Source organism: Moraxella sp. K127 (assembly GCF_015223095.1).
In the GTDB taxonomy this organism is placed as follows: Bacteria; Pseudomonadota; Gammaproteobacteria; order Pseudomonadales; family Moraxellaceae; genus Moraxella.
On record NZ_JADFBZ010000021.1, the window covers coordinates 1 to 44,208 of the forward strand.

The 44,208-nt window shown below is 44.1% G+C and carries 35 protein-coding genes; 24 read left to right on the forward strand and 11 right to left on the reverse strand.

What is annotated here, in order from left to right; all coding sequences use genetic code 11:
- On the forward strand, window positions 1–394 hold a 394-nt coding region (locus IM753_RS06080; RefSeq protein ID WP_194108910.1), incomplete at its 5' end, for a type I secretion C-terminal target domain-containing protein.
- Between the two features lie 56 nt (window positions 395–450).
- On the opposite strand, the gene IM753_RS06085 is transcribed toward IM753_RS06080, so the two are convergent.
- The gene (locus IM753_RS06085) at window positions 451–612 is read right to left on the reverse strand and encodes a transporter substrate-binding domain-containing protein (RefSeq protein WP_156731725.1); all 162 of its coding nucleotides are present in this window, start codon (window positions 610–612) and stop codon (window positions 451–453) included.
- An 844-nt stretch (window positions 613–1,456) separates the two neighbouring features.
- Between IM753_RS06085 and IM753_RS06095 the strand changes: the two genes are divergently transcribed.
- The 14 genes from IM753_RS06095 (at window position 1,457) to galE (ending at window position 18,449) form a co-directional block, all read left to right on the forward strand.
- The gene (locus tag IM753_RS06095) at window positions 1,457–4,303 is read left to right on the forward strand and encodes a 2-oxoglutarate dehydrogenase E1 component (protein ID WP_194108911.1); all 2,847 of its coding nucleotides are present in this window, start codon (window positions 1,457–1,459) and stop codon (window positions 4,301–4,303) included.
- An 86-nt stretch (window positions 4,304–4,389) separates the two neighbouring features.
- Complete coding sequence (gene odhB / locus IM753_RS06100) at window positions 4,390–5,610, forward strand: 2-oxoglutarate dehydrogenase complex dihydrolipoyllysine-residue succinyltransferase (protein ID WP_194108912.1); 1,221 nt, start codon at window positions 4,390–4,392, stop codon at window positions 5,608–5,610.
- A 60-nt stretch (window positions 5,611–5,670) separates the two neighbouring features.
- On the forward strand, window positions 5,671–5,901 hold the full coding sequence (locus tag IM753_RS06105; RefSeq protein ID WP_062499036.1) for a hypothetical protein: 231 nt from the start codon (window positions 5,671–5,673) through the stop codon (window positions 5,899–5,901).
- A 3-nt stretch (window positions 5,902–5,904) separates the two neighbouring features.
- On the forward strand, window positions 5,905–6,333 hold the full coding sequence (locus tag IM753_RS06110; protein ID WP_172823630.1) for a PIN domain-containing protein: 429 nt from the start codon (window positions 5,905–5,907) through the stop codon (window positions 6,331–6,333).
- A 32-nt stretch (window positions 6,334–6,365) separates the two neighbouring features.
- Window positions 6,366–7,811, forward strand: coding sequence for a dihydrolipoyl dehydrogenase (gene lpdA, locus IM753_RS06115; RefSeq protein WP_065255131.1), 1,446 nt, complete (start codon window positions 6,366–6,368; stop codon window positions 7,809–7,811).
- Window positions 7,812–7,942: 131 nt separating this feature from the next.
- Entirely contained in the window at window positions 7,943–9,067 is a 1,125-nt protein-coding gene (neuC, locus tag IM753_RS06120) for a UDP-N-acetylglucosamine 2-epimerase (RefSeq protein WP_065255132.1), read from the forward strand.
- The gene (locus IM753_RS06125; RefSeq protein WP_194108913.1) at window positions 9,064–9,741 is read left to right on the forward strand and encodes a cytidylyltransferase domain-containing protein; all 678 of its coding nucleotides are present in this window, start codon (window positions 9,064–9,066) and stop codon (window positions 9,739–9,741) included. The genes neuC and IM753_RS06125 overlap by 4 nt, the downstream gene beginning before the upstream one ends.
- Entirely contained in the window at window positions 9,738–10,778 is a 1,041-nt protein-coding gene (locus IM753_RS06130; RefSeq protein WP_194108914.1) for an N-acetylneuraminate synthase family protein, read from the forward strand. Before IM753_RS06125 ends, IM753_RS06130 begins: the two co-directional genes overlap by 4 nt.
- Entirely contained in the window at window positions 10,778–11,851 is a 1,074-nt protein-coding gene (locus tag IM753_RS06135) for a hypothetical protein (RefSeq protein ID WP_194108915.1), read from the forward strand. Before IM753_RS06130 ends, IM753_RS06135 begins: the two co-directional genes overlap by 1 nt.
- 506 nt (window positions 11,852–12,357) lie before the next feature.
- Window positions 12,358–13,578: an alpha-2,8-polysialyltransferase family protein gene (locus IM753_RS06140; RefSeq protein ID WP_370582829.1), complete on the forward strand. Its 1,221-nt coding sequence runs from the start codon at window positions 12,358–12,360 to the stop codon at window positions 13,576–13,578.
- Between the two features lie 2 nt (window positions 13,579–13,580).
- On the forward strand, window positions 13,581–14,444 hold the full coding sequence (locus IM753_RS06145) for a UTP--glucose-1-phosphate uridylyltransferase (RefSeq protein WP_194108917.1): 864 nt from the start codon (window positions 13,581–13,583) through the stop codon (window positions 14,442–14,444).
- Between the two features lie 9 nt (window positions 14,445–14,453).
- Window positions 14,454–16,076, forward strand: coding sequence for a glucose-6-phosphate isomerase (gene pgi, locus IM753_RS06150; protein ID WP_065255138.1), 1,623 nt, complete (start codon window positions 14,454–14,456; stop codon window positions 16,074–16,076).
- 34 nt (window positions 16,077–16,110) lie between these two features.
- Window positions 16,111–17,391: a UDP-glucose 6-dehydrogenase gene (locus tag IM753_RS06155; protein ID WP_156064983.1), complete on the forward strand. Its 1,281-nt coding sequence runs from the start codon at window positions 16,111–16,113 to the stop codon at window positions 17,389–17,391.
- 23 nt (window positions 17,392–17,414) lie between these two features.
- Window positions 17,415–18,449, forward strand: coding sequence for a UDP-glucose 4-epimerase GalE (gene galE / locus IM753_RS06160; RefSeq protein ID WP_065255140.1), 1,035 nt, complete (start codon window positions 17,415–17,417; stop codon window positions 18,447–18,449).
- A 48-nt stretch (window positions 18,450–18,497) separates the two neighbouring features.
- On the opposite strand, the gene IM753_RS06165 is transcribed toward galE, so the two are convergent.
- Both IM753_RS06165 and IM753_RS06170 read right to left on the reverse strand, forming a co-directional pair.
- Window positions 18,498–19,496 (reverse strand): M48 family metallopeptidase, encoded by a 999-nt coding sequence (locus IM753_RS06165; protein WP_065255141.1) that lies wholly within the window; start codon window positions 19,494–19,496, stop codon window positions 18,498–18,500.
- Between the two features lie 6 nt (window positions 19,497–19,502).
- Window positions 19,503–20,675 (reverse strand): YjgN family protein, encoded by a 1,173-nt coding sequence (locus tag IM753_RS06170; RefSeq protein ID WP_065255142.1) that lies wholly within the window; start codon window positions 20,673–20,675, stop codon window positions 19,503–19,505.
- A gap of 150 nt (window positions 20,676–20,825) precedes the next feature.
- On the opposite strand from IM753_RS06170, the gene rdgB reads away from it, so the two are divergent.
- From rdgB to fadA, 8 genes are all read left to right on the forward strand, one after another.
- Window positions 20,826–21,443 (forward strand): RdgB/HAM1 family non-canonical purine NTP pyrophosphatase, encoded by a 618-nt coding sequence (rdgB, locus tag IM753_RS06175; protein ID WP_194108918.1) that lies wholly within the window; start codon window positions 20,826–20,828, stop codon window positions 21,441–21,443.
- Window positions 21,444–21,575: 132 nt separating this feature from the next.
- Window positions 21,576–22,910 (forward strand): trigger factor, encoded by a 1,335-nt coding sequence (gene tig / locus IM753_RS06180; protein ID WP_065255144.1) that lies wholly within the window; start codon window positions 21,576–21,578, stop codon window positions 22,908–22,910.
- 373 nt (window positions 22,911–23,283) lie between these two features.
- Window positions 23,284–23,937, forward strand: coding sequence for an ATP-dependent Clp endopeptidase proteolytic subunit ClpP (gene clpP, locus IM753_RS06185; protein ID WP_062498741.1), 654 nt, complete (start codon window positions 23,284–23,286; stop codon window positions 23,935–23,937).
- 59 nt (window positions 23,938–23,996) lie between these two features.
- A complete protein-coding gene (gene clpX / locus IM753_RS06190) occupies window positions 23,997–25,280 on the forward strand; it encodes an ATP-dependent protease ATP-binding subunit ClpX (RefSeq protein WP_194108919.1) in 1,284 nt (427 codons plus the stop codon).
- 239 nt (window positions 25,281–25,519) lie between these two features.
- Window positions 25,520–27,670, forward strand: a complete 2,151-nt coding sequence (gene fadB, locus IM753_RS06195; protein WP_194108920.1) for a fatty acid oxidation complex subunit alpha FadB — start codon at window positions 25,520–25,522, stop codon at window positions 27,668–27,670.
- 9 nt (window positions 27,671–27,679) lie between these two features.
- The gene (locus IM753_RS06200) at window positions 27,680–27,910 is read left to right on the forward strand and encodes a hypothetical protein (RefSeq protein WP_062498744.1); all 231 of its coding nucleotides are present in this window, start codon (window positions 27,680–27,682) and stop codon (window positions 27,908–27,910) included.
- Complete coding sequence (locus IM753_RS06205; RefSeq protein WP_194108921.1) at window positions 27,911–28,300, forward strand: type II toxin-antitoxin system VapC family toxin; 390 nt, start codon at window positions 27,911–27,913, stop codon at window positions 28,298–28,300. It begins immediately after the preceding gene.
- A 24-nt stretch (window positions 28,301–28,324) separates the two neighbouring features.
- Window positions 28,325–29,497 (forward strand): acetyl-CoA C-acyltransferase FadA, encoded by a 1,173-nt coding sequence (fadA, locus tag IM753_RS06210; RefSeq protein WP_194108922.1) that lies wholly within the window; start codon window positions 28,325–28,327, stop codon window positions 29,495–29,497.
- Between the two features lie 131 nt (window positions 29,498–29,628).
- Here the strand turns inward: fadA and IM753_RS06215 are convergent, their stop codons facing one another.
- The 5 genes from IM753_RS06215 to IM753_RS06235 all read right to left on the reverse strand — a co-directional run bounded on the left by IM753_RS06215 (window position 29,629) and on the right by IM753_RS06235 (window position 40,691).
- Window positions 29,629–32,748, reverse strand: coding sequence for a type III restriction-modification system endonuclease (locus IM753_RS06215; protein WP_194108923.1), 3,120 nt, complete (start codon window positions 32,746–32,748; stop codon window positions 29,629–29,631).
- A gap of 9 nt (window positions 32,749–32,757) precedes the next feature.
- Window positions 32,758–34,611 carry a site-specific DNA-methyltransferase gene (locus IM753_RS06220; RefSeq protein WP_194108924.1) on the reverse strand — a complete coding sequence of 618 codons (1,854 nt, stop codon included), beginning with the start codon at window positions 34,609–34,611 and terminating at the stop codon, window positions 32,758–32,760.
- 116 nt (window positions 34,612–34,727) lie between these two features.
- Window positions 34,728–36,743, reverse strand: coding sequence for an RNA-binding domain-containing protein (locus IM753_RS06225; RefSeq protein ID WP_062498399.1), 2,016 nt, complete (start codon window positions 36,741–36,743; stop codon window positions 34,728–34,730).
- 34 nt (window positions 36,744–36,777) lie between these two features.
- On the reverse strand, window positions 36,778–37,443 hold the full coding sequence (locus tag IM753_RS06230; protein WP_062498398.1) for a DUF4391 domain-containing protein: 666 nt from the start codon (window positions 37,441–37,443) through the stop codon (window positions 36,778–36,780).
- Between the two features lie 5 nt (window positions 37,444–37,448).
- Entirely contained in the window at window positions 37,449–40,691 is a 3,243-nt protein-coding gene (locus tag IM753_RS06235) for a helicase-related protein (protein WP_194108925.1), read from the reverse strand.
- A gap of 189 nt (window positions 40,692–40,880) precedes the next feature.
- Between IM753_RS06235 and IM753_RS06240 the strand changes: the two genes are divergently transcribed.
- Window positions 40,881–41,831 carry a calcium/sodium antiporter gene (locus tag IM753_RS06240; RefSeq protein WP_194108926.1) on the forward strand — a complete coding sequence of 317 codons (951 nt, stop codon included), beginning with the start codon at window positions 40,881–40,883 and terminating at the stop codon, window positions 41,829–41,831.
- 56 nt (window positions 41,832–41,887) lie between these two features.
- Here IM753_RS06240 and hemN read toward each other — a convergent pair whose 3' ends face one another.
- The 3 genes from hemN to rpmI all read right to left on the reverse strand — a co-directional run bounded on the left by hemN (window position 41,888) and on the right by rpmI (window position 44,065).
- Window positions 41,888–43,264: an oxygen-independent coproporphyrinogen III oxidase gene (hemN, locus tag IM753_RS06245; protein WP_194108927.1), complete on the reverse strand. Its 1,377-nt coding sequence runs from the start codon at window positions 43,262–43,264 to the stop codon at window positions 41,888–41,890.
- 230 nt (window positions 43,265–43,494) lie between these two features.
- Window positions 43,495–43,851 carry a 50S ribosomal protein L20 gene (gene rplT / locus IM753_RS06250; protein WP_029102390.1) on the reverse strand — a complete coding sequence of 119 codons (357 nt, stop codon included), beginning with the start codon at window positions 43,849–43,851 and terminating at the stop codon, window positions 43,495–43,497.
- A 16-nt stretch (window positions 43,852–43,867) separates the two neighbouring features.
- On the reverse strand, window positions 43,868–44,065 hold the full coding sequence (gene rpmI, locus IM753_RS06255; protein ID WP_029102391.1) for a 50S ribosomal protein L35: 198 nt from the start codon (window positions 44,063–44,065) through the stop codon (window positions 43,868–43,870).
- Window positions 44,066–44,208: the final 143 nt, after the last annotated feature.

Below are 44,208 nucleotides of genomic sequence, written 5' to 3' on the forward strand. Positions count from 1 at the left end.
CACCCTAAATGGCGGTAACGGCGATGACATCTTAAATGGTGGTGCTGGCGATGATTATTTGCAAGGAGGTGCAGGAGCGGACACTTTTGTGTTCTCTTTGGATGTGGGTTTGGTGGTAGATGTTAGCCAGATTGGATTTGATAAAATTGCTGATTTTGATCTAAAGCAAGGAGATAAGATTGATCTAACAGGACTTTTTGCTGACAAATCAATCATGGACAATTTTGGTGATTATATTCATTTTGAGAAATCAGGTACCAAAAATATTACGATGATGATTGATATTGATGGTAAGGATGAGATGTTTGAAAAAATAGCAATCGCTGATATATATTCAAATAACATCGATGGTGTGTTGAACCAACTCAATCAGGGTGAAGGTTTGATTTTGTAAAGTAATCATAAAAATAAGGCATCATCAAATGCCTTATTTTTTATGATTAAAGCGAATTATTCCATGCCATATTTTTGAGCAATGGTTTTTATCTCGCCATTTTTGACTAACTCATCAATGCCTTTATTGAGTGTTTGTGGTAGTTTGGTGTTATTTTTATTGGCTAAAAAGTGCAGTTGGCTTTGTCGGAGTAGGATGTGATTTTTTTTTGCTTGCATCCCTGTTTATGTCTGATAAGGGGTTAGGGTGATACTTGCTAGTTTTGGGTTATCAGCAAGATAGAAGAATACAGGTATTTTGGCATAATAGGCATTGGGTGTACCGTATTTTGATGTGCACTTTTCGGTTTGGAAAATGGCAGTGGTACCATATCGCTGATTCTAGAATCTAATTTCGGCAAAATAAGCTTTCAAATGTTGTTGGTTTAAATTGGATGTTAAGCTTTTTGTTTTTGGCAATGCAATACATCAGAATCAAAACCTGTAATGACTCCTTTTTCATCAGAAAAATTAAAAGGTGCAACGTCTGAGATTGTCGCTATTGTTAATTTTTTAACATTAGAGGTGTTTGTGTCAAAACTATTTGTCTCTGTGCTGGTAATGGATGTTTTAACCGACATTTTTATTTTTGCGTATGGCATTGGTATCGACAGACAGGTTAGTGGCATGGACGTTAAGGTGATTTGATGGTAGCGGTACTCTCCTTGGTACTAGAATGGGCAAATGACCAGTTTCGATTAAAAATTTAAAATAATGTTTTTTAAAATATAAATCTATTGAAATTTTAGATTGAAATAAATGTAAAAGCATATGTTTTTTTTCAAAAATTAAACTCTATTCACATTTTAAAACCCTTTGTAACTTGTTATATTTTGTCAAATGGCGTAAACTATACAGTATTTATTTGATGAAACTGTCTTTGGCTTATTTGGGACAGATTCATGGATAGATTTTAGAGTGAGCGAGATGATTTTGCCGACAGAAGGTTTTGCCATGCTCATCATTCGCTGACCTAATGCAACAAATGTATCAAATTTTTCTCAAAAATAATATGGCGAATATTATGACAAAAAGTAGTAAAGATACGGTGGCTTATCAAAGCACCGAACTCACCGCAGATGGTGCAGCGTATATTGAGGCGTTGTACGAGGACTATTTGGCGGATAAGGCAAGTGTAAGCATCGAGTGGCAAAAATACTTTGCCGATTATGAGCAAGCAGGCGATGCCCCGCACAATGCCATCAAAGAGCAGTTCTTGCTCCTAGCCCGCAACCAAACCAACGCTCGCCCTACTGTGCAGACCGTTGGGACAGGCGACTGCGACCCCAAACAGATGGCAGTGCAACAGCTTATCAGTGCCTATCGTCGTCGCGGACATCGTGTCGCTAAGATTGACCCGTTGGGACTACAAAAGCGTGACGGTATTGAGGATTTGACCTTGGCTTATCATGGTCTGTCCGAGGCTGACCTTGACACGACTTTCCCAACCACACTCATGCACATCGGCAAAGAGTCAGCGACACTGCGTGAGATTATCGAGATTTGTGAGCGTATCTACTGCGGTAGCATTGGCTATGAGTACATGCATGTCTTTACCGCCACCGAGAAAAAATGGATTGAAAAATACATTGAGCAAAATCAAGGCTTTATCAGATTTGACAAAGACAAAAAATTAGAAATCCTTGACCGTTTGACCGCTGCTGAGGGTCTAGAAAAATATCTGGCTCGTAAATATACGGGCGTTAAGCGTTTTGGTCTAGAAGGGGGCGAGAGCTTTATCCCTGCGGTGCATGAGATGATTCAGCGTGTGGGAACGTATGGCACCAAAGAAGTCGTCATCGGCATGGCTCACCGTGGTCGCTTGAACCTACTGGTTAATATCATGGGTAAAAACCCATCTGCCCTGTTTGATGAATTTGATGGTAAAGTTCAGCCAACGGTCGGCTCAGGCGATGTGAAATACCACAATGGGTTTAGCTCAAACGTCATCACCAAAGGCGGAGAGATGCACCTTGCGTTGGCGTTTAACCCGTCTCACTTAGAAATCGTCTCTCCTGTCATGCTAGGCTCGGTGCGTGCCAGACAAGCCCGCCGTAGCGAAGCGTATGGTTATGACATTGACAACAGCACGGTACTACCTATCGTGGTGCATGGTGATGCGGCGTTTGCAGGTCAAGGCGTCAACCAAGAGACTTTCCAGATGTCGCAAACCCGTGCCTACAAGACAGGCGGTACGGTGCATGTCGTCATCAACAACCAAGTGGGCTTTACCACGTCTCGCCCTGATGATGCACGCTCTACCGAGTACTGCACGGACGTTGCCAAAATGGTACACGCCCCTGTCCTGCACGTCAATGGCGATGACCCAGAGGCGGTGGTGTTCGCAAGCCAGCTTGTGCTAGACTATCGCACCGAGTTCGGTCGTGATGTCGTGCTTGACATCGTCTGCTATCGCCGTAACGGACACAACGAATCGGACGAGCCGTCAGCGACTCAGCCACTCATGTATCAAGTCATCAAAAAACTGCCCACCACTCGCACTCAGTACGCTGATAAACTGGTTGCTGAGGGTGTATTGACCAAAGAAGAATCTGCCCAAATTGAAGACGACTATCGTATCGCCCTAGACAATGGCGAGGATGTGGCTCACGGGCTTGCCAAAGAGCCTGATACCAGCTTGTTTGTGGATTGGTCGCCTTATGTGGGTCATGGCTTGACCGATGACGTCCAAACTGGCGTACCTGTTGAGAAGCTCAAATCCTACGCACAAGCGATGGCAAAAGTACCAGAAGGCTTTGAATTACAACGCCAAGTTGCCAAGGTATTAGAGCAACGCCTTGCCATGCAAACAGGGCAAGAGCCCATGAACTGGGGTGCTGCCGAGACATTGGCATACGCGTCGCTTGTGGACGAGGGTTCGCTTGTGCGTATCACAGGCGAGGACGTGGGTCGCGGGACATTCTCACACCGTCATAGCGAGCTGTACAGCCAAAAAGATGCCAGTCTATATATCCCATTACAGCACATTCGTGAAGGACAAGCCCGTTTTGCCACCTACAACTCACTGCTATCAGAAGAGGCGGTGCTTGCGTTTGAATACGGCTACTCTACTACCGTGCCAAATGCCCTTATCATTTGGGAGGCTCAGTTTGGCGACTTTGCTAATGGAGCTCAGGTGGTCATTGACCAGTTCATCTCATCGGGCGAGACCAAATGGCAACGCCTATCAGGTCTTGTTATGCTGCTGCCACACGGCTTTGAGGGTCAAGGTCCTGAGCATTCATCGGCTCGTTTGGAGCGTTTCTTACAGCTATGTGCTGAGGATAATATGCAGGTTATCACTCCAACAACGCCTGCTCAGATTTTCCACGCTCTACGCCGTCAAGTTATCCAAAAAGCCCGTAAGCCACTTATTGTTATGTCGCCAAAATCGCTACTTCGTCATCCGCTTGCCACATCAACGCTTGATGACTTATCAAATGGCAAATTTGAGACAGTATTGCCTGAGATTGATGCGATTGACAACAGCAAGGTAACTCGTGTGGTACTGTGTGGCGGTAAGGTGTATTATGAACTGCTTGAAGCTCGCCGTAAGCTAGGGCTTGACCACATTGCCATCGTGCGTATCGAACAGCTCTACCCACTACCAGAAGCGCGTATTTTGGCGGAGCTTGCCAAATACCCAAATCTTGGCGAAATCATCTGGACGCAAGAAGAGCCACTTAACCAAGGTGCGTGGTACTATCTGTTGCCAGAGCTACACCGCTTGACAGAAGGCAAAGCCAAACTGCTCCCTGCATCGGGTCGTCCTGCGGCAGCAGCTCCTGCGACAGGTTCGCCAAAAATCCATGCGGCACAGCAAAAAGCCTTGATTGCACAGGCATTGAACGTGAGTGTGGAACAATTGTAATTTAACAGCACACAGGGCGACTTGTGTGCTTATCTCATTTGATTTTTAATTTTAATTTTTAAATTTAAGTAAACTTGGAGTTTATCATGGCTGAAATCAAAGCCCCAGTATTCCCAGAATCGGTACAAGACGGCACCATCGTAGAATGGCACGTTAGCGAGGGCGACCAAGTTGCCCGCGACCAACTGCTTGCCGAGATTGAGACCGACAAAGTTGTGTTAGAAGTGGTTGCCCCTGATGATGGCGTGATTAGTAGCATTACCAAAGGCGTGGACAGCACCGTGGTGTCTGCTGAAGTCATCGCTACCTTTGAAGCAGGTGCTACTGCTGCTCCAAAGGCTGAGAGCGAAGAGCTATCCAAAGACGAAGCTGACAAAGGCACAACCATTGACCCAGCCAGCGTTGCCGCCCCTGTACAGCCAAAAGCCGAAGCAGAAGGCGACTTTAAAGACCAAAGCCCTGCCGTGCGTAAAGCTGCCAAAGAAACAGGCGTAAACCCAGCAGACGTACAAGGTTCAGGTCGTGGCGGTCGTGTTACCAAATCAGACATGGTTAACCCCACCCTAAAAGGCGACAACGGTCAAGTTATCGCTACTGCTATCGGTCAGCGTATTGAAAAACGTGAGCCAATGACTCGTCTGCGTAAGCGTATCGCCGAGCGTCTATTGTCTGCCACCCAAGAAACCGCCATGCTTACTACTTTCAATGAAGTGAACATGAAGCCACTGATGGACTTGCGTGCCAAATACAAAGACCAATTTGAAAAACGTCATGGCGTAAAATTGGGCTTTATGTCGCTATTTGTAAAAGCGGCTACCGAAGCGTTGAAGCGTTTCCCTGCGGTCAATGCCTCTATTGACGGTGATGACATTGTGTATCATGGCTACTATGACGTGGGCGTGGCGGTGTCAAGCGACCGTGGTTTGGTTGTGCCTGTACTTCGTGATACCGACAGCATGGGTCTTGCCGACATCGAAGGCGGTATCCGTGATTATGCCACCAAAGCCCGTGAAGGCAAGCTATCAATTGAAGAGATGACTGGCGGTACATTCACCATTACTAATGGTGGTGTGTTCGGTTCGCTCCTATCTACCCCAATCATCAACCCGCCACAAACTGCCATCTTAGGCATGCACGCCATTAACGAGCGTCCTATGGCGGTAAACGGTCAAGTGGTTATCCTACCGATGATGTATCTGGCTCTGTCTTATGACCACCGTTTGATTGACGGTAAAGATGCGGTGCAATTCTTGGTAACGATTAAAGAGCTTATTGAAGATCCAGCACGTCTGATTTTGGATTTGTAATTTGTCAAAAAGACGGATTGGAAATCTGATCCGTCTTTGTATCAATTAAAAGGCTTAACAATGACAATGCAATTACACATGAATTTTGATGAAATCAAACGATTTTGCCAAACCAATCCGCTTTTGACGGACAAAAAAGTAACGTTGTCGTTTGATGAGAGTGCCAGCGAGTTGTATCACGCACTGCGTAAACAGCAAATGCTCAACGCCATTAACGCATTTCGTGGGTCGGGCATGGGCGGTGGTGTTGATGAGCTGCTTCTTGACCGACAGCAAGACAAGCGAGTATAGGTGGTGAAATCGTATGTCTTTGATACATCTGCCATTTTGACGTTATTTGATAATGAAGAAGGGGCGGATACAGTTGCCGAGCTACTACACTTGGCAATCCATGAGCGTATCACGATTTTTGTGAGTGCCATTAGCATGGTGGAATTTCGGTATCGACTCATTCGCCAACATCATGAACACGCATTTGTGGACAAAAAGATGAATGAGCTTTATGATATGCCAATAATAGTGGTGGATTTTAATCAGGCATTGATTGAACAGTCTGCCATTTATAAATCTACCGCCAAAATGTCGTTTGCTGATGCGTGTATTGCAGGTACAGCCAAGCATTTGGGTGCAATTTTGGTGCATAAAGACCCTGAGTATCAGGCGATTGCTCATGACATCAAGCAATTGGTATTGCCTTTTAAGCCAAAAACAAACCAATCTTAACAATTTATCCTTTAAAAATATAGGTAATAACTATGAAAAATTCATATGATTTAGTGGTTATCGGTGGCGGGCCTGGTGGCTATGAAGCTGCCATTCGTGCAGGCCAGCTTGGCTTTAGCACCGCTTGTATCGAAAAACGCATTCATAAAGGCGAACCTGCCCTTGGCGGTACTTGCCTAAACGTGGGCTGTATCCCGTCAAAAGCCTTGCTTGACAGCTCACACCGCTACGAAGCAACCCGCCATGAGCTTGCCGAACACGGTATCACGACAGGCGATGTGGCGATTGACGTATCAAAAATGCTAGAACGCAAAGACAGCATTGTCAAAGGCTTGACCGCAGGTGTGGCAGGTCTATTAAAAGGCAATGGCGTGGACTGGCTACAAGGCGTGGGTACCTTGCTTGACGGTAAATCAGCCGAAAAGCAAGTTAAATTTACCGCTCATGACGGCACCGAGACCACCATTACTGCCAAATATGTGATTTTGGCGGCAGGTTCTGTGCCAATTGAAATCCCCGTTGCCAAAACTGACGGCGAATTTATCGTAGACAGCACTGGTGCCTTAGAATTTAAGGAAGCCCCAAAACGTCTTGGCGTGATTGGTGCGGGCGTGATTGGATTGGAGCTTGGCTCGGTATGGCGAAGACTCGGCTCAGAAGTGGTAGTGTATGAAGCCATGCCAGAGTTTTTGGCAGTTGCCGACAAAGACATTGCCAAAGAAGCAGGCAAACTGCTTAAAAAACAAGGTCTTGACATTCGTGTGGATACCAAAGTGACAGGTGCTGAGGTGGTGGGTGGCGAAGTGGTTGTAACCACGGATGTCAAAGGCGAAACCAAAGCCGAAACCTTTGACAAACTTATCGTGTGCGTGGGTCGCCGTGCGTACAGTGAAGGCTTGCTTGCGGACGGCTGTGGCATTGAGCTTACCGAGCGTGGACTTGTGGCGGTGGACGACCAATGCAAAACCAACCTAGATGGCGTGTATGCCATTGGCGACTTGGTGCGTGGCCCGATGCTTGCCCACAAAGCGATGGAAGAAGGCATGATGGCGGTAGAACGCATTCATGGCGAAAAAGCTCAGGTAAACTACGACACCATCATCAGCGTGATTTATACGCACCCTGAGATTGCGTGGGTGGGCTTGACCGAAGAGCAGGCAAAAGCCCGTGGATATGAAGTCAAAACGGGTTCATTCAACCTATCTGCCAACGGTCGTGCCTTAGCACAAGGTGAGGGCGTGGGCGTGATTAAGGTTGTGGCTGATGCCAAGACTGACCGCTTACTGGGTCTACACATGGTGGGCGTCGGAGCTGGCGACATTGTTCATCAAGGCATGATTGCCTTAGAGTTTGTATCAAGTGTAGAAGACTTACAACTCATGACATTCGCTCACCCAACCGTATCAGAAGCGGTTCATGAAGCGGTACTTTCTGCGGACGGTCGAGCCATTCATGCGATTCAGCGTAAGAAGCGTTGAGTCAAAAACAAGTCCCAGTGTTTGGACATTGGGACTTGTTTTATGAATATTCGCAGATTTTGTATGATATTAACTGTTAATTACTTTTATAAGTTTACAATGTTATTTTATTTTTTGGGTTAAGAGAAGAGATGAAAAAAATATTGTTTGTTACTGGAACAAGAGCTGACTTTGGCAAAATTAAAAATCTCATGGGTATCGTGGAAAATTCTGAAGATTTTGAGTTGCATGTTTTGGTTACTGGCATGCATATGATGCGTCTTTATGGTTCTACTTATAAAGAGGTAAAAAAGCAAAATTATACTAATGCATATTTTATGCCGAACCAGCATACAAGTGAGCCTATGGATGCAGTACTTGCCAATACAATTATGATCTTATCAAGACTGACAGGTGCGGTAGAACCAGATATGATTGTAGTTCACGGAGATCGTATAGAAGCTTTGGCAGGTGCCACAGTTGGTGCGTTGAATCACATTCGTGTATGTCATATTGAAGGTGGGGAGCTTTCAGGTACGATTGATGACTCTATCCGTCATTCTATTACAAAATTATCGCACATTCATATGGTTGCTAACGAAGAGGCAAAACGTCGTCTTATTCAATTAGGAGAGGCGGTTGATAGTATTTTTATTGCCGGCTCGCCAGACTTGGATGTGATGACCTCGTCAAAACTGCCCGCTTTATCTGACGTAAAAGCCAGATACGAAATCAATTTTGATGAATATGGGGTAGTTATGTTTCATCCTGTAACCAGTGAAGAGAATGAGATTGATGTATATGCCGAAAATTTATTTAAGGCATTGGATAGTTTTGATAAAAATTATATAGTTATTTATCCAAATAATGATTTTGGTAGTGCAAAAATTCTAACAGTCATTAAACGTTATGAGAATAACCCTAAGTTTAAAATATTCCCATCTCTGAGCTTTGAGTCATTCCTAGTTATATTAAAAAATGCACAATTCATTATTGGCAACTCTAGTGCCGGTATACGTGAAGCACCTTTTTACGGTTTGCCTAGTATTAATATTGGCACTCGTCAGAATGCAAGATTTAAAGGTGAGACTGTTATTAATTGTGATTATGAAGAGGTTTCTATCATTAATGCAATTAAATCCATCTCTCGAGAACGACTTGAAAGATCTACCCATTTTGGTGAGGGTAATAGTACGGAATTATTTGAGAAATTTTTAAATGGTCAAGAGTTGTGGAGTATTCCTGTACAAAAAGTCTTTGTGGATATTAAGCCATGAGTTATGTTGCGGTCATTCCTGCCAGAGGTGGGTCTAAGGGTATTAAAGGTAAGAATTTGCAATTGGTAGGTGAGCATTCATTGCTTGCAAGAGCAATTTTAGCCGCTCAAGAGGTTGCAGATATTAAGCGTATTATCGTATCAACTGATGATGATAATATTGCAAAAGAAGCAGAAAAATATCAAGCGGAAGTGCATAAGCGTAGTCCAGAAACGTCCAATGACTCCGCTAAAACTATTGATGCTGTAGCTGAGCTTGTCAGAGACTTTGGATTGGGCTTGGAAGTTTGTGTTCTACTACAACCTACAAGTCCGCTAAGAACATCAGAGGATATTCAACTGGCTATTGATGTGTATAAGAGTAATAATATGGGTTCCTGTGTTACTGTTACTGCATCTGAACATCATCCTTTTAAAATGATTGTAAAAAACAATGATGGTTATCATCCTGTGACACAATTATCAGATTTGGAACAGCCTAGACAACAACTACCTCAAGCATTTCGTATTAATGGGGCGGTCTATGTGATTGGATTTAAGGAGCTCTTGGATAATATGTCTTTTTTTGTACAACCGCAGGGCTTTGTGGAAATGAGTGAATGTAAATCCATTGATATTGATACCTATGCAGACCTGCAAAAAGCAAATGAACTAATTAAAGGTAAAAATTTATGAAACCTAGCTTTAAAATTGGTAATCGTAATATTGGTTATGACTACGAGCCTCTAGTAATCGCTGAAATCGGCATCAACCATGAAGGCTCTCTTGATATTGCAAAACAAATGGTGGATGCAGCTTATGAGGCTGGTGCAGAGATAGTTAAACATCAGACGCATGTTGTTGAAGATGAGATGTCTGATGAGGCAAAGAAGGTGATTCCAGGCAATGCTGATGTCTCTATTTATGAGATTATGGAGCGCTGTGCTCTAAATGAAAAAGATGAAACGGCTCTAAAGGAATATATAGAATCCAAGGGCATGATATTCATTAGCACGCCATTTTCACGTGAAGCTGTTTATCGCCTAGAGCGTATGGGTGTTGTAGCATATAAGATTGGTTCGGGCGAGTGTAATAACTACCCGTTGATTAAATTGGTTGCATCATTTGGCAAGCCTATTATTCTCTCCACAGGTATGAATGATATTAAAAGTATTCGTAAATCAGTTGAGATTATGGAGCGAGCAGGTGTACCTTATGCACTGTTGCATTGTACCAATGTCTATCCAACTCCACCTGAACTTGTACGTCTAGGCGGCATCAATCAACTTGAGAAAGAATTTCCGAATGCTGTTGTAGGTCTTTCGGATCACTGTGTGGATAACTATGTATGCATGGGTGCTGTCGCTATAGGTGCAAGTATCTTAGAACGTCATTTTACAGATACCTACGATCGTTTGGGTCCTGACATTAATTGCTCAATGGATGGTAAAGGCATGGCAGAGTTGATTGAAGCGAGCAAGCAAATTGCCAAAGCTCGAGGCGGTGAAAAAGGTGCTATTGCTGAAGAGCAGGTTACGATTGATTTTGCCTTTGCATCTGTAGTTGCGTATACTGATATTAAAGCAGGTGAAAGCTTTACGGAAGATAATTTATGGGTGCGTCGCCCTGGCACAGGTGATTTTCTTGTTCATGAATATGATGATCTTATCGGTAAAGTTGCTGCCACCGATATTAAATGCGGAGAACAGATTAAAAAAGAGCATGTAAAATAGTGAAAATCGGTTTTGTTTTTCAAAGGGATTCTCATCTCAAAGCGGTTTATGCCACCGCTTTGAGATTAGTTACTCAATACAAAAAAGCAGATATAAAATTTTTTGGCATTGAAGCAAGTGCAGATGTATATATACCAAGCTCATTTGATGGAGTAAAATTATCCTTGGCTGAAGTGGAACAACTTGGTCATTGTGACTATTTGGTGTGCTGTTTGGGTGGATTCCTGTTAAATAAGTTGATTGGGAGATTTCAATCTACAAATACAAAGATTATTTCCATATTTCCGGGGGTTGTCAGTCACTACCAGGTCGATGCTTTTATCACTCGGTTTAATGCTGATCAGGTGTGGCTGAACTGCTTGGATGATTATGAGTTCTATACTAGACTTTGTCAAACTTTTAAGGTAAAAAATAACGGATTGCTATATGGAGCTTCATGGTTCATCGCCACAGAATGCCATAAGAGTTATCATCAAGATAAGGTTATTTTCTTTGAGCAAACCCAACTAGAACTGAATGATTATTTGACCAAGAAGATTCTGGCTCAATTGGTCTCATTGGTAGAAAATTACCCCAATAGAGTATTTTTGTATAAAACTCGTAATAATATAAATAATCAATATTTGGAAATAATTCGCCAAAATCTTGCCTCTTTTTCGAATGTAAGATTGGTTGATGAGCTGTCAGATATTGATATCTGTCAAGCAGATAGTTATATTTCTATATCTTCATCTGCTATAGTAGAAGGCTTGCTACAGGGTAAAAATTGTTACTTGCTAAGTAGATCTTACCTAGATAAAGATGCCGCAGAAATTTTCGGTTGGTGTGGTATGTTTTTGGATGAGTTGAACTCTTTAAATGTTAACTGGTTTAAACACAGAATTTATTCTCCTAAATATATTGTGGATTTGGAGAGTGTCAGTAAAAATCAATCAACCCACTTTTCCAATAGACATCTATCAAAGATAATGTGTCAACTGTTAGGAGTGTTGTTATATCACCCAAAGATTTGGTTGATTTTTACAAACAAAACTAGGTTAAAATCTATTCAGAAAGCCTTGGAATACCTCTAAACTCCTAACTATGAATTTACTGTTATTTTTATATTAGATTTCCTGCAAAACTCTAAATTAAAGAAAACCGTTCATGGTGAACCTGTCGAACCATGACGGAAACCTGCCCTTAGGCATAGCTTAGGGTTAACGGTTTCCGTAGTAAAACTCAAATTCGTTAGCTGTAATTTTATCTAAGTTTATTTCTAACAAACTATTTAGGGCATAATTGGCTTGGTGAATTTTTATATAATTTTATGTTTAAAATTACCAATTTCTTTAAAAACATAATTTTATTTGCTAAAAATTAAATATAGTGCGATTATCCTGTGTATATTATGAAAGAATTTTATCACAACATAAGGTATAGTAATTTTATCTATTTATATCAATAGGTGAGGTTATTGTAAATTTCAACTCAATCAAATAATGAGGGTATATAATGCTACATATCAATAGATCTAAAGCTTACACTTTGGATAATATTATCAAAAAAAAAAGTAAAAAAAGATAGCAACTTATTTGTCATATCTAATTTAGGGCAATTAAATCATATTGAAGGTCTTATTAGAAAATTTTGCTATAAAAATAATGTGTTAATTGTAGTTTATACAGAAGCTAATTACCATGTTCCCCAATTAATACATGATCAATTTAGTGATGAATTTAGTAATGTTATTTTTTTGAAACTACCAAAGAGCCCTAATAGTTATAATTTTAATAATCTTGTGAAAATTTATAAATCTTATCGTAGGGTTATATTAAAAGTTAGACCTAAAAAAATATTTTTAAATAGCTTTCAACACCATTATGCTGTTTTTGCATCAATTGCAAAAAAGAAAAATATTCAACTATTTTTAGTAGAGGAGGGTCTAGGAACTTATCGTCTAGGAGCTTTAAGCCCAAAAGAAATTCAGAATAATCAGCATGGTAAATTAGATGTAAATTTGATTAAAAAAATATCAAAAAATACATTGCAAAAATCAGAAATCTTTAATAGAAGCTCCAAAATTGTTGAAGATGTTAATATCTTGATTAAGCAATCTAAAATTTTTGCATCACAACTATATCTACATCCAGAAACTCAAAAATTTTTAATTGGTAATTTTCCCAATAAAAATCTCAAGGCTTTTTTGACTCCCTTTTTAGATTTTGATTTTTCTTATACGGCTTTCCCTGAAAAAACAAAGAAAATATTTAGTTCCGCACATCATTATTTCTATTCAGCATATGAAGAGCAGGACGAAAAACAAATTTCTTATGCAAAAAATATTATTAATTTCTATGGAATTTCAAATAATGATATTTTATATTTAAGTCAGCACTATCAAATTGACAGCCAGGAATACCTTGATATTGTATACAATATCTTTTCTAATCTTTTAAGTTCTTCCTGCGGTAGAATATATGTAAAGCTTCATCCGAAGAACGAGAAAAAAGAAGTATTTGAGGGATTCTTATCTATGGAGAAAAAATCTGATGGAAGAATTAGAATTATTCGTGAATCGGGATTTTTGATAGAAGAAGTGATTAGGCAATCTCAGATTAAAAGTGTGATAGGTATTACGTCTTCTGCTTTGGTTTATAGTTGTATTATGTCTCCTGATATTCAGGCATATTCTGTCGTGGATCTTTTATTAAGAGAATTAGACCAAAAAAACAAGAATAACAGTAAAGGGATAAAGATGTTAGAACAACATGCTCAAATATTGAGACAATTCAACAATATTGTGTTTTTAGGATCGTAAATATGTGGATAAATCACGCCATTATCCCCACCGCAGGTTTCGGCACTCGTATGTTGCCACTCTCCAAAGCCGTGCCAAAAGAGCTTCTGCCACTTGGCGACAAGCCCGCCATTCATTATGTTGTCATGGAGGCGGTGCGTGCAGGCATTAAACATATCGTACTGGTCAATCACACCCAAAAAAGTGCGATAGAAAATTATTTTGACATTAACAGCGAACTAGATACCCAACTTCGCTTAAAGGGCAAAAATGAGCTGGCGGACAGTCTAAACTTTTTGCCTGATGACGTGCGTATCATCAGTGTACGTCAAGGTCGTCCGCTAGGTCTAGGTCATGCGGTATTACAGGGTCGTGCAGTCGTGGGCGATAACCCCTTTGCCGTGCTGCTACCTGATGTGGTGCTAGATCCCTTTAAGACCGATTTTAAGGCGGATAATTTGGCGTATATGTTGGATATGTTTGCCAAAACGGGTCGCTCGCAGATTCTCGTTGACCCTGTGGCGGACGATGATATACACAAATATGGCATTGCTTGTCTTAGTGATAAACAAACCATTGCCAAATCTGATGCCAATGACTCATTTGATGTCAAGGGCTTTGTGGAAAAGCCTGCTTTGGTGGATGCCCCATCCAACCTTGCGGTGGTAGGACGCTATGTGTTTGACCCAAAGATTTTTGACTTTTTGGCGGAGACCAAGCCGTCTGTGGGCGGTGAGATTCAGCTGACCGATGCCATTGATGCACTTATCAGTAAGCAGGGCATGGACGTGGTGACCTTAAAGGGTGAGAGCTTTGACGCAGGCGACATGAAAACCTATATACAGGCGTTTGGTTATTTTGCCGAGCATATAGGCGAATCATTCTAAGGATTTGTCATGAACCAAAGCCCTACTTGGCAAACTCTGCAATCCCTTGCCCAAACTAACCGCACCTTGACCGAGCTGTTCAAAGATGACAAACGTGGCGAGCGGTTTGGCGTGTCGGCTTGCGATATGTACATGGATTTTAGCAAACAAGCGATCGACGATGAGATTTTATCGGCGTTATTGACCTTGGCGGATGATTGTCAATTATCCAATAAAATCAATGACTTATTAACAGGTAAAAAAGTAAACGACACCGAAAACCGCCCTGCCTTACATACCGCTTTACGTCTGCCAAAGGGCAGGTCGCTCATCGTGGACGGCACGGACGTAAACGCCCAAGTCCACGACAGCCTTGCCAAAGCCGAAACCATTGTCAGCCGTATCCGCACAGGCGTGTGGCGTGGCTATGCAGGACACGCCATGACGGACGTGGTTAATATCGGTGTGGGCGGTTCGGATTTGGGGCCTCTAATGGCAACGACTGCCCTGTCCGAGTGGGCGGACACGTCCATTCGGGTGCATTTCGTCTCCAACATGGACGGCACCCAACTTGACAGCCTGTTAAAGGTGCTAAACCCCCAAACCACGCTGTTTATTATTTCATCAAAATCATTTGGCACGATAGACACGCTCTCCAACGCCAAAACCGCCTTAGGCTGGCTATTGTCCGCCCACGATAACAAACCCACGATTTTACGCCGTCATTTTATCGGCATTTCCACACGCCCTGACAAGATGAGCGAGTGGGGCATTCATGAAAATAATCAGTTGCTACTGTGGGACTGGGTCGGCGGTCGGTTTAGTATGTGGTCGGTCATCGGACTTGCCATTGCCATAAAAATCGGCATGGACGGCTTTTATGAGCTACTGGCAGGGGCGAACGACATGGACAGGCATTTTGCCACAGCCGATTTTGCCCAAAATATGCCCGTTTTGCTTGGGCTTTTGGGTGTGTGGAACAGCACTTTTTTGAGGATTAACGCCCACACCGTGCTACCTTATGACGGCAGATTGTCGCATTTTCCCAACTATCTGACCCAGCTTGAAATGGAATCCAACGGCAAATCAGTCGCCAGAGACGGTCAGCAGGTCGGCTATGATACTTGTCCGATTTTGTGGGGCGACATTGGTTCAAATGCTCAGCACGCTTTTTATCAGCTCCTGCATCAAGGCACGCAAAGAGTCTCTTGCGACTTTATCACGCCCATTCATCGCTATCATCAGCATCAAACCGCCAATGCCCATTTGTCCGAACAGCATGAGCTTTCCTTGTCAAATTGCCTTGCTCAGTCGCAGGTGTTGGCATTTGGCAATCATGCCTTGCCTGATGAATTACAAAAAAATGACGATGATTTTGCCAAATTTAAACAATATCGTGGCAATCAGCCGTCCACAACGCTTTTACTTGACAGCCTAACGCCAAAAACGCTCGGTTCGCTCATCGCTCTGTATGAGCATAAAGTCTATGTGATGAGCGTGATTTGGGGCATCAACCCGTTTGACCAATGGGGCGTGGAAGTGGGTAAAGTCATGGCAAATCAGGTCTATGACGTGTTGTGTGATAAACAAAGCGTGGGGGCGTTTGATTCATCAACCAATACGCTATTAAATAAAATTAAGGGCAAATTTTAAAAAGTATTTTTAATAAAAATTACGGTAAATGATAATGAAAACACACGACACGGTCTATATCATCGGAGCAAATCATGAAGCGATTAATGCAGGGATTTTGCTTGCCAGTTTAAATAAAAAAGTGCATTTATTAAGTATTAAAAATGCCATTGATGAGACATTGTTTCATTATCATTTTGACCGTCAAATTAATGCCTTATGGTCGCTGTATGTCAATGAACATAAAATCACTCATCATCATAAAAAAAGCCGTGATGATACACTTGATTTTATTAAACAATCCCAAGGCAGTTTAATCTGGCTATTTGTTGATGACATGAGCGATGACGAATTGGCATTATTTACCAAAACCCAAGATAATCCGCACAGTCAAATTATCCTAAGCGGTATAGATAATATTGGCAAAATGGAGCAAATTGCCAATGAGATGATTAGCAAATGGGTGTATTATTTGCCATTTATTTTTATGAAAGACGGGGCGAATTTTGGTAGTTTTTATCAATCGGATTTGGTATTGATTGGCGAAAAAACAGCAAATAGCGTGGTAAATTGTGAAATCATCTCTTTTATCAAATCCCAAGCCAAACAATGCCAAATTGATAATATTAAAACCATAGAATTTGCTCGCAGTGCGATTATGGCAATGCTTGCCACTCGCTTGTCGTTTATGAACGAAATGACACGCCTTGCTGATAAAGAAAATATTAATATCAAGCACATTGAGCGGATTATGGGGTCGGACAGCCGTATCGGTTCGGCATATTTGGGAGCAGGTTGGGGCTTTGGCGGAAAGACCTTGCCCAATGAATTGACTTTATTAAAAAATCAATTTGACAATCAAAACGTCAAATCAGAGGTATTAAATGCCGTGATTGATGTTAATGCTGACCAAAAAGAGCTGATTTTTAGAAAATTTTGGCGATATTTTAATGGCTTTATAGAAAATAAAACCGTGATGATATGGGGGGCAGGCTATCGCATTGGGGCAGGGCTTAGTACCAACAGTGCCATTCATCCATTATTAAAATTGTTGTGGTCGTATGACATAAAAACGGTGGTTTATACCAATAATACCACGATTGAATTACAAACGATGTATGAAAATGAGCGGTTATTTTCAATCACAAACAACCCTTATGAGTTGAATGAAATAGACAGTTTATTTATCATTAATTGGTCGGGATTAACACCGCCTGATGTTTATGAATTAAATAAATACAATGTACCGATATTTGATGCCAAAAATATTTTAAGTGATGATGAGATTAAATTATTAACCAGTGATTATATTGGTATTGGTCGCAAAAATCACTAAGCCCATTTTTAAGAGAGTATGACATGAAAAAAATCCTAGTAACAGGCGGAGCAGGCTATATTGGCTCGCATACCTTGATTGAACTCATCAAGGCAGGTTATACGCCTGTGGTATATGACAATTTGTCCAATTCTAGCCCTGTGGCGATTGAGCGTGTAGAAAAGATTGTCGGTACAGAGATAACCTTTATCAAAGGCGATGTACTGGATAAGGCTCATTTGGAGCGTGTGTTTGATGAATATGACTTTTTTGGCGTGATTCATTTTGCAGGGCTAAAAGCGGTGGGCGAGAGCGTGGCAAAACCGCTTAAATACTACCAAAATAACGTAACAGGCACGCTAAATCTTTTGGAGGTCATGAAAGACAAAGGCGTAACTAACTTTATCTTTTCATCATCGGCGACCGTCTATGGCGACCCAGAAGTCTTGCCCATTACTGAGGCCGCCAAACGCTCTTGCACCAACCCTTATGGGCAGTCCAAACTCACGGTAGAATATATCCTAGAAGATTTGGCAAAATCCGTGCAGGACAGCCAAGTGTGGAACATCATCGCCCTACGCTACTTTAACCCCATTGGGGCGGACGTGTCAGGGGCGATTGGCGAAGACCCAAGCGACATTCCCAACAACCTTATGCCTTATATCTCACAAGTGGCGGTGGGTAAATTAGAAAAACTATCCGTGTTTGGCGATGATTATGACACGGTGGACGGCACAGGCGTGCGTGATTATATTCATGTGGTGGATTTGGCAAAAGGTCATGTGTCGGCACTGGACTATATCGCAGGGCGTGAGAGAGCTTTTGGTTTTGAGCCGATTAACCTAGGCACAGGCAACGGCACAAGCGTACTACAACTGGTCAATGCCTTTATCCACGCCACAGGGCAAAACGTGCCATACGTCATCGCCCCAAGACGAGCAGGGGACATTGCCACTTGCTATGCCAGTAGCGATAAAGCCAAAAACCTGCTTGGCTGGACGGCAGAATATGACACCCAGCGTATGTGCGTGGATACATGGCGTTGGCAAAGTCAAAATCCCAAAGGCTACCGCCCCTAAAACAAAACCGCCCAAAGGCGGTTTTTGCGACATTAGGACAGTCATGCCCTACTCACTATGCTTCTTAACCTGCTCAATCCGCTTATCCGTCTCAGGGTGCGTGGACAGCACCGACCAATGCCCTTGACCATCGCCATGTTCTTTTTTTAGCTTTTCAAAGAAGTTGGCAAGGTGCATGGGCGATATGCCAAGGCGTTTTAGCTCATCGATGGCAAATTTATCCGCTTCCATCTCCGCATCTTGGGAGTATTGGGCGGCGGCGAGCATGGTTGGTAGGGCAAGTATCAAATCAGACGCATCGCCTGTGATGACGATGACCAGTACCCCCACACCAATACTGCTAATCGCCCGCTCCAAGCTATGACGATGTACCAAATGCCCCTGCTCATGGGCAAGCACGGCTAGGATTTCGTTGTCATCTCCGCTAAGCTCGATAAGCTCGTCTGTGATGACGATGGTGTTGTTGGGGATGGCAAGGGCGTTTGCTCCGATGACCCCACCCCCACGCACCAGCACTTTGGCTTTGGGGTTGCCATCTAGCTTGTCGTACAGAGCGATTATCGCATCTTGGCGAGCCTGTGATAGCTTGCTTGGCTCGGTCAGCTCCATGACTTGTTCTTCTGCCTTTTGTCCGACTTCCATCAAAACATCAGGGGGTAGGGACTGGGCGATGTGGTGCGATGCCAATGGCACGCCAAATTTGAGTACGCCCGTCATAAAAATAACAACAGCGACCAAACTGACCAAAATCCACCCAAAACTGCTCTCCATGATGGAGATTTTGTGAAATAGGCGTTTGTGGTGTAGTTCAAGCCAATCAGGCACACCGCCAATCAGCTCAATCCGCTCACCGCTACCAAAGGCAAGCACCCCTGCCGACCGCCCCACGCTTGGCATAAATTCACAGTCGGCAATCCGATATACCCCGCCAACGTCATCGCCTTCTAGCACAAAGCTATCGGGACTGGTGCTTGGGCGGATATGGGCGGTATGGGCTTTGCTTGTTTTGCCATCAAAATAGCGTACGGTGATTGGGCGTGTACTCATGACAACCTACCACGACACATCAATGTCAAACACATCGGCAATCTCTTCGCCCAAAGCGGATTCTTCTACCATTTGGGGTGTGATAAGTTCATCAAAATTCTCATAACTGAGCAAAGACAGCGTCTCGGTCTTGTAGCGATGCAGTCGCACTGCCGCCCACGGGGTAAATAGCCCAAGTGTCAAGCCAATCAGCAAAAAGTTGGTAAATTGAATAAAAGCAAATCTAAAAATGCTAAACTCATTTAGCACAAACTCACTCTCGCCAATGGTCAAGTTGTCCCACACGACCTTGTGCAGACAGGCTTGAATAAGCGGTAAGATAAGCAGTGCCATCAGGTACATGCCAATCAGGTACATGCCAATAATGACAATGAGCATAGTCCCTGTGCTTTCAACACCACCAAAACCTATGATGAACAGTCCACACACCGCCACAGCAATTGCAATTGGCATCACAACCGCCTTATACACATCAAGCATGCTGGCGTGCCAGGTAAACGCCATCTTGCCAAATTGGGTGTTGTTAAACTGATAACTCTTAAATAGTCGCCATGCAAATGGGGCAAGTAAGACAAAACCAATCACCATCACCATCATGCCAATGACATCATGTATCTGCAAGTTCATGCTCAAATAACCTGCCCCAATGATGAGAATATTGGCAAAAACAATCAAGCCAAACAGCATATAAGCACCAAGCAGACTGCCCACAAAGGCAAAGCGGACGTTTTTGTATTGGCTGTTCCTTGCCCGAAAGCGTAATGTAGAACGCACAAGCCATGGAAATACTGCCATCATCAAAACACCCCCTACCATCGTGATGACAGGCGAGAATTCCCCCAACACACTGATGACAAGATAGACACCAATTGCGATGAGACGCCCAATCAAAATCCGCTTAGGGTTGGCGGTGAAGTCAAACGACTCATCGTTTAGCTCGGTGTTGCCATAAAAATACCGCAGACGACGAACCTTTGCCCACGGCGAATAAATCCCGAGGGTGATGATTGTCAAAAGCAAATTAACAATCCAAATCCTAAAATACTCTGACCCTGTCCCATAAAAATGAAAGTCATATTGATACGGCTCATCAGGTTGGGCAGGGGGTAGGGTAGGGGGTGTATCAAAAGGGGTGTGATAAATATCGTTGGCAAAAGACTCATTTGGGGGCAGTGACATGTTGTGTCCTTATATGGTGTTGAATAAAAGTCATGAGAATAAGACTTATTTTTTTACACAAATTATACCAAAGTCAAACCAAAAATACAAAAGTTAAGATTTGATTAATTTTATGGTAAAATAAGACATCTAAACTAAGATTTAATTTTTATGAAAAAACTTATCCTAGCAAGCAACAACCAAGGCAAACTTACCGAATTTCAATCCCTATTTGACAAGGCAAATCTAGGCATTAGTATCATCCCCCAAGGCGAGCTTGGCATTACGGACGCTGATGAGATAGGCTTGTCTTTTGTCGAAAATGCCATTATTAAGGCACGGCACGCAAGTTCTGCAAGCGGACTGCCTGCCCTAGCGGACGATAGCGGACTGTGTGTGCCTGTGCTTGGCAATATGCCAGGGATTTATTCGGCGAGATTTTCGGGCAATCACGGCGATGACAATGCCAATAACGCCAAACTCTTGACAGAGCTTGCCCCTTTTAGAAACGGTACACCCATTGTCGGTAAATTTATCTGCGTGCTTGCCCTAGTTCGCCATGCCGATGATCCCTTGCCGATGATTGCACAGGGGCAGTGGGTAGGCGAGATATTGGACGCACCACGGGGCGAAAATGGCTTTGGCTATGACCCGCTTTTTTATGTGCCAAGCCTTGACAGCTCATCTGCCGAGCTTGATAAAACCACCAAAAACGCCCTAAGCCACCGTGGGCAAGCCTTGGATAAGCTCATCGCCCATTTAAAACAGGGCGAATTTGATAGGTTGTAATTTTACCAAAAAAAAGCTATACTACTCATCTTTTAGGATTTTTGTGGGCGTTGTAATTAAGTGCCTGCCCAGATTTTTGAGAATTTCACTGATAAGTGATTGAATTTTAACAAGTTTTAAGGTAGATTCCCCATGAGTAACTTAGACGTTGCTGTAAATGTCATCTCAGACAAAGAAACCCAATTGACCGTTAAAGTGCCTGTTGGTACCATCCAGAGCAAAGTAGAGAGCCGTATTCGTAGCCTTGCCAAAACTGCCAAGATTGATGGCTTTCGTAAAGGTAAAGTGCCTGTGAGCCACATCCGTGCTCAGTATGGTGCCGGCATTCAACAAGAAGTCATCAATGACGTCATTCGTGACACCGTTTTTGAAGTATTGGCTGACAAAAAAGTGCGTGCCGTGGGCGTGCCTAGCATTGATGATGTCAAGCTAGAAAACGACTTTTTGGTATACCAAGCGTCTGTTGAGACCATGCCAGAAGTGGAAGTTAAAGGTCTGAGCGAGATTGAAGTAGAGCGTCAAGTTGCCACCGTGTCTGATGAAGACGTGGACACCATGATTGAAAACCTACAAAAACAACGCCAAACCTTTGAAGCCAAAGATGGCGAGCTGGCAGACGGCGATGAAGCGACGTTTGATTTTGAAGGCTCAATCGATGGCGAGAAGTTTGAAGGTGGCAGTGCCGAGAATTTCCGTCTTATCATCGGTTCAGGTCAGATGATTCCAGGCTTTGAAGACGGGATGAAAGGCATGAAAGCAGGCGAAGAAAAAACCATCAAGGTGACTTTCCCAGAAGATTATCAAGCCGAGAACCTAAAAGGTAAAGAAGCAGACTTTAAAATCACCGTTAAAGAAGTCAAAGAAGCCAAACTACCTGAGCTAAACGATGAATTCTTTGAGCTGTTCGGCGTGAGTGAAGGCGGTCTTGACAAGCTAAAAGCAGACGTTCGTAAAAACATGGAGCGTGAGATTAAGAGTGCCGCTCGCAACCAAGTCAAGCAAGCTGCCTTTGATGCGTTGGTTGAGAAAAACGAATTTGACGTGCCAAATGCCATGCTTGCTGGGGAGATTGACCGTCAGCGTAACCTAATGCTACAACGCTTTGCTCAGCAGTTTGGTGCCAACCCAAATACCTTTGACAAAAACATGCTCCCTGATGAGCTGTTTGAAGACCAAGCGTTGCGTGCGGTACGTCTAGGCGTGTTGGTCGGTCAAATCATCGACAAGCAAAAGCTAGAAGTTGACCAAGAGCGTGTGACTGCCTTTATCGCAGAAGCTGCCGAAAACTACGAAGACCCAGATGAAGTCATCGAGTACTACACCAACGACAAACAAGAACGTGCTGGTATTGAAGCGGTCGTGCTAGAAGACCAAGTGGTAGAATACATCCTATCACAAGGTAAAGTGACTGACAAAGAAGTCAAATACCAAGACCTATTGGCAGCAGCTCAGCAAGCCCAAATGTAATTTGCCAAAATGACACAAATACCCTAACAAAAAGTGTTGGGGTATTTTTATTTTGTGGTAAAATAGCTTGATTTCATTTGAATTTTTAAGGGCGTGCCTGCCTTTTGTATTTGCAATGAAAAATAGGGGAAATCGCCCGTTTTTCAAGGAAAAGGTGAAGTCTGATAGTCGTTCTATCAAACGAGCTTTTGATGATGAAAAACAATCCGACCACTTAACTGGCTAAATTTTTAAGATTTTTACTTAACTTTTTAAATTAAGTGGTCGGATAGCCATTTTTCATGCAAAAACAGGTAGTTTATTTCTAAAATATTTCTAAATTTTAAATTGTGTTATAAAGGGCAGGCACGCCCAAGACTTAACAGGATATTGTATGAGTGATTTTCGCAAAAACCCTTTTTATGACCAACTCGCCGACACCTTTCACACTGCCCCCCAGTCTGCCCTTGTGCCTGTGGTGATTGAGCAGTCAGGTCGTGGCGAGCGTTCGTTTGACATTTTCTCACGTCTACTGCGTGAACGTGTGATTTTTTTGACTGGTCAAGTCGAAGACCACATGGCAAATTTGATTGTTGCCCAACTGCTATTTTTGGAAGCGGACAACCCTGAAAAAGACATTCATCTATACATTAACTCCCCCGGTGGTGTGGTTACCGCAGGCATGGCGATGTTTGATACCATGAACTTTATCAAGCCTGATGTCTCTACCATCTGTCTGGGGCAGGCGTGTAGTATGGGGTCGTTCCTACTGGCGGCAGGTGCCAAGGGTAAGCGTTATGCCCTTGCCAATAGCCGTGTGATGATTCATCAGCCATCGGGCGGGGCTCAGGGTCAGGCGACCGACATTGAGATTAGTGCCAAACAAATCCTAAAAATCCGTGAACGCCTAAATGCCATTCTTGCCGAGCGTACCGGTCAGCCACTTGAAAAAATCGAGCGAGACGTTGAGCGTGATTATTGGTTGGATGCCTTTGAAGCCAAAGAGTATGGCTTGGTGGATGCCGTGCTTGAAAAACGCCCTGTGTAGCAAATGACCGATAACGGCAGATTTGCCCTGCCTAGCAAAGATGTGTAAAAGGAAAACTGATGACTAAGACCAAAGAGCCGTGCTGTGCCTTTTGTGGCAAGAAAAAAGATGAAGTCAAAAAGCTCATCGCTGGCATTGATGAGAATACCAACATCTGTAACGAGTGCGTGGAGCTGTGTGGCGACATGTTGGGCGGTATGGATTTGGACACCAAAAACGAGCAAGGCAAAAAGCCAAGCCATGCCAAAGCCAAAAAAGCCAAAACCGATGATAAAGACTGGGCGAGTGCGGTGCTACCCAAGCCCAAAGAGATTCGTGAACATCTAGATGAATACGTCATCGGTCAAGACACTGCCAAAAAAGCGTTGTCCGTGGCGGTCTATAACCACTACAAACGCCTAAAAGTGCGTGCCGATAACAAAATCTCGCCCGTGGAGCTTGCCAAAAGTAACATCCTGCTCATCGGCCCCACAGGTTCGGGCAAAACCCTACTTGCTCAGACCCTTGCCAAGATGCTAGATGTGCCATTTGCCATGGCAGACGCCACCACACTCACCGAAGCAGGCTATGTGGGTGAGGACGTGGAGAACATCGTTCAAAAACTGCTCCAATCTGCCGACTATGACGTGGAACGCACCCAGCGTGGGATTATCTACATTGATGAGATTGACAAAATCAGCAAAAAAGGCGAGAACGTCTCCATCACGCGTGATGTCTCGGGCGAGGGCGTTCAGCAGGCTCTGTTAAAACTCATCGAAGGGACGGTTGCCAATATTCCGCCCCAAGGTGGTCGTAAGCACCCCAACCAAGAGATGATTCAGGTGGACACCAGCAACATCTTGATGATTGTCGGTGGGGCGTTTGCAGGGCTTGACCGTATCATCCAGCAACGCACCGAGAAGACGGGTATCGGTTTTAATGCCGATGTCAAAGCCCAAGAAGAAACCAAAATCAGCGAGTTGTTCAAAGAGGTTGAGCCTGAGGATTTGATTAAGTTTGGTCTCATCCCTGAGCTCATCGGACGTCTGCCCGTGATTGCCACATTAGATGAGTTGGATGAAGACGCCCTTATTCAGATTCTTACCGAACCCAAAAACGCTCTGACCAAACAGTACGAATACCTATTTGACATGGAAGGGGTGAAATTGAGCTTTGAAGATGAAGCCTTGACGGCAGTCGCCAAGCAGGCGATGAAGCGTAAGACAGGGGCAAGGGGCTTGCGTTCTATCATCGAAAATGCCCTGCTTGACACCATGTACGAATTGCCGAGCATGGAGAGTGCCAAAGAAGTGGTGGTGACTCGTGCGGTGATAGAAGATGGCAAAGAGCCTGTTATTAAATAAGGTGCATGAAACAAAAAGCGGACGATGGTTCGCTTTTTTATTGGAAAATGACCAACAAGTCAATGTTACAAAATGGTCGTGATTTTGCCTAAATGATTGTGATATAGTAAGTAGGCACTGCCAGTGATGGATCGTGGGCGAGATGGAGATGACAAATGTGATTTGTTATTTTGCCTGTATCGGTCGTATCATGAGTGATATTTAACCAAACCCCATCGGGGGACATAACAGGAGTAATCATGATTTATAGTGGAAAATCCATACAAGTCAGCCGACTAGACGGCGACATTGTCAAATTTCATTTTAATAATGAAAGCGAGTCGGTCAATAAATTTGACCAAGCCACCAATGCCGAGTTCAAAGAAGCCGTAACCGCCTTGGAGCAGGATACGAGCATTAAAGGCTTGATTGTAACATCAGGCAAAAAGGTCTTTATCGCAGGGGCGGACATCACCGAGTTTGTCGGTTATTTCAAAAAACCCCAAGCAGAGCTAGAAAACTGGCTACTTGACATCAACAGCGTGTTTAACCGTTTTGAAGATTTGCCATTTCCCAAGGTATCGGCTATCAATGGCGTGGCGTTGGGTGGTGGGTGTGAGATGACGCTTGTCTGCGAATACCGTGTCATGGGGCAGTCGGCTCAGATTGGCTTGCCCGAGACCAAGCTTGGTATTTTCCCAGGGTTTGGTGGCAGTGTGCGTACGCCACGCATTATCGGCATTGACAACGCCCTAGAACTTATCGCCACAGGCAATCCCCTAAAACCTAATGATGCCTTAAAAGTGGGTTTGGTGGACGCTGTCGTGGCGGACGAGAGCGTGGAGCAGTCGGCTCTGGATTTGGTCAAAAAGTGCATAAATGGCGAGCTAGATTGGCAAGCCAAACGTGCCGAGAAGTTAGAACCTGTTAAACTTAACAAAACCGAGCAGGCAATGGCGTTTAACTCTGCCAAAGGCGTGATTTTTGCCAAGGCAAACCCCAAGCACTACCCTGCCCTTGCCCTTGCCCTAGATGCGATAGAAAACCACGCTAATCTGGGACGTGATGAAGCGATAAAGGTGGAAGCGACCAATTTCGCCAAATCCGCCAAAACTCCACAAGCGACCGCCCTTGTCGGTGTATTCTTAAATGACCAGCTTGTCAAAAAACGTGCCAAAGACCAGTCCAAAACCGCCCACGACATCAATGAAATGGCGGTGCTTGGGGCAGGGATTATGGGCGGTGGTATCGCTTATCAGTCGGCGGTTAAGGGCTTGCCCATCATCATGAAAGACATCAAATCCGAGCAACTTGACCTAGGCATGAATGAAGCGAGCAAACTCCTTAGCAAAGAAGTAGAACGTGGCAAAATCAATAGTGCCAAAATGGGCGAAACCCTATCCAAAATCCGCCCAACCCTAAACTATGGCGATTTTGGCACGCCTGACATCGTCATTGAAGCGGTGGTGGAGAACGAAAAAATCAAAAAAGCGGTGCTTGCCGAGACCGAAAGCCTGATTAAAGACACGGCTATCCTTGCGTCCAACACGTCCACGATTAGCATTACCGAGCTTGCCAAATCGCTAAAACGCCCAGAAAACTTCGTGGGTATGCACTTTTTTAACCCCGTTCATCGTATGCCCTTGGTGGAGATTATCCGTGGCGAGCGGACGAGCGATGAAGCGGTGGCGACCACGGTTGCCCTTGCCCAAAAAATGGGCAAAACCCCAATCGTGGTCAATGACTGTGCAGGCTTTTTGGTGAACCGTGTGCTGTTCCCTTATTTTGGGGCGTTTGATTTGCTTATCAAACATGGGGCGGATTTTGTCAAGATTGATAAAGTCATGGAAAAATTCGGTATGCCCATGGGACCTGCCTACCTGCTTGACGTGGTGGGCATTGATACAGGCGTTCATGCCAGTGCGGTCATGGCGGATGCTTTCCCCGAGCGTATGAGCCCTGACTATAAGACTGCCACGACTGTTATGTTTGAAAATAACCGTTTGGGTCAAAAAAATGGCGTGGGCTTTTATAAATATGAGCTTGACAAAAAAGGCAAGCCTAAAAAGAGCGTGGATACGACCACTTATGAGCTACTAAAAGCAGTGCAAGACGGCAGTAGCGATTTTGACGAGCAAGAGATTATTGACCGCTTGATGGTGGCGTTTTGTACCGAGACGGTGCGTTGCCTAGAAGATAATATCGTGGCAAGTGCAGGCGAGGCGGACATGGCAATGCTGATGGGGCTTGGTTTCCCACCGTTTCGTGGTGGGGCGTGTCGCTACATTGACCAAGTGGGCGTAAAAGAATTTGTCGCTTTGTGTGATAAATACGCTCATCTTGGCAAGGCGTATGAAGCTCCACAAATGCTACGAGACATGGCAGAGTGTGGCGAGACGTTTTATCAGTAAGGAGCTTTGATGATTGAGCTGCCCCCAAATTTACCCCAAGAAGTGCAAGCTGTGTTACCTATCATGGCGAATTTGGATTTGCAAAAACGGGCGTCTATTGCTCAGTTTTTGCTTGCCAATCACGATGACGGCAAACCCAAAATGAGCCGTCTTGGGGCGATGAGTTTGGGGGTGGTGGCAATCAGTGATGATTTTGATGATGAGCTTGGCGATGAGTTTTGGCTTGGGGAGCATGCTTAAATGAGTGCGTTTTTGATTGACACGCACATTTATATTTGGGCGGACAGCGAGCCTTGCCGATTAAGTCCACAAGTCCGAGCGATTTTGGACAATCCCAATCATCATATTTATCTTAGTATGGCAAGCCTGTGGGAGTTGCAGATAAAAATGCAACTGGGAAAATTAACCCTAAACACGCCCCTAGCCCAAGCGATTGAGCATATTAAGGCAAATAACTTGTACATTATTTTGCCCATAAAAGAGCGTGATATTTTGGGCTTGCAAAGATTGCCATTTCATCACAAAGACCCTTTTGACAGATTGTTGATATCCCAAGCGATACACCACGATTTGACATTGATTACTCTTGATGAGCATATTGTAAAATATGACGTAAAGTGTATTTTTTAAATCACAAATTTTAAGGAAAAAACCATGACAACCCTATCCCCAACAGACGTAGTGATTATAGATGGCGTACGCACCGCCATGGGCAAATCCAAAAACGGTATGTTCCGCAACGTGCGAGCCGAGACTCTATCAGCAGAGCTGATGAAAGCCTTAATCAAGCGAAATGATTTTGACCCCAATGACATCGAAGACGTGATTTGGGGCTGTGTCAATCAAACCTTGGAGCAAGGCTGGAACATCGCTCGCCACGCAAGCCTATTGGCAGGCATTCCAAAGCACGTGGCAGGACAAACAGTAAACCGCCTGTGTGGCTCGTCCATGCAAGCCCTGCACACCGCCGCCGCCCAAATCATGACCCACCAAGGCGACATTTTTATCATCGGGGGCGTGGAGCATATGGGGCACGTTGCCATGATGCACGGCGTGGACATCAACCCCAGTAGCTCAAAGCACATCGCCAAAGCGTCCAACATGATGGGGCTGACCGCCGAAATGCTTGGGCGTATGAATGACATCAGCCGAGCCGAGCAGGACGAATTTGCCCTAGGCTCACACGTCAAGGCAACCAAAGCCACCCAAGAAGGACGGTTTGACAAAGAAATCGTGGGCGTGGAAGGGCATGATGAACAGGGTAATTTGCAACTATGCACGGTGGACGAAGTCATTCGTTTTGATGCTAATATTGAGAGCTTACAAAAGCTCAGACCCGTATTTGACCCTGTAAACGGCACGGTAACGGCAGGCTCATCGTCTGCCCTATCAGACGGTGCGTCCGCCATGCTCATCATGTCGGCAGGCAAAGCCAAAGAGCTGGGACTGACCCCACGAGCGGTCATCCGCTCCATGGCGGTGGCAGGGTGCGATGCGGCGATTATGGGCTATGGTCCTGTCCCTGCCACGCAAAAGGCACTAAAACGAGCAGGGCTGTCTATCAATGACATTCAAACGGTGGAGCTAAACGAAGCATTCGCCGCCCAAGGTTTGTCGGTGCTAAAAGGCTTGGGGCTGTATGATAAGCAAGACATTGTCAATCACAATGGCGGGGCGATTGCCCTAGGACACCCATTAGGCTGTTCTGGTGCGAGAATTACCACCACGCTTTTGAACGTCATGGAGCAACAAGACACCCAAATCGGGCTTGCCACCATGTGTATCGGACTGGGGCAGGGGATTGCGACTGTGATTGAACGAGTTTGATTGTGTAAAAATCAAAAAACAGGCGAGCAATGACAGTAAGGTGCGTACTACGCACCTTACCGCCCTGCCACTGAGTTTGTACTCATCATCTGATAAAAAACCGAATGGGAAATTGCCATTCGGTTTTTGTTTTAGCCAACGATTTGCATGAGCCTTTCAAAGCTATCCACCACATCATATTTGACTTGACTGCCTTGCTCGTTTAGTGTCTCAAAAAACCGTCTGGCACTGTCAATTTTGTGCTTTTCGTCTGTTCTTAGGCTATTTTCTTTATGCGAGCCTTTGGTTTCGGCAACAAAATACACATGGCGTACCGCCCCATGACGAAACGCAATCGCCCAATCAGGATTGTAGCCACCGAAGGGTGTAGGGATTTGAAATTTGTCGGGCAATTTGGCATAAACCGCCACTTCGTCCGCACCGTCTAAGGCTTTGGCGAATTTTTGTTCAATCTCAGAATCGGTAGGCACATAGTCCAAAACGTGCTTGGTTGCCAAAAAGCTGTCTTTGTCGATTGGTGTATTTGCCATAAAAATCTCATTGGTCTGGTGGCGTTTGTCCAGCAGATGATAACTAAGATCTTGTACGAGCATGACCGCCTGAGTGTCATTGATAAGCTGACTGACTTTATTGATAAAGCCCTCAGGGTTGTATTTGTACTGCAAAAACACCACAGGCGATATGCCCTGCAAAATCGCCACCACTGTTTTGCGAGTTAGATTGGTCTTTTTGGCGACATCGCCCACAAGGTCGTAGCGTAGTGTGGTCGTCATGGCGATATCGGCACGCACTCGTTTGGTGGTGGCATTGTCAAAGGCTTGGCTGTTGTCTAAGTCGGACAAAGACAAAGTATCCTTTTGACTGCTTTGGGCGATGGTGTAGCTTAGTTTTGGCACAAACTGATTGCTAAGCGTTCTGTTCTCAGTTTCTATCGCTTGTATGCTTTGGCGGATAAGTCTGTCGCTGTCTAGGCGAATTTGAAATGTGGCTTTTTGGTTGATGGTCTGCCACAACGCCAAAAATTCTTGCTTGGCAAGGTTGGCATTGCTGGGATTTGTGATTTTGGCATTACTGTTGTCAATCATATTATCCAAAGCGGACGCATCAAGCACGCTGTCAATCAGCCCAAATACCGCCTGTGCCTTGTCCGCCAAATTCTCAGGCAGTGCAGGTAATTCCCCTGCACGTTTGGCATCTTGATAACTTGGCAATAGATAGTCGTTGTCATCAATAAAATCATGCTTTGACAGATATTTATGAATCTGCTTTGCCTCGGTCTCGCTGATGATGTGCTGTTGCCCATGAACGCTTATCACTTTGCCCTTAAAAAATTCTGGCGTGGCTTGGCTTGTTCTTGATGTCAGACTTTGGCGAATCTCGCTTTGTAAATTTTTGGCAAATTCGGTATAGCTTTCGTTGGTTACGACTGTTAGGTTGTTGACTTTGTGAACGTCCGATAAGCCACCAAAAAAATTGCTGTCCATACGCACGCCGTCTTTATTGACTGCCAAACGCAGTCCACGCCCCACCTCTTGTCGTCTGGATATGGTGTTGTCGGAGTGTTTTAGGGTGCAGATGACAAACACATTGGGGTTGTCCCAGCCCTCACGCAAGGCAGAATGACTAAAAATAAAACGGGTCGGCTCATCAAAGGACAGCAGACGCTCTTTGTCTTTTAAAATCAGCTCATAAGCGTCCTTATCATCGGAAGTATATTCCTCTGATTTTTTGATTTGGGGGTTGGTAAGTCGTTTGGATTTTTTGTCCACGCTAAAATAGCCGTTGTGCGTTTGGCTTGTGGCGATACCACGTAAATATTCCTGATAAGGGTCGTTTTGTAAATTCAAATCCAAATACGCCTCTACCGCCTTGTCGTATTCTTGCTCAAAAATCTTGGCATACTCGCCTGCTACTGATTGATTATTTTCATCATACAAGCGGTATTTGGCGACTTCATCAATAAAAAACAGACTTAGCACCTTAATGCCTTGGCGATACAACAACGCCTCTTTTTCTAAATGAGCCAAAATACACTCACGAATCTGAATGGTACGCAACGTGGTCTCACCCACATCGCCCACCGCCTGCCCAAGAGCAACCGACACGCCATTGACAAACTCAATCACGCCAATCCGTGCATCTATCTCCGAGACGATGTAGCCACGGTACTGCTCAGACTCGCCTGATAGCGTGTACAAATCATCGCCCTTGCCCACTTTGCGGACGGCTCGCCTAAATCCTTTGGCAGTTTTGATTTCAAGTTCAAGCTGGGCGGTGGGGGCGGACGTTGAGATGTTGATACGTTGTAAGTACAAGTAGCCATTGACCCCTGACAGCCCTTTGACTTCTATGCCTTTGACCGTAATTTTTTTGACAAGTCGCCCATTATAAGCATCCAAAGCGTCCAGTCTATGCACAAGGTTGTACTGTTTTTTGTGGGTGGCGGAGTATCGCAGGATAAACAAAGGCTTGAAATTGGCAAGCGATGACAACGTCTTGTCAGCTTGCATTTTTTGGGGTTCGTCTAGGATAAGAATGGGACGGTTTTTGGCGATGACATCAATGGGGCGGCGAGAACCAAAGTCATCAAGCTCATCATAAATCCGTCTGTTGTCCTTGCCTGTGGCGTTAAAGGCTTGCACGTTGATGACCATTACGCTTATCTCGTTGGTGGCACTAAACGTATCTAATTGGTGTAAGTTTTTTGAGTCATAAATAAAAAAGCGTATCTTTTTGTGATACTCCTCATAAAAATGCTCTGCCGTCATCTGCAACGTCTTGTACACGCCCTCACGAATGGCAATGCTTGGCACCACGATGATAAATTTGCCCCAGCCATAGCGGGCATTTAGCTCAAACATCGTACGAATATAGCAATACGTCTTGCCTGTGCCTGTCTCCATTTCCACATCAAGATTTATCATCGCCCCTGTCAGATTGGCAGGTTTGCCTTTTTCTTTATCATTATTGATAAGCTCGTCAGATAGGGGTAAGTTTTGTGTACGCTGAACGGCTTGGATATTGGCGAGAATGTGGCATGAGTCAACCAAGGGAGCATTGGCAAAGCCCGTCTCGTCTATCTCATCAAAACTGCCTTGGGTTGCCCCAAATAGTTGCCCTTGTCCTACGCCCTGCACGCCCACATCACGGCGGTATGACAGCCCCGACTGATACGGCTGTCCGACAAAGCAATCACTCACAGCACTAACCGCCTTGTGCTGATAAGGCAGGGCATTAAAACGGATTTTCATCTTGCTCTCCTAAATAAATCTCACGTCCGTCTGTGCTGACAACTGCCCAAACCGCTCTTTGATGTTGGTTTTGTCTTGGTCGTAGGCGATAGCACGCTCCGATGACACAAAACGCAGTGGGGCGACTTTGGCAACTTCATCAACGATAGTGGTGCTAAGTCCGTCAAAGCACGCCACAAGCGAATTGCCCGCCACAAAATACACGTTCTGTCCGTCTATGGTGCGACAGTCAATCGGTAGCGACAACGGCACGCCGAAATCTAACATGACTTGAAACAACAAATCCTCGTCCGTGCGATCGTCCTTGATGTGGCTTGTCATCTCAACCAAATCCGCCTGAGTTAGGGCATGGGGCTGGTAATACACGTCTTTCATGTTGGAGCTGTCTATTTTTAAGACACGAAAGCCTGTATCCACATGGGGGTGGTCGGTGCTGATTTTTGCTCCTGCCAATCTTAATCTATCTTTTGTAAGGTCAGAAATTGTTTTGTAACCAGCTTTGTGTGTATCAGAACCTTCTTTTGTTGGCTCATTAACTTGAACCATGATAAATTGCCTATGACTATTTTTGTTTTTAGCATTCATCTGCATAACCGCATGAGCAGTAGTTCCAGAGCCTGCAAAAAAGTCCAAAATAATATCATTATCGGAAGTAAAGTGGAATAGTAATTTTTCAATCAATTCAATGGGCTTAACGGTTTCAAAGCCATGCTCCTTACCTAAAATTTCCCTTAGTAACGCTTTGCCTGTTTCGCTTGTGCCATATCCGTCTGAAAAGTTTGCCCACAATGGAAAGTGCGATTCGGAACTCTCATCTTTCTCGTAAATCTTTCTAATGACTTTTCCTTTTTGTAGTATGACATCACCATTCTTTTCAAGTTGTTTAGCTGTATCAAAACCAATAGTCCAACGATATTCATTCTGTGGCATAACACCCAATATCTCAAAAACCATTTTTTCAGAACGTTTGATACCAATATTTTTTCGTTGTTGAATTTCTTCTAAACGATATTTGTCGCCATTTTCGGAGACAAATGGGTATTCTTTGTAACCTTTTAGTTCTAAGTGAAAATTTTCATGTTCTTGCATTGGCACTCTACCGTAAACATGTATATACTCTTCGGACTTTTGTAATTTGTACTTAGCTGAACCTGCATTCATGGCTTTGGTTGTGGCTGTCCAACTAATTGTTCCATAATAATTATTTCTGCCAAAAACTTCATTAGCCATAACTTGCAAATTGCAACACTCTTCTTCTCCAATAGCCAGAAATATCAATCCTTGTTCAGATAATAGATTTCTGGCAAGTTTTAGCCGTGCATACATCATAGACAGCCAGTCGGAGTGAAAGCGTCCGTTGCTTTCGGTGTTAATGGTTAGGCGGTTGCCGATGTCGTCATATTGCTCGGATTTGGCAAGGTAGTCCTCGCTGTCGGTGGCAAAATCGTCATTATAAATAAAGTCGTTGCCGGTGTTATAAGGCGGGTCAATGTATATCATCTTAACCGCCCCAAGGTAGGTGTCTTGGAGCAGTTTTAGGGCGTCTAGGTTGTCGCCCTCTATAAAGAGATTTTGGGTGGTGTCAAACTGCACGCTCTCATCTTTGTATGGTCGTAAGGTCTTATAAATAGGGCGGTTGGCGGTGAGTATTGCCTCACGTTTGCCCACCCAATCTAGGCGGTAGCGTTCTTGACTGCCCTCCACAATGGACGATGACAGCTCTTGGCGAAGTAGCTCAAAGTCAATGGCAGGGACGGTGTTGCCGTGTTCGTCTGTGTGTTCGGTGAGTACGTTTGGGAACAGCTCGGCGATTTTGGCGATGTTTTGGCAGGTTAGATCGGGGGAGTGGAGTTTTAGGGTCATGGGGTATCCTTAGGGTTGGTACTTATTACATGTACTTATTACATGTACTTATTACATGTACTTATTACATGTACTTATTACATGTACTTATTACATGTACTTATTACATGTACTTATTACATGTACTTATCATGTTGTACTAAGAAAAGTTTGCCTTGTTCGGTGGTGAAGTAGGTTTGTTTTTTGCTGTTTGGGCTTTCTGGAAAGCTAAATGCCAAAAACCCACGTTTTACAAGCTCAGAGATGTAGCGATTTCTAATGCCGTCTTTGTTTTTTTGTAAAAAATGTGCAATTTGGGCAGATGATAAGGGCTGTTCTGCACACAAAGACAGTATTTGTTCCTGTATTTGTTGCTTGACGTTTAGTGGCGTGGGTAGTATGTCTGTTGGATTAACTCCGGCATTAACTCCGGCATTAGGCTTATCGAGTCCGGCATTAACTCCGGCATTGGGGTTATCAACTCCGGCATTAACTCCGGCATTGGGCTTATCGAGTCCGGTGTTGGGGTTAGTGGCTGTAATGATAGAATCGTCCGTTTTGGCGTTAGGTATAGGTATGCCAATCGGGGTGCCCAAGGGTGTATCAGATAAACTAAATAAGTCGGTAGGGTTGGTGTCTGCTAGCCTATAAACTGTGCCTGTGCCTTTACCTGACTTTTGGAGCATGTTTTTTTGTATCAACTGTCTAAGCAGTTTGGTAATGTCTGTGGGGTGTATGCCCAAGAGCTTTTGTAGGCGTGTATTGGTGCTGGTTGTTTCCATTTTTATGGTAGCCAGCACCACTCTTTCATCTTGGCTAAGTGTATCAAACGCTTGTCCGAACTGTATCACCAAATCGTTAATGATGTTTTGGGGGTATAGACTGGCGATTTTTAATTTGACAAGGGTTTGATGATTGGGTTCTCGTCTTTCTTCAAAAGTGGGTTTTTGCCAATGTTGTTCTGCCCAACTGTCGTGAATGGTTTGAATGCCCGTGCCTGCTTGCTCACAAGCCTTAATAAGGCGGAACATCTGCTGTAATTTTCGGTTGCGACAGTCGCTACTGCCAGTATGTTCTAGGGCATACTGGGCAGAGATACGCATAGTGCCGGGGTTGGAAAAGCAAAACTCATGTTCGTATTTTTCTACCAAAATAGGCATACGGTCAGCATAATTGGCGTGAATGAGACAATTAACCAACGCCTCTCTTAGGGCATCATGCACAGGCGTTTCATCTTGGCGTATGCCGTCTTTTAGGGCAAATGGAACATCTAGCCCTTGGGGTAAGCGGTAGGCAACATGGCGATAAAAGTCAAAAAGATTGCCTGACCAGTTGCCGTCTAGGGCTAGGCGATGACTCCAACGGGGGTTGTTATTCAGATATTCCCTATAATCCACAAAATAATTGGGGAAAATATCCTGAATGGCAGACAATTGCCCAAACATCAACAGACCTGCTTTGGTAACACCACTAATCTTTTTTGAGCGGTTGACGCCGTAAGCTCCGATTTGTTGCAAAAACTTTTGGGTGTCGTAGCTGTTAAAGGGTGAGTTGGGGTTTAGGTTGGTATAAATTTGGCGATAGTCTTGTATAGAAGTTAAATCCAAGTCCTCAATTGTATAATGTTCCAATACTTCATCATCACGATTTTCCAATTGTTTTTCAGCGATGAGTAGGTTTACTTTGTCATCATCTAGCCGATAATCGCCCTCATGTTGGCGAATAAAGGTGTTGCCATAAGGGTTTTCGGTTAGGTGAACAGGTTGTTGAGTGCGTTTGGCTCGGGGGACGGCTACCAGCATGACCACTTTATCATCAATTTGCCATTCGTGTATATCACTGTCACTCAAAAGATTGGTGCTGACTTTCTTTTTGTTGTTTAGATTGTCAAAAAGCTCTTTTTTGACTTTGGCAACATCGACAATGCCTTGTACCTCAAACTGCCCATTTTTTTCTTTGACACCAAGCACAACCACACCGCCATTGGTGTTGGCAAAAGCACTGTAACTTTCCCAAAAAGCACTGGGCAAACTGCCCCTGCCGTCTTTTCCTGTGGCAAGTTTACATTCTATTTCTATGCTTTCTTGCAGTATGTCTAAGTGATTGCTGTCAATGCTATTGATGATGTCATTGATAAAGTAGTGATTATTCATTGTGATAAGTTATGATTGGGTGAATTGTGCTATTTTACACCAAATTAAGCTGTCTTTGTATGGCTTGTATTTCGCTGTTTATTTGTACTTTGCGATTGAACTGTTTTTCTTTGGCAAGTTTGGCGGTGAGTTTAGTCAGCTGTTTTTGTAGCTGGTGAGTTTGGCGTGCTTTTTGTAGATTTTGGGATAAATTACTGGCAAAAGAGCCTGTTGGTGCTGGGCAGGGTAATAGTGTATGAATAAAATAAGCGTACAGCTCATCTAAATTGGGCAATATCGGCAAATCAGCACTTGGTACATTTGCCAAATCTTTTGATGTGTAATAGTCGTCCAAGACAAGTTTGTCTTTGTCGGCAAGATTTTGGCGTTTGTAAGTGGCAGTTTGGTAGATACTGCCATTTGGGTGGTGGCTTTCAAAGATGATGGGGCTTGGTATCAGTCTGTCTATATATGTCAAGATGTCGGTATTTAGGGTGTTTGTGCGTGTGATAAGATGAAAAATCTGAATCTCCGCCACGTCTTTACCTGCATGGATGTTTAGTGTGGCAGGCGAGAGCTTGTTTGCCCAAATGATTTTTTCTATCTCTTGGGTAAACAGTCGCTGTATGCGAGCATTGGCGTTGCCTTGTTCATAAAATCGGCTTTTGGCGATGACTTGTCCGACTTCGGTGGTGGCAGGATAGTGGTGGCGGATGTTCATGGCGACTACTCAATGACAAAAAAGTTGATAAGCTCAAAGTCGTTCAACCCTGAAATCTCATGCTCTAAGGCTTGGGTGTGACGACTGCCAAACAGACTGTCAATGTCGCTTTGAGTTTGGCGGTCTTGGATATGGGCAATGGCATTGTCTAGTAAGGCAGAATACTCGCTCATGTCCCGTCCGTCCTTGGTGCGTTCATTAAATAGCTCGTACGCTGATGTAATGGGCGTGTCAGTATGACGACACGCCTGAGCGAGCAAATCTAGGAGATGTTTGGCTTTGGTGTGATTGTAGAGTATCTCACCTGCTTTGTTTAGATAAATGACAAAGTAAGGGTACAAAGGATTTTGTCCACCCAGCTCTTTTTTGGCGTTTTTAAGTTTTAGCACAAAAACAACCCCTGCACTTAGCCCATACTCATCATTATGGGGTATTACGGTGTGCAGTCCGTGGGGTAGGCGTTTTATGGCGGGGTGCTTATCCAGATAGGCAAGCAGCTCCATGCGAAAATCATTAAGTCCCAAATCCGTGATAGACACACCACCGCCCACATCTTCTAAGTCTAGCACTTCGTTTTGTAGGCGTTTTAGTTGCTCTTTGCGGTATGCCATGTCATGACTTTGGTGTTTTAGAATGTCATCATCACCAGTGCTTGTCATATCTACAATCGCCATGCGATTCTCCACACGCTCTTTGAGATTGATGTACTCATCAAGACTGATGTCTGGCCAATAATTGACAAGTTGAATGCTGTCGTTGGGCGAGCCGATACGGTCAATCCGCCCAAAACGCTGAATGATACGCACAGGATTCCAATGAATGTCATAGTTGATGAGATAATCGCAATCTTGCAAGTTCTGACCCTCTGAGATACAGTCAGTGGCTATCAAAATATCAATCGCACGAGATTCGTTGGGAAAGATGTCCGCCTTTTGCTTGGATTGCGGTGAAAACAACGTCAATAATCCTTGCAAATCATAGCTTTTTTGGCTATTTGGCATTTTGCCAAGGGTGGAGTGGTTGTTTGTGCCTGTGATTTTGGCGGTATGCAAGCCAAAATGCGTCAAAAAATAAGTTGATACGGTCTCATACAGGTAATCAGCCGTATCAGCAAAGGCGGTAAAAACAATGACTTTTTTGTTGTCTGGGTTGATGGGATTTTGGATTTTGTGGGTGATATGAGCGATGAGTTGTTGGAGCTTGACATCTTTGTGGGTATTGATATGACAAATAAGAGACAACAGCTCATCAATCACTGCCATGTCGTCTTTTAAGGCGCGCTCAAAACTTCGGGTATCCATGTCATCTAGGCGAATTTTTAGCACGCCACCAATCATATCTTCATCATCATCGTCAATATTGGGCAATGCCACCTCACCTGAGCCAATCTGCTTTCTATGAAAATCGTCAATCTGCCCCAAAATATCACTCATGAGCGTTTTCATTTTGGTTAGGGTTAGTCTAAACGCATGAATGGAGCTTTCAAGGCGTTTTAAAAGATTGACTGTCATCAAAGATTGTAGGCTTTTTTCACGGTCAGCTTGGCGAAAGCGAGAGCCTGTGCCTGTGGTGGTATCAAACAGTTCAGCATACTGTGCCAACCTGCTTGGCAAGATATAACCCATGGGGGCATAGACCGTCATCTTAATGCTGGCTAATAGCGTGTAAATGTCATTTAAGGCAATGTTATTATCCACACTAATGCCACAGCGATAAGATAGGGGCTTGTGGCGAGTGGGGAATTTACCAATGGCTTTGGTGTCATAAAAAGTTTGAATGTGCTTTCTTGAACGAGCAATGGTAACGCTATCTAAGAGCTTAAAAAAATCCAATTCTAGTTTGTTTAAAATAGCATCGGTTGTACGATACTCAGGCGGTAGCTTTGTCCATTCATTGAAGGCAGTTTGGGCTTTTCTAAATATTGTGTCTATGCTTTGATTGATGTCTAATTTATCTTCTAATAAACTGCTATCGCCTTCATAAGCTAAGGCAAGCTGATTTTTTAGGTCGTTGAATTTATTATTAACAGGCGTAGCAGACAACATCAGAACCTTGGTTTTTACCCCTTGGCGAATGATTTTGTTCATCAAATGATCATAGCGTGTTTCTTTATCTTTAAAATATTCTTTATTTCTAAAATTATGCGACTCATCTATCACCAGCAAATCATAATTTCCCCAGTTTATTTTGGACAAATCCATACCCAAAGTATGCCCCGATGTTCTAGATAGGTCTGTGTGATATAAAACATCATAATTAAATCGGTCTTTGGCAAAAATATTAGTGATGACATTGGTGTTATAACTTGTCCAGTTATCGCTTAACTTTTTGGGGCATAGCACCAAAACACTTTTATTTCTAAGTTCATAATATTTGATGACTGCCAAAGCACTAAAAGTCTTGCCCAGACCCACGCTATCGGCTAGGATACAGCCATTGAACTTTTCTAACTTATTGATAATACCGATAACAGCATCTTTTTGAAATTCAAACAATTTCTGCCAAATAAGCGTATTTTGATAGCCCGTTTTATCATTAGGTAGATTGTCCTCATTGCTGTCGTCTAAAAATTCCTTAAACAAATGATACAATGCCAAAAAATAAATTCTTTGTGGGTCGTTTTCTTGATAAACTGACTCTATGTGGCGAACGATTTCTTGGCTGACATCATGTGCTTTTGTGGGGTCGCACCATAACTGGTCAAATACCATTTCATGCTGTTTGACAGCACTGGTGTCGTTCATGACATAGACAAAATTAGATAATGCATTGCTTTTTTGTAAACCCAACCCCACAGGCGTAAACCCTTGGGAGATTGGGGTGTATAAGAAATGATGATTTTCATATTTTAAGATACAAAAATTTTGTATGGATTGATTGCTGATATTGGACTTAAAAGTGGCTTTTTGCCTTATCCAATTAGCACACTCTTTGGCAATGGCTTTTTGATTGAGTTTGTTTTTTAGGTGAATTTCAAATTCACTGCCATATAAACTTTTCTCATAAGTTGGCTTAGGAATAAAAAATTCTCTTTTTTCTTTTTTGTCTTGGGCAACGGCAGAGACCGGCTCAAAACTGGATGAGCTAAAAATAAAATCAAAACTTTGCAATTGATTTAAGTGTTCTTTTAGGGTTTCATAAGCATAAATAGAAAAACTATCACCAATGAATTTACATTGGGTATTTGAGTTTAGGTGTTGTTTTATCTCATCAGCAAGCAGATGATTGATATTGTCTATGAGTGTCATGTGTTGCCTTGGGTGTATCGCTCTTCGCTTTAAAATAAAGGATATGTTGGTAGATGTCAAGTGTATTCAAAAAAGAGTTTTGAGCAGTGCTCGATAGCCTAAGCATGTTAATAAAAATACACAATAATTACATAAGATTGCCGTGGTGTCCATGCTAAAATACACACCCCTTTTCTTATCTTTTATGTTATGTTATTAGCCATTATTGCGATGATTGTCGGCATTGCCTTGCTTGTGTATAGTGCCGAGTTTTTTATTGAAGGGTCGTCTGGCATCGCCCTAAAATTTGGTATGCCCAAACTGTTGGTGGGTATGCTGGTCATTGGGGTGGGCACGTCCGCCCCTGAGATAGTCGTGTCGGTGTTGTCCACGCTAAACGGAGCCCCTGGTTTGGCACTGGGTAATGCGTACGGCTCAAACATTACCAACATCACGCTTGTGCTGGGTGCAACAGCGTTGGTGAGCCCTTTATTTATCCAAAAATCCTTGGTCAAATCCGACTTTTTGATACTCATTGGTATTACCGCTTTGGCGATTTTTCAGTTATTGGACGGACAAGTGAGCCGTCTGGACGGGGCGATACTCCTTGGAGCGTTGGCGGTGTTTTTGGCGTTTCAGATTTATATGGCAAAACTGGGCAAGTCCGCCAGTGATGACGTGCCTGACACGGTCGATTTTCGCATGGGCATGGCGGTCGCCAAACTCGTCGGGGGCTTGGTGGTGCTGGTGCTAAGTTCACGCCTTGTGGTGTGGGGAGCGGTGGAGATTGCCAAAATCGCAGGGCTGTCCGAGCTTATCATTGGTCTTACCATTGTGGCGATAGGCACAAGCTTGCCCGAGCTGGTCTCATCTATCATCGCTGCACGAAAGGGCGAAGATGAAATGGCTTTGGGTAACGTTATCGGCTCAAACATCTTTAACACCCTAGCGGTCGTGGGCATTCCTGCTACCATCATGCCGATGGCGGTGGCTCGTGAAGTGGTGAGCCGTGATATGATTGTCATGGGTGGGGTGACGGGATTGCTGTTTGTCCTGTGCCTGCTTGCCGTGCGTGGCAGTCAAAAACTTGGGCGTGGCGTGGGTGCGGTGCTGTTGTCTATCTTTATCGGCTATACGGTATGGCTGTTTGTGGGTGGCTAAACCATGTTTTGCATAAAAAACGACCATGCATGTGATGGTCGTTTTTTTATTGGGTGTCAGATGACCTTACTAAACCGTCCGCTGTGCTTTTGGGTTAGGTATTCATCAAAGACCATTGCTACGTTACGCCCCAGTATCCGTCCTTTGGGTAGGATTTGTACGCCAGTCTCATCAATAAAGACGAGTTTGTCGTCTGCCATTTGGTGTAGGTTTGCCAGCTCTGGCTCAAAATAACGGCGACTGTCAATGCCAAAACGCTCATCAACATCGGCAAAGTCCAAGCGGTCATGGCATAATAAGTTCATGATGACATAACGGCGTAACTTATCCTTCTCATCTGCCTTGATGTGCTTGACGGCAGGGAGTATGCCGTCATTAATGCGTGCTTGATATTCTTTTAAATCAGTGGGGTTTTGCAAGATATGCTCGCCAATCTGACTGATACTGCTTACCCCAAACGAGAGCAGGTCGCACTCGCCCAAGATGGCATAGCCTTGAAAGTTGCGATGGAGCTTGCCTTGACGTTGGGCGATTGCCATGTCATCATCAGGGCGAGCAAAATGGTCAATGCCAATATACTGATAACCTGCGTCCGTGAGTGCCTTGATGGTGTCGCCAAACATGGTGAGCTTGTCGGCAGGACTGGGCAGGTCGTCATCTTTGATACGGCGTTGGGCGGTGAATCGCTCGGGCAGATGGGCGTAGTTAAACACCGATAAGCGGTCAGGGGCTAGGGCGATGATTTTGGCGACTGTGTCCGCCATGCTCGCCACACTCTGATGGGGCAGACCATAAATCAAGTCAATGTTAATTGAGCCAAAGCCTAGCTGTCTGGCTTCACGCATGACCGCCTGCACCATGCTGTGGGGCTGTACACGGTTCACAGCTATCTGTACGGTCTCGTCCAAATCCTGCACCCCAAATGATAAGCGATTGACCCCCAGTGAGCGTAAGACCGCCAAAGTCGTCTCCCTAAGCTCTCGTGGGTCAATCTCTACCGAATAGTCCCCGTCATCAGCAAAGTCAAATTCATCTTGTAAAAACCGCCACAACACGGTCAGCTCATCATCACTCAAAAAAGTAGGTGTACCGCCCCCTAAATGGACTTGTTTGACCTTTGCATTGCCGTTTAGCAGGGATTTTTTATGGCGAATTTCTCTAAATAGATAGTCTAGATAATCGCCCGAGTCGCTATTTTTCTTGGTGATGATTTTGTTACAACCACAGTAGTAGCACAGATGACGGCAAAAGGGGATATGAATGTAGAGCGATAGGGGGACGGCAGGGTCTTTTTTCTGTAAAATGCTCATCTCCACACCGTCTGCAATGGGGGCGAACTCTAAGGCGGTCGGATAGGACGTGTAACGGGGGCCTTGACGGTTGTATTTTTGAATCAAGGCTTCATCAAAGCTGACTTGGCTAAAATGGTGCATGGCTGTTGTCAATAAATGGGTATTGGAGTGTTATTATAACCGTTTGGGCGGTGCGAGACAATAATACTTTTGGGGATTGATGTCACCAAAGGGCATGACAGGCACACCTGACAAGACCATTGTTTTAAAAATGCCAAATGGTGCGGGTTTGGGCTAATTGGTAAATTTATTCAATGAATAAAAACAAAACCCCAAAACAAAAGTTCTGGGGTTTTAAGCAAGCTGTTAGCTTAGGCTAGGGCAGATTTTGCTTTTTCGCAGATTGCCGTGAACGCTGCTGCGTCATGCATGGCGATGTCTGCTAGGATACGGCGGTCAATCTCAATGCTTGCCTTTTTAAGACCATTGATAAGACGGCTGTATGACAAGCCATTTAGACGAGCACCTGCATTGATACGAGCAATCCACAGACGGCGGAAAGAGCGTTTTTTGTTACGGCGGTCTCTATATGCGTATTGACCTGCTTTCATTACCGCTTGTACGGCAACACGATACACACGAGAGCGTGCACCATAGTAACCTTTTGCACGAGCCAAGACTTTTTTATGACGGCGGTTAGCCTGTACACCACGTTTTACACGAGCCATTAGATTCTCCTAGATATTAAATGTATGGGCACATACGGCGGATTGATGGAACGTCAGCGACGTGAACCATGACGCAACCACGCAATTGGCGGATACGCTTAGGAGATTTTTTGGTCAAAATGTGGCGTTTGAACGCTTGTTTGCGTTTAAAGCCGTTGGCGGTTTTTTTAAAACGCTTTGCCGCACCACGTTTGGTTTTTAGTTTTACTTTCATAAGTAGCCTCTTTATTAAAGGTTGGCACACCAACCGATGAACCTTTTTGCCAATTTACTTAAAAATAAATAGCGGAAGGTGGGACGTGTATTATAAAGGGTTTTTGGGTGGATTGCAAGTGATTTTGCCAACCAAACAATGAT

Bases quoted from the DNA above. Each gene is read 5' to 3' on its own strand.
- IM753_RS06235 (WP_194108925.1), bottom strand. From the start codon at position 40,691: ATGACACTCATAGACAATATCAATCATCTGCTTGCTGATGAGATAAAA.
- clpP (WP_062498741.1), top strand. From the start codon at position 23,284: ATGAGTGATTTTCGCAAAAACCCTTTTTATGACCAACTCGCCGACACC.
- IM753_RS06105 (WP_062499036.1), top strand. From the start codon at position 5,671: ATGACAATGCAATTACACATGAATTTTGATGAAATCAAACGATTTTGC.
- IM753_RS06205 (WP_194108921.1), top strand. From the start codon at position 27,911: ATGAGTGCGTTTTTGATTGACACGCACATTTATATTTGGGCGGACAGC.
- hemN (WP_194108927.1), bottom strand. From the start codon at position 43,264: ATGCACCATTTTAGCCAAGTCAGCTTTGATGAAGCCTTGATTCAAAAA.
- IM753_RS06125 (WP_194108913.1), top strand. From the start codon at position 9,064: ATGAGTTATGTTGCGGTCATTCCTGCCAGAGGTGGGTCTAAGGGTATT.
- IM753_RS06230 (WP_062498398.1), bottom strand. From the start codon at position 37,443: ATGAACATCCGCCACCACTATCCTGCCACCACCGAAGTCGGACAAGTC.
- rplT (WP_029102390.1), bottom strand. From the start codon at position 43,851: ATGGCTCGTGTAAAACGTGGTGTACAGGCTAACCGCCGTCATAAAAAA.
- clpX (WP_194108919.1), top strand. From the start codon at position 23,997: ATGACTAAGACCAAAGAGCCGTGCTGTGCCTTTTGTGGCAAGAAAAAA.
- lpdA (WP_065255131.1), top strand. From the start codon at position 6,366: ATGAAAAATTCATATGATTTAGTGGTTATCGGTGGCGGGCCTGGTGGC.
- tig (WP_065255144.1), top strand. From the start codon at position 21,576: ATGAGTAACTTAGACGTTGCTGTAAATGTCATCTCAGACAAAGAAACC.
- galE (WP_065255140.1), top strand. From the start codon at position 17,415: ATGAAAAAAATCCTAGTAACAGGCGGAGCAGGCTATATTGGCTCGCAT.
- odhB (WP_194108912.1), top strand. From the start codon at position 4,390: ATGGCTGAAATCAAAGCCCCAGTATTCCCAGAATCGGTACAAGACGGC.
- rdgB (WP_194108918.1), top strand. From the start codon at position 20,826: ATGAAAAAACTTATCCTAGCAAGCAACAACCAAGGCAAACTTACCGAA.
- IM753_RS06085 (WP_156731725.1), bottom strand. From the start codon at position 612: ATGCAAGCAAAAAAAAATCACATCCTACTCCGACAAAGCCAACTGCAC.
- rpmI (WP_029102391.1), bottom strand. From the start codon at position 44,065: ATGAAAGTAAAACTAAAAACCAAACGTGGTGCGGCAAAGCGTTTTAAA.
- fadB (WP_194108920.1), top strand. From the start codon at position 25,520: ATGATTTATAGTGGAAAATCCATACAAGTCAGCCGACTAGACGGCGAC.
- pgi (WP_065255138.1), top strand. From the start codon at position 14,454: ATGAACCAAAGCCCTACTTGGCAAACTCTGCAATCCCTTGCCCAAACT.
- IM753_RS06225 (WP_062498399.1), bottom strand. From the start codon at position 36,743: ATGAATAATCACTACTTTATCAATGACATCATCAATAGCATTGACAGC.
- IM753_RS06145 (WP_194108917.1), top strand. From the start codon at position 13,581: ATGTGGATAAATCACGCCATTATCCCCACCGCAGGTTTCGGCACTCGT.
- IM753_RS06215 (WP_194108923.1), bottom strand. From the start codon at position 32,748: ATGAAAATCCGTTTTAATGCCCTGCCTTATCAGCACAAGGCGGTTAGT.
- IM753_RS06155 (WP_156064983.1), top strand. From the start codon at position 16,111: ATGAAAACACACGACACGGTCTATATCATCGGAGCAAATCATGAAGCG.
- neuC (WP_065255132.1), top strand. From the start codon at position 7,943: ATGAAAAAAATATTGTTTGTTACTGGAACAAGAGCTGACTTTGGCAAA.
- IM753_RS06165 (WP_065255141.1), bottom strand. From the start codon at position 19,496: ATGAGTACACGCCCAATCACCGTACGCTATTTTGATGGCAAAACAAGC.
- IM753_RS06170 (WP_065255142.1), bottom strand. From the start codon at position 20,675: ATGTCACTGCCCCCAAATGAGTCTTTTGCCAACGATATTTATCACACC.
- IM753_RS06220 (WP_194108924.1), bottom strand. From the start codon at position 34,611: ATGACCCTAAAACTCCACTCCCCCGATCTAACCTGCCAAAACATCGCC.
- IM753_RS06240 (WP_194108926.1), top strand. From the start codon at position 40,881: ATGTTATTAGCCATTATTGCGATGATTGTCGGCATTGCCTTGCTTGTG.
- IM753_RS06130 (WP_194108914.1), top strand. From the start codon at position 9,738: ATGAAACCTAGCTTTAAAATTGGTAATCGTAATATTGGTTATGACTAC.
- IM753_RS06095 (WP_194108911.1), top strand. From the start codon at position 1,457: ATGACAAAAAGTAGTAAAGATACGGTGGCTTATCAAAGCACCGAACTC.
- IM753_RS06200 (WP_062498744.1), top strand. From the start codon at position 27,680: ATGATTGAGCTGCCCCCAAATTTACCCCAAGAAGTGCAAGCTGTGTTA.
- fadA (WP_194108922.1), top strand. From the start codon at position 28,325: ATGACAACCCTATCCCCAACAGACGTAGTGATTATAGATGGCGTACGC.